Here is a 54820-nt window from a genome sequence, read left to right as displayed (position 1 = left end):
CACCACCGCAACGACCAGGAGCCTCGTCTCGTTGCACACCCCTGCTGACCTGCCATTTCACCCCACAGAGACAGGATGAAAACGGCTCACTGACGCAGGAGCCCGCGTTCGCCCATATTCCGCAGGATTCGGTAGACCTCCTCCGCTTTCGGCATTTCTTCGGAGGTCTCCAGGAAGAGAACATTGCCGGAGTAGGCTTCGGCCTGTTGTATTTCGCGGTCGGCCATCAGCAGCCAGGACAGGATCTCCAGGTTGCCGCCCCAGCTGTTCCCGTCGACCACCCGGTCAGCGTTGTGCCAGGTCCACCCCTCGGCGGGTTCCATCTCCGGTTCGGATTCGAACGTCTGCGGGTCCTCCCAGGAGCGGTTGACGTCTCCGGACGTCTCGGCGGGCGTGAGCTCGTACTCGCCCGACGTGAAAAGGGCCGCCCGGAGGGAATCTTCGGTCAGCGGGTGCATGGCGCCGGGTCGCCCGAGTTCGACCATCACCGAACCGCCGTGGTAGCCCACGATGCCCAGGTTCCGCAGGAAGACCAGCAGGTTGGTGTTGTCGCTGTAGCCGAAGAAAGGCTTGGGGTGGGCGCGGAGAAGCTCGCGGTCGAGATGCGGGAGCACACTGATCTGGTCGTCGCCGCCGATGCTGGAGATCACTGCTTTGATCTGGGGGTCGGCGAAGGCCGCGTGGATGTCGGCGGCGCGTTCTTGTGGGGTCGCACCCATCTGGCGGGTCGTGGGGTATTCCACGGTGTCCAGCCCGAAGTCGCTCCGGAGCCTGTGCAGTCCCAGTTCGTAGGGCATGGGCAGGAGACCGGGAAGGCCGGACGAGGGGGAGAGGACCGCAACGCGATCCCCAGGACGGGGCTTGGCAGGGTATGTGGGGATCCTCATCGAATGATCGTAGTCGGCAACACCTCCGAAGCCGTGGGGAGTTTCTCCAGGTCATCGGCTGACCATGAGGCGCTGGATCGAGGAGCGCTTTTCAGCGCTGCCTCTCCGGGGTGAGGACGGCGAGCAGAGTGCTGATGGTCGTGACATAGGCGTGGACGGTGCCGACGGATGTCCCGAAGCGTGACCGTCCTGATCGCTGTCGGAACCCGGCGGCTGGTCGACCTGCTGCCCGACCGGGAAGCGGCGGGTCTCGCGGCCCGGCCGTCACCGTGGCCGGCCACCCGCATCAGCGACCGGGGCCTCCGCGGCCTCCGGAGAGCCGGGCCCGGGCGAGGAGCGCTACGGGTCGGGGTGCTGGGGGCCGGAGTGCTGGGGCCCGGGATGCAGGCCGGGACCGAGGGGAGGGCCGGCCAGAGGGGTGGGGGAGAGGGCGGCGGGTTCCTCACCGGACTCCAGGAGCGTGTCGGCGGCGCCGACGATCAGGGTGTCGGGGCGGCCGACGGCTTTCTCGTCCTTGCGGTCGTAGTCGATGCGCCACAGCAGGCTGCGCATGGCTTCGAGGCGCCCGCGTCGTTTGTCGTTGCTCTTGACCACCGTCCATGGTGCGTGGTCGGTGTCGGTCGCGCGGAACATCTCGACCTTCGCGGTGGTGTAGGCGTCCCAGAGGTCCAGTGAGGCGAGGTCGGTGGGAGACAGCTTCCACTGCCGCACCGGATCGATCTGGCGGATCGCGAAGCGGGTGCGCTGTTCGGCGCGGGAGACCGAGAACCAGAACTTGACCAGCAGGATCCCGTCCTCCACGAGCATGGCCTCGAAGGCGGGACACTGCCGCAGGAACAGCTCGTACTCCTCGGGGGTGCAGAACCCCATCACCTTCTCGACACCGGCGCGGTTGTACCAGGAGCGGTCGAAGAAGACGATCTCACCGGCGGCCGGCAGGTGGGCGACGTACCGCTGGAAGTACCACTGTCCCGCCTCCCGCTCGGTCGGCTTGTCCAGAGCCACGATCCGTGCTCCGCGGGGGTTGAGCCGTTCGGTGAACCGCTGGATCGTGCCGCCCTTGCCCGCCGCGTCCCGCCCTTCGCAGATCACCACCAGCCGCGCACCGGTCTCCTTCACCCAGCGCTGCAGCTTCAGCAGCTCGATCTGCAGGATCCGCTTGGTGCGCTCGTACTCCGCGCGACGGATCTTGCGCTCGTACGGATAGTTCTCCCGCCATGTACGGATCGGGGCGCCGGAGGAGTCCAGCAGTACGGGTTGCTCCGGCCGGCGATCGTCCACGCTGAGCCCGGCCAGCAGCTCCTCGGCTTCCGTCTTCGGGGGTTCCTGTTCGTTCACGCGATGCGCCTACCCGCCGCAAGCCGCCTGTACCGCCGCGGCCCGCCCGCGACGGCACCCCGCGACCCCTCATGTGTCGCATCGGCCACCCGGCCACCCGGCCTCCCGGCGGTGAACCCTGCGCGCCCGGGAAACAGGCGGCATGTACCTGACGCGCACTGCTCACCGGGCAGGGCACTGACTCGACCCCCCTCAGCAGGGGACGAGCCGATCCACGACCGCTGTCCGCCCTCCGTGCCCGGCACCTCGGAAAGGGCACGAGAGGACATGCCCTGGCGTCTGAGGTATGCCTTTTACGTGCACCCCCTCAGGCGAGACCTCGTTCCCCGTCCTTCACGGCGCGGCGGGCGGCTGCTGCTCGCCGTGCCGTTCGCGCTGATCGCGGCGGTCACGGTGGTGGACGTCCTGGTCCCTCCCGATGTGCACCTGGGGCCGTTCCTGATCGCCGCGCCCGCGGTGACCGCGTCTTTCGCGGGTCCCCGGGCGACGGCCTTGGTGGGGACGGTCGCGGTCGCCGCGCAGACGGTGGTGGCCGTCGCGCGGACGAGCGTCACGGACCTCAACCACACGTACCAGATCGTCGCCCTCGTCCTGATCTCGATCATCGCGACCTTCTTCGCCCACTTGCGCGAGCGAGACGAGAACCGGGTGGCACGCCTGCGTTCGATCGCCCACGCCGCCCAGAGCGTCGTTCTGCCGCCGCTTCCCGAGCGGGCGGGCCCCTTGCGCATCGCCTCGGTCTATCTCGCGGCCGAGGAGGAGGCGCAGATGGGCGGCGACCTGTACGCGGCGGCCCGCACGGTGTCCGGAACCCGGCTGCTGATCGGCGATGCCCGCGGCAAGGGACTCGACGCGATCAGCGAGGCCTCGCTCGTCCTGGGCGCCTTCCGGGTCACGGCCCGCCGCGAACAGGGACTGCCGGAACTGGTCGGACAGCTGGAAGCGGGAATCGGTTCGGCCGAGCGGACCCACGAGGTGACGACGGCCCCTCCCGACGGCGCCGACGAGGCCTTCGTCACCGCGCTGGTGCTCGACATCCCCGATCACGAGCCGGTGGTACGGCTCGTGAACTGCGGGCATCCCCCACCGCTGCTCCTCAGCCAGGGGCGGGTGATCCCCCTCGACACGACCCGTACGAGTCCACCGCTCGGGCTCTCGGACGTCCTCGCGGCGGACGTGACGGTCGAGACGTTCCCCTTCGACGTCGAGGACGTGCTGCTCCTCCACACGGACGGAGTGACAGAGGCACGTGACCACTCACGCGCCTTCTATCCCCTGACGGAGCGGCTCGCCGCCTGGGCGAGGGACGACCCGGCGATCCTGCTCGACCGGCTGCGGGCCGACCTCCGGACGTACGCCGGCGGCCATCTCGGCGATGACGCGGCGCTTGTCGCGGTACAGAAGATCGCGCCGGATCAGTAGGGACCGGTGACCTCTCGGGCCGGCTCACCGACGGCGACCTGATCCGCTCCGCGCCTCCCCACAGCCGATGCGGCATGCCGCACGCCGCAGCGCACCGTCCCGCATGGGCCGCGACAGGCGGGAGGTCCGGCGCCTTACGCTGGTGACAGGAGCGTCCGAGGAGGTCGGCATGGCAGGGCACCACCGTTATCACCTGGATCAGGACGGCCAATCGATCACCGTCCTGCACGATCCGCGGCACCAGCGCGCAGAAGTCTGGGTCAACGGCAAGACCATCGCCGTGGCCCGGACTCCGCACCACCAGGCCACCGTCCTGGAGGGGGAGATCCCCGCCCTCCCGCCCCAGCCGGTGGTCGTCAGGATCGACCACCCCTACGACGCGGACGACGTCCCCTTGTGCGTGCTGGAGACGGACGGCAACCGCTACCTCATGCCCCACATCGCCCTCACCCCGCAAGACCGAGAGCCGACGGAACGGACACCACCAGCCACCACCCCCGGTCAACTCCTCGCCCGGTGGAGAGCACGACGCCGACACCACCGAAGCGACCACCGTACGTAACCGGCCAGCGGCCGGTGTCCGTAGCCGCGACACATCCGTACCCGCCCGAAGCTCGAGCGCCTGCGCGGCGCCGCCCCTACGCTTCCCCGGACTGAGCTCGCCCTGACCAAGGCCGAGGGGCCACCGCAGGACTCCGTACCTGCTACATGGAAACCAACACGGCTACGCCAGTGGCGACCTCCGGCCGAACCACTCGATCCGGGCCGCCGCACCTGGCCTCGGCCGCCTGCTGCCCCTACTCGCCTCGGGCGGCTTGCTCGCCACCGCCCTCGCCGGCCCCGCGCACGCTGAACCGCTCCTCGGCGGCGGGGTGAGCGCCTCCTCGCCGAGATCGACCCGGCGGCCGATCCAGACGCGGTCATTCCGTTTCTGGAGCGTCCTTCCGGCTGCAGGAGCACGACGAACTGCAGGTGATGCCTGTGCACCGCAGCCAGTACCGTGTGATGTGCCAAGGAGCCTTGGACGCTGACGAGTTGCCCCGTCGAAGGGGACGGTCTTCGACGAAATGAGAACCGACTCGTAGTAGGCCATCCGACGATGGACTGTTGATCAACAACCGATCAACGGACCTTCTCGTAGTCCCCTCGGTTCGAGTGATCGTGACGGAGGCAAGGAAGGGGACCCGCTCCCCGGAATTTGTGTGTGGGGGGCTCCGAAATCTGCTCTTCCCGCAGTTTCGTGATGTGCGGCCGGGCCTCGTTCAGGACCGCCGAAGAAGCCGGGACTCTGGTACTTGAACTCCTGTCCACCGGCTTCGACCCCGTCATCACCGCTTTTGCAGACGAGCAAGCATGACGGCAGGCGGCCACACTCGTCGACGCCAGTGCACAGCAGCCTCAATTCAAGGTTATTCACGAAACTGCGGTCAGATCCCTGAAGTCTTCCAGGGCCACTCCTCGCCGTACTCGATCCGTCGTCCCATAAAGCGAGGCGCCTCAAGGAGCACCTCCGCCTGTTTCCCCCAGAGCACTGGTTTGCCGGGTGAGGGTCGTGTCGTGCGGGCACGGGAGCCGTCGGGGTCTGCCGCGGCGGCTGTTTATGCTCTCGGCATGCAGTGCAGCGATGTCACGAGGGACGATGGCACGTGGGCGGGTCTGTCCCTGGACATACGCGACCCCCACCAGCCGGGACTGTGCGTGTTCAGCGCAGGACCGCACCTCCTGGTCTCCCAGCTGTCGCGGCCTGTGTTGCTCGCCGTGGTCGACGAGCAGCTCCAGGGCGTGGACTTCTGGCGCACCGACGAGTACCGCTCCTTCGTCCCGCCGTTGCGCGCCGATGTGGGGCGTGCCCTGGCGGGAAGCCCGGAACGGTGGGCTCATCGCTTTGCGCGGTACCTCATCGACTCGCCGGACGGTCCGTTGCACGAGGGCCGGTGGCTGCTCTCGTGCGACAGCCCGCTGAAGCGCTGGCGCCATGCCGACACCCCGCATGCCGAGCACTGGAGCTCGATGCTCGTCGACGGCTGCCCAGACGGCTACATCGACTGGTTCCTCCACGCCTATTCGTGGGAGGTCCTTCCGCTGCGGCCGATGCCCGATGCCGACGACAGCCGGGTCAAGGCGTACCGCAAGCAGGCCCGTGAAGGAACGCTCCCACCCGTCCTGTTGTGGTGGGTCAGTGGCCTGGACTGCCATCTGATCCTGGACGGTCACGCGCGGATCGGCGCGGCGATCGCCGAGTCCGTCGAGCCTCCGCTGTTGCAGTTGCACCGCACGGTGCCGCGCGACGAGCTGGCCGCGCGCACCGATCAGGCCGTGGGCTTCTACGAGGAAGAACTGACGCGCTTCGCCGAACTCCGAGCCGTCCACGGCCCCGCCGTCCCGGACGGCGCGGCCACCGCAGGCCCGCAGCTCGTCCGTCTTCTTCACGACCTGGACACCGCACGACAGCCGACCTGGGCCTGGCCCCTGCCCGGCGCGGAGGACCAGTGGCGTCGCATCGCACGCGAGGTGACGGCCGGCCAGGACTGGCCCCGTATCTGAGCCCTGCCACATTTCTCCCGCCGACCACTCGTCGGGGCGCACCGCCGCACCGCACTGTGCGCGAGGTGACGGGGCGAGGTGCCTTCCGGACCGTGGGCTGCTGCTCTCGCCGCAGTGCAGGATGCGGGTAAAGCGCTGCTGGGTACCGGAAAGCGGGGAGAGGGAGGGCAGGGCCCACTCGGCCGGCTCCCACAGGGGATGGTCCCGACGAAGACGGTCGCGGGGCGGGGCGGGGCAGGGTGGGGCTGCCGTGTCCGAGTCGTTCACGAGCAGCGGCAGCCCCAGTCGTCGGTCCTCAGCGGCGGTACGCGGCTGTCGCGCTCTCGACGAAGGATCGGATCAACGGATTGGTCTCACCCTCGTTCCACACCGCCACCACCCGGCTCGGCGGCATGTCGGTCAGCGGGACCATGGCCAGGTCCGCGGGCAGGTCGTGTCCGAGAGGGGCAAGACCGACCGTGCCGTTCCACAGCACGGCCTGCAGGCATTCCTGGACGGCGCGCACCACCGGGCCCTCGCGTGGCCTGCCGCCGTTCCAGTACGACTGCCAGGCGGGATCGGTGCCCCGGGGGAACTGGAACCAGCGGCGGTCGCCCAGCTCGGCCAGCCGCAGCCCGTCGCGGCGGGCCAGCGGATCGTCGGCGCGCAGGACGACGCCGACCGGATCGGTCCGCAGCGCGCGCACCCTCAGGCCGGTCTCGTCGAACGGTGCCCGAGTCAGCGCGACGTCGACCAGTCCGGCGCGCAGCCCGCAGGTCGGGTCGGTCAGATCGGTGTCGCGGATGTGGATGTCGATGCCGGGGCGGCTTCGGCGGTAGGCGGCGGCCAGTCTGGCCACTCCCGGATCGGTGCCGTCGCCCAGGATGCCGATGGTGAGGGTCGCGACGCCGGCCGCCGCGCTCACGCGGACCCGGACGCGGTCGGCGTGGTCGAGCAGGGCCCGCGCCTCGTCGAGCAGCACCGAGCCCACCGCGGTGAGCGTGACCCCCGTAGGAGAGCGGGCGAACAGCAGGGCCCCCACATCGGCCTCCAGCTGCTTGATCGCCCGGCTCAGCGGTGGCTGGCTCATGTGCAGTCGGGTGGCGGCCCGGCCGAAGTGGAGTTCCTCGGCGACCGCCACGAAGTAGCGCAAGGTCCGTAGCTCCACGCTGCAACGATATCCATCAGGTATCGACGCCGCAGGATGGGTCTTGGACACCGGCGGGTCCCCGGCGGTGCACTCGTGAGCATGACCGAAGAAGCGAAGACCAGCGAGCCGCAGACCGATCCCGCTGTATCGGTGGTGGGCCCCGGCGACGGCGAGACGATCGTTCTGGGCACCACGCACATGCGCGTTCTGGAGGACGGCAGTCACACCGGCCACCGCCTCGCGATCGCCGAGTCCGTCCTCGCCCCGCACACCCAGGGACCGCCGCAGCACCGCCACGCCCGGCACGACGAGGGCTTCTACGTCCTCTCCGGCACCGTGCGGTTCACCGTGGGGGAGGAGGACTACGACGCCACCACGGGCACGCTCGTGATGGTTCCGCCCGGTACCCCGCACACCTTCGCCAACCCGACCGACCAACCCGCCGTCATGCTCAGCACCTTCACTCCGGACCTGTACGTGCGGTACTTCCGAGAACTCCAGGAGACGCTCGCCGACGGCCGGCCGCCGACGCCACAGGCCAACATAGACGCGATGAGCCGCTACGCGACCGAGCCCGCGGCCGAGCCCGCCACCGACCCCGTCTGAAGCCGACGGCACAGACAGGCCCGGCCCTGTCTCCCTCCCCCCTTTCGGCCGGCAGGTCGGCGGCGCTGTCGCCTTCCGCCGTCCGGGTCCCTCGGCCGACGGACCGGGCCTTCACCGGGGCTCTTCCGGAGGGCTCTTCCGGCAAGCGACGCGATCGACGGGGCTCCGTGAACCGGTGGCCCAGGAACGGAAACCATGAACATCGCCTATGGGAGCGTCGCGGGACTGCTCGCGCTCTTCTACCTCTACGCGGGCGCGCTGAAGGTGACCCGCAGCCGTGATCAACTCCGACCGATGATGGCCTGGGTCGACCACGTGCCCTTGCCTGTCCTCAGAGCGCTGGGGACGGTCGAAATACTCGGCGCGGCCGGGCTGATCCTGCCGCCGCTGACCGGCATCGCTCCCTCGCTTGCGCCGGCCGCGGCCATCGGCTTCGTACTCCTGCAGACCGGCGCGATCGCCGTCCACCTGATGGGCGAGGACCGCCGGATCACACTCAACGTCGGGCTCACCGTCACCGCGGCGGTGACCATCTGGCTGGCCACCCGGCTGTGATCCAGCACCGTCGTCAACAAACCAAGCTGTCTGCTGTCCCGGCACTCCTGCCCCGCGCGGGGAGACTCCCCGGCCACGCCCCCCGATCGGAGCGCAGTAAGACCGTCAGGCCCGTGCGCGACCTTCCGAGACGCCACGCCTGGAACGTACGTGCGTCAACATCGGAGTACCGAATTCATTCTTTCTTGTGGCGTGTGAACGCCAGAGGACAGTGTCATCCGGTCAGCACGAGAGGGACGCGCGCGGGCAGTGCTCCAGGAATGGCAGACGGGGCCACCGGGAGGAGCCGGAGAGGGGCGGCAGCGCCGTGACGCGTGATGTCCCTGCGGATAAACCCATCGGTCGCAGCTGGCCAGGACCTCTCCACCCAGGCTGTACGCGGCGCTGCGGGGGCGCTGAGCTACGGAGCGTTCAGGGCTCTTCCCCCGCCCCGCCCCGCCCGCAACGCGGCACCCAGGGCTGGTGGGGCCCATAGCGCACCGCTGACCGATCGGAGATGTCACCATGAGCACACCTCCCTCCGTCCCGCTCCGGGTCGCCCTCGTCAACGGAAGCTTCGAGCAGCCGTCCGTCGCCGACATGGCCTTCCTGCCGGACGCCTCCCAGACCCAGGCTCCGCGCCACGTCCCGGGCTGGCTCACCACCGCCACCGACCACATGATCGAACTGTGGCACTCCGGCTTCAACGGCGTCCCCTCCGCGGAGGGCGAGCAGTTCGCCGAACTCAACGCCAACCAGGTCTCCACCCTCTATCAGGACCTGCCGACCACCCCCGGCACCAAGCTGTACTGGCGGCTCTACCACCGCGGCCGGCAGGGACAGGACACCATGGCCCTGGACATCGGCGCCCCGGGCAGCGCGGTCGAGCAGCGGACCTTCACCGACGGCAACACGGCGTGGGGGTACTACACCGGCACCTACACCGTCCCGGCCGGGCAGACCACCACCCGTTTCGCCTTCCGGTCCGTCTCGGCGGCCGGAGGCAACCGCGGGATCGGCAACTTCCTCGACGGCGTGTTCTTCGGTACGGCTCCGCACGTGGTGCTCACCAAGACCGCCGTACCGGCGGGCCCGTTGGACGTCGGAGATGTCGTCACCTACCGGATCACCGCCAGGAACGAGGGCGGCGGGGCCGCCGAGCGACTCACCCTCACCGACGTCCTGCCGCCGGGAACGACGTACGTGCCCGGTTCCCTGCGGGTCATCGACGGCCCGAACGCGGGCGTGATGACCGACCGGGCCGGTGACGACCAGGCCGCCTACGACTCCGAGAGCAACTCGGTGGTCTTCCGGCTCGGCGCCGGAGCCTCCGCCTCCCAGGGCGGCAGCCTGGCCAACACCGCCGCGCTGCCGCAGGGCACCACCGTCGAGTACCGGGTCACCCTCGGTCTGCAGACGGCGGGCACCCGGGTGAGCAACACCGCTGTCGCCACGTACGAGAACCGCCTCGGTTCCACACCGGAGGCGCTGACGTCCACCTCCGACGAAGCCGTGACCGAGGTCAGGCCGGCCGCCGACCTGGACGTGACCAAGGCGGCCGACGCCACCACCGTGACCGTCGGACAGACCGTGACCTACCGTCTGACCGTCCACAACGCCGGCCCCAGCCCCGCGACCGGCGTCACGGTCGCCGACCGGCTCCCGAACGGGCTCGCCTTCCTGTCCGCCGACGCCGACGTCGGCGCCTACGTCCCGGAGACCGGGCAGTGGTCCGTCGGTGAACTGGCCGTCGGTGCCCGCGCGACCCTCGTCCTGCGGGCGAAGGCCACCAGGCCCGCCCGCCTCACCAACACGGCCACCGTCACCGCCGTCGAAAAGGACCCCGACCCGGCCGACAACACCGACTCCGTCACCGTCTGCGTCGAACCCGCACCGGCCTGCTGCGCCCCGTGCGTACCCCGTACCTGACCCGACACGGAAGGAGCCGGACCGGGCCCGCACCACGTGCCGGTGCCGACCGACGCGACGGCTGTTCCTGGCCGGCGTGGCGATGACCCCCGACCCCGACCGTCTCCTGCTGGCGCGGGGACGGCCCTGCTACGTACGAGGAGCAGCGTGACGTTCTCAGCCGAGGAGGCAGTCGGGTGGCGGGCGTGTGGCGGGCGTGTCGGCCGGAGGGAGAACGCTCATGACTGGCCGATGGGCGCGCTCCACCCCGACCGCCCCTGCCCGCTCGACCGTCCCTGGCGGCCCCCGTCCTGGGAGCCGGCAGGGGCGGCGCGCGGTCGTCAGTTCCGGCGGGCGCTTCGGACGACCGGTCAGTGACGGCCGTGACCTGCTCTGGGTGCCCCGCAGCCATGTGCTGAGGTGTTCCCGTACGGCCGGGCGATGCCGGCGCGTAGCCCGACTTCGCCTGATGGCGCCCGAAGCGAGCCCGGTGGCCGTCCTGCGTGCTCTCCGCGAGGCGCACGGCTTGACGCTCACGCAAGCAAAGGCCCTGGCGGGTGAGTTGAAGACGACCGGGCTCGTGGGAACGCTGGTCGAGATGGAGTTCATCGCCGCCAGGCTTCGACAGCACTCAGTCAGGGCGGCGCTTGAGACGTCACCCCGCTGACCGTCAGGAGCGAGATCGTTGCGTGCACGCGGAGGCGTCACTGTTTGGCACGTGACAGGGTGAGTGCGGCTCCGACCTTGGTCAGCATCTGGCCGAGGAGGTGGAGGGGTCGTGCCCGTGTCGGTACTCCGCGCGCTGTTCCCCGCCAGTAGGCGTCGGTGAGCTTCTCGGTCACCGTGAGGGTCTGGTCCTCGTCCTGGGCGGCCAGCACGAGGGCGAACCGCACGTAGTCGCCGATGTCGGTGCCCTGGGGGTGCTGGTGGAGGAAGGTCTGCAGGCGCGGCGTCAGGGCGGGCAGGGTGCGGTCCGTCGGGAAGACGACGGCGAGGCCGGTGAGGGCGAGGCGAACCGCGGGGCATTCGGCCGACCAGCGGGCCAGCAGGTGGGGAACGTGAGCCTGGACCGCGCTGCGAGCCCGGGTCTCGCTGTCGGGACCAGTGTGCTGCGGGGTGGCCGGCCAGGCCTCGGCGAGGTGGCGATCGGCCACGGTGGCGGCGCTGAACAGCAGGTCGACGGCCTGGAACCGGTGGCGTGCGGGAATCCGGTCATCGACGGCGAGGGCCGCGAGCAGGGCGAGGCCGCCGGCGGTGGCGGGCTGGCAGGTGTCCTGGTGGAGGATCTCGTTGTAGAAGTCGCCGAGGAAGAGCTGGTCGTCCCGGTACGGGTCGGCCTCGGCGTCGAACAGCATCGCGGCCTGGGGCGGTCTGGGGCTCGGCAGGCGGTCGGCGATGACGTCCCGGAAGAGCTGCCGGACCGGCGGACCGGAAGCGAACGCGTTGCTCCGGGTCGGTTCGGGTTCGGCGCTCGTGTTCATGGTCGACTCAGCCTACGGAGAGGCCATCTCATTCGGTACGTGAATGCGGGGCTCAGTCTTGCTCTGGTGTGCATCTGAGCTGCAGGTTGCGTCACACTCCACGAGTGACTACGCCGATAGGTCCCGTGATCCTTTTTGACGACGACTACCACATGTACGTCCTCCGGGACCGAGCGTCCGCCGAGGCGTGGTGGGAGATGCCTGACGAGTACGTCTGCGGGTTCGACGCCCTGGCCAGGCCGTTGCGCATGACGGGTGAGCCCCATCAGGTCGCCCTCGAGCTCAGTGGTGATGAACCGGCCGAGGCAGACCTGCGCCGACTCGTTGCCGACCACTACCAGCGGTTCCTGCAGGGGAAGGTGCCGCCTCTAGCCTCCGATCTTTCAGAGTTCATCGCGGGGCTGCCTGTCGAGGATTCATAACATGAATCCGTTAGTCCGGTAGCGCTCCGGCGAATGGTGTCCCGTAACTGCTGGTCCCGGGTGAGATGGTTTTGCTGTGGTCGGTGTGCTCACGGCGTCGGAGCCGTCCTGCTAGCCCGTTCACCGGGTTGTGTCCGAGGCAGTTCGGCAAGCCGTCCACCCACGCTGCGGTGGGAAGGCGCAGGTTCGGTCCGCAAGGATCGGCCCTGAGGCCTGCCGCTGGAGGACTGGGACCTGCTGGTCGCCGGATACTGGCGGGCCAACCTCCGCTGCGGCAGTTGGCGCCGCTGTACGGAGTGTCGAAGTCGTCTGCCGACCGCAACGCCCCGGCGATGGCGCCGCAGCAGCGAACCGGTGGTGGCGACCAGCGCGGTGGCGGCCAGGGCCGTGGGCAGCTCGGTGATCAGTGCCACAAGGGGGTGTTGGTGCCCTCGCAGTCAGAGCAATCGCCGGATGTCGCGATCAAGATCAGCCCGAAGACGATGAGAGCCAGGACGATCCAAGCTACGGGGGCAATCGAACCGCCGATGCCCAGTGGGGTTTTTGGAGCGCTGCTCTGCGGGACCTGATGGTGGCTCTCGGGCTCGCCACTGGGTCCGTCATGTCCCTCTGCCGCCATCGTGTCATCCCCCCGTCGCGGTGTGTCCTCTCATGGCACGACGTCAGATCTCGTCCGTCAAGGCCTGAGGCGGATTGCTGTCGAGAAGAGTCGCGCCGGCTGACGGATCGTCGCGGACGAGGCGGGAGCGGACGCTGCGCTCTGGCCGGCTCGAGGGCGACGGCATCCACCACGCGCCACGCTCGGCATCGTCCGCCTCCACAACCTTCTCCAGGCCGCATAGCCCGACCCACCGGCGATCAGCCCGCCTTGTCCCGGCCATCTCAACGGTCAATTATGGGGCAGCCCTTAGGGCGTGACGGACGACCTCAGCAGTCCGAGGCCGATCGTCCGATTTCATGTGTCGGGGCAGTTGCCGTCCGGGGCGGTGCGTCCTGATGCCTGGGTGCTGGCCTCCGTCCTAGAGTGCGGGAGTGAGTCGTGTTCCTCCCGAGCCGGATGCGGACCAGCCAGCCGCAGGGACCGCCCGTAGATCACGCCAGCGGAAGATGCTGGCCGCAGGCGGCGCGATCCTGACCGCTGTGGCCATCGCACTGGCGACGTGGGTCGCGCAAGGCGGGGTCACGTGGCTGAAGAACCGCCTCTTCCCACCGCCACCGGTCCTTGGCGTGGAGATGCACATGGTGGACCCTCTGGACGAATGCGAGGGCGGCAACGGGTACGTCTTTCCCAAGCCGGTCTCGGAACTCGACGGCTTTGGCGACCTCAAGGGGAGCACGGACCCGCAATCTGCCCGGTACCTCCAGGAGAACGGAGCGGTGGCCGGGCAGTATGTGATCATCGAACTCACCCTGCAGCCCAACAGAAACGCGCCCGTCTCTGTGGAGTCGGTGAAGGTCAACGTGAAGGAGACGCTCGCCCCTTTTCCGCAGGGAGCCCACCTGCACTACTCCAGTCAGTGCGGCGGAGTCGACGCCAGGACGTTCCTGTTCGATCTCGACAGGTCACCGAGGGCGTACACCGTGATCGGCAACCCCCACATCGGGGGAGACCAGCAGTTTTCCAAACTGCCGACCGAGCCCGAACCCGGAAAGACCATGAAGCTCTACGTGGTCCCCTACGGACTGCGCCACGGCTACCGGTTCACCCTGACCCTCGAATGGGTGGAAGGCGCGAAACGCATCTCGAAGGTGATCGACAATCACGGTCAGGATTTCCTCATCATGCCGTCGGTCCCAGACCAGAACTACTACACCTACGGCAACCCGGGGGAGCGACTGAAGAAGACCGGCGACAGTCGCCCCTGGTTCCTCAACCCCCTTCTCCGCCCCTCCCCGTCTCCTCCGCCGGCATCGGCGCCCGGCCGCCTGTCAGTCGATGGCGCTTCCCAGGACGACTACGCCTGGATCACTCAGTATCCGCGCGGGGGTCCACACCGTATCCGGACCAGTACTGGCGTGAAATGGATTACGACGCCAACACGGGTGGCTATCGCATGAGGAACCGCAACAGCAACAAGTGCCTTGCGACCCTGGACGGAAGTACGGCCGAGGCGGCCTGGGCGATCCAGTACAGGTGCGGAAGCCGGCGGGACCACTACGGGAAGCTGATCTGACCCAGGTGATGGCCGGCGGCCACTGAGGCAGGTCTCAACCGGGACGAGGCGCCCCTCCCGCACATCGGTGATCGCACCGGCGACCGCAGCGTCGCCCGACAGGCGGCAGAAGCGGCTCCAGCCGCACCCACTTCGCATCCGTCAGGTTGCCCCGTCCCATGCCGAGCACAACGACCCCCGGCCCGCCGGCAGCCGCATGATCCGCCGGACAGAACCAAGCCTTCGTTGGTTTTCTCAGCGGATCTGTCCGCCGGCCACGGCCTCGGCCTCGGCCCGCAGAGCCTCTTCGACACGGTGCTCCAGGGCCCGCGCGACGGCCCAGGACGCAGCCGCGTCCAGGCGTTTGTACGCGGCGACGGGGCGTGCCTCCACGACGGCGATCGTCTCCTCCGGGCCGGTCGTGACGCGGACCCTCACGGCGACCGTCGTGTCCGACGGCCCACGTACTGTCAGGTCCAGCTTTCCGTGCCCGAACGCGGTGACCTCGTCCCGCCGTAGCACGGGGTCCTTCTCCACCGCGTGCTGCACGCAGTCGGTCAGCTGGAACGCCGTCCTGTCCCTGATGCCGGGCACCCGTATCTCGCGGACGCACGGCAGGGCCACGGCCTCGGGGCCGAGCGCGAGCCCGTACCGGCGGGCCGTTCGAACGGCACTCACCACGGCGGCTGCGGACAGCACCGCGGCGAAGGCGAGGGCGCCCGCTGCCGCCGCGGCCAGGGACTGGGGAGCGGCCTCTCGCCACGGTTCGCCGTCGCCCAGGACCAGGGCGGCCGCCATGGCGGCCGCGCACAGCAGGCCTGTGACCAGCGCGGGCGCGGCCAGTCGGCGTATGACAGCGAGCCAGTAGCCGAGCATCGAATCGTTCCTCTCGCAGATGGGATCGAACCATACGACGACCGGCGACCGGGAGCTGTGCCCCTGGGTGTCGACCGCTGTTGTCCTGGCCGGTCCAGGCCTTGAAGGCCGTTTTGTCCCGGCAGGGTTGCCTGACAGGCCGACGATCCGTCGCCGGTCGGAACTGCTTCGATTCCGCCTCCGATACGGGTCGCGTGACCGTGATGGCTTGGGTCTCCCGGTGGGAAAGGTCGAGGACGGTGGCGTTGAAGGTCCGCTCGATCATCTTGCCGGTGGTGATGTCGTGGACGTTCCGCCAGGAGTTGCCTGGGCGTGGGTTCGTGGCGCTGTAGGCGCTGCCCTCGTTCTGGTGGACGAGACCTCCGTACAGACACCAGGCCTGCGTGCGGTACCAGGACGGGAAGCCGTACAGCGGGGTGAAGGCGCGCTGCCTGAAGGGGTCGAGAACCTCGATCTGGCCGCTTCCCGCATCGGCGATGGCGCCGGAGGTGAACGCGATACGGCCGACACGCTCGCCGTAGGCGAAGCCGCTCTCGACGGGATCCGCGTCGGCCTCCGACCAGAGCCAAGGACTGCCGTCGACATGCTCGTCGCCGTGGCCGAGACCCCTGAGGTACATGACGGCACGGACGGTGCCTTCGGGAGTGACCTCGTTGACACACAGATCGCCGTGGCGCGCGCGGTCGGTATCGGGTGCGGGGCGGGTTCGTCGGCCAGGCGGCGACCGTCACTGACGGGTTGCGTCACGTAGGCGAGGTCGGTCACCGGACCCAAGGCCACCTGCTCCACTGGCCGGTGGCAACCGCGACGATGTCACCCAGCTCGTCCCCCTGCTTCAGGCCGTCCCGCCGTCCGTGGCAAGCGCGGCCGACCCCGGCGACGACCCGACACCGTGCCGGGTGATCGCGGTCACGACCACGACGAGTACCGGTGCCCCGGGCGTGTCACCTGTTCGGCTCCCGCCGCTCCGCCGGGTGGCCTGCCCGGGGCCGTAGGCCGCTGCTCGGCGATACAGCCTTGTCCGAATACGGACGTGAACATGCACTGTCAGTGGTGGCTGGAAGGCTGGTCGGTATGAACGGTGACGAGCAGCTGCTGCGCGGCCGGGTCTACGGCCGCGACCACGACGACCCCGATCCGGGCCCGCGGCCGGACCGGACCTACGCCGAACTCGTCGGCGGCCCGCTGGACGGCCTGCTGCTGGACATCCACGGGTGGCGGACCGAGGAGGTCGACGACGGCGTCGCCCTGACCACCGAACTCGGCCGGTGGCCCGGAGGCCGCGCGCTGTACGATCCGCGGCCCGGCGAGCCGCGCCAGCCGGGCCCGGGCGTCGCCTGCCGCTTCTACTACACCGGCGACACGCCCTGACCGATGACCGACGCCCCCCCGACCGCCGGACGCCGGCCGCGAGCGGCTGGCGCGGCCCCGGATCCCTTCTCCCTCGGATACGGGCACGCCCGGCTGGAACACGCCGTGGGCCCAGAGCATGGTCTGCCCCATCGGGGCCCTCCCTCGCCGTCTGCGCGGGGGAGGGCCCCGGGGCGGTACGTGCGTCGGGCCGCGAGAGGGTCAGATGACGCCCTGGGCCAGCATCGCGTCGGCCACTCGCTCGAAGCCGGCGATGTTCGCGCCGGTCACGTAGTCGCCGGGGACGCCGTAGCGCTCGGCGGTCTCGTGGCAGGTGGCGTGGATGTCGTTCATGATCCGGGCGAGTTCGCCCTCGACCCGCTCGGCCGTCCAGGACGTCCGCGCATGGTTCTGCGCCATCTCCAACGCGCTGACCGCGACGCCGCCCGCGTTGGCCGCCTTGCCGGGACCGAAGGCCACGCCCGCCCGCTGGAACAGGCGGACCGCCTCGGGGGTGGTCGGCATGTTGGCGCCCTCGGACACGGCCTTCACGCCGTTGTGGATGAGGGCCGCGGCGTCGTTCTCGTCCAGCTCGTTCTGGGTGGCGGACGGCAGCGCGATGTCGGCCGGCACCTCCCAGACCCGCCCGCCCGGCACGAAGCGCGCCGAGGAGCCCCGGCGCTCCGCGTACACGTCGACGCGGCCCCGCTCGACCTCCTTGATCTGCTTGAGAAGCTCCAGATCGATGCCCTTCTCGTCGACGACGTAGCCGGACGAGTCCGAGCAGGTCACGGCGTGGGCTCCGAGGGCGGCCAGCTTCTCGATGGTGTAGATCGCGACGTTGCCGGAGCCGGACACGACGGCCGTCTGCCCCTCCAGATCCTCGCCGCGCTCGCGCAGCATGGCCCCCGCGAACAGCACGTTGCCGTAGCCGGTCGCCTCGGGGCGGATGAGCGAGCCGCCCCAGCCATTGCCCTTGCCGGTGAGGACGCCGGCCTCCCAGCGGTTGGTGATGCGGCGGTACTGACCGAACAGGTAGCCGATCTCACGGCCGCCGACGCCGATGTCACCGGCCGGGACGTCGGTGTGCTCACCGATGTGCCGGTACAGCTCGGTCATGAACGACTGACAGAACCGCATGACCTCGGCGTCGCTGCGCCCGTGCGGGTCGAAGTCGCTGCCGCCCTTGCCGCCGCCGATGCCGAGGCCGGTCAGCGCGTTCTTGAAGATCTGCTCGAAGCCCAGGAACTTGATGACGCCCAGGTTCACCGACGGGTGGAAGCGCAGGCCGCCCTTGTACGGGCCGAGGGCGCTGTTGAACTCCACACGGAAGCCGCGGTTGACGTGCACGCGGCCCTTGTCGTCCTGCCACGGCACCCGGAAGACGATCTGCCGCTCGGGCTCGCACAGCCGCTCCACGAGCCCGGCCTGCGCGTACTCGGGGCGGGCCGCGAGCACCGGCGCGAGCGTCTCCAGGACCTCGTGGGCGGCCTGGTGGAACTCGGGCTGCGCGGGATCGCGGTGTTCGATCTCCTGGAGGAGATCGTCGAGGACGGTCTGAGTCTCGGATCGAGTCGTCACAGAAAGCCTTTCTGGCGCGGCTGTCACCGGATCCTCCACGGGGTGCGGCTCGCTGGGGTCCGGTCCACTGATGGATGTTACGGCGCTGTTGCCGCACACAGGGCGTATTAAGTGCCGTGTGCATGTAAATCTCTGGCCAGAGCGCGACCGGGGTTGCTCACGGTGTGAGACCCCGCCCTGCGGGACCGCCCGGTCGGCGTCGACCGCGGGACCCTCACGCTGGGAACGGGCACGGGGAAGACGCGCACCGTACTCCGGGGGCAGCGTGTCCGAGACGGGAGACCCGACGGGGGGTGCTGCTGGAATTCCCCGCTTCGGGTGGCTCTGCCGGGCAGATGGTCGATGCCCACGCGGATCAGGGTCCCTCCCCGACGACGGCGCGGGCGCCGTCGGCTGTCGCCCGGGAAGGGCGGTGGGTGAGCTCGGGTGCCCTGTGGTGCCACGTCCCTCGACGTGCGGTGCCGGGCGTCACGAGCCCGTCGTGGTCCACGGGAACCGGCTTGCCGCATGGTGTCGAAGGTCGTGTCCGGGCGGTTCGGGGCCGGTTCGTGGCAGCCCTGCTCATGTGGCGGGAGCGAGGTCGTGCGTGTGTCTGCCGGTCCGGGCCGCGGGGTTCGACGAGGCTGGTGCCGATGGCCGATGGCCGATGGAGGCGCCGTCGTCCCGCGCGGACACGCCTTCGCCGTGGCGGTCAGGACTAACTGATCGTTTCAAAATCAGGTTCGGAGTCGTCTCAGGCAGATGATGCTGCAGGCGAGTTGAAGCAGTCCGTGGTGGAGGTCGGCGCGTATCTCGTAGCGGATGCGCAAGCGCTTGAACTGGTGAAGCCAGGCGAAGGTGCGCTCGACCACCCAGCGGGTCTTCCCCAGGCCCGAGCCGTGGGGGACTCCGCGACGGGCGATGAGCGGCTTGATCCCCCGCTTCCATAGCAAGCGGCGGTACTTGTCGAAGTCGTAGCCCCGGTCGGCGAACAGCCTGCGTGGCCGTGTGCGCGGGCGTCCGCGCACGCCCCGGATCGGTGGGATCGCGTCCAGGAGCGGCAGAAGCTGTGTGACGTCATGGCGGTTTCCGCCAGTCACGGACACGGCGAGCGGTGTGCCGTGCCGGTCGACGATCAGATGGTGCTTGCTGCCCGGACGGCCCCGGTCGACGGCCGAAGGTCCGGTGTGATCCCCCCTTTGAGCGCCCGGACGTGCGAGCCGTCGATCGCGGAGTCGTCCATCTTGAGGAGACCCGTCGCTCGCAGCTCAGCGAGAAGGACCTCGTGCAAGCGGGGCCAGACGCCAGCCTCGGTCCAGTCCCGCAGCCGACGCCAGGCGGTCACCCCCGAACAGCCAATGAGCTGGATGGGCACATCGCGCCAGGCCACGCCTTTGCGTAGCACGTAGACGATGCCGGCCAGTGCGACGCGGTCCGGCACCGGCAGTCGGCCGGGGTGGCGATGGCGTCGGGCAGGCCGGACTGGGAGAAGCGGAGCTATGCGCTCCCAGAGACCGTCGGGAACAAGGTCGGCAGACACGTTGGAGAGTCTGCCCGACGCATGTCGGATACCGGCAGAGATATCGGTGTCGATGTGACTGGCGGCAATGGTCAGATTGGGTTCAGCGCCAGCCACCGTGGCGCGGCTCCACGTGCGTGCCGAACGGTGGATCGAACTCCTGCCCTTCGTCGTCGGTCACGACGTAGTCCGGTTCGGTCTTCGAGGCGGCTGCGTGCAACCGGATGACGAGGTCGGCGACAGGCGGCATACGCAGCGACAGGGCTGCGGCCACCTGAGCAGCTTCGCTGTCGATGTTCGGGTTGTACTTGTCACGGGACCGTGCGAGGTGTTGAGCGGAGATCTGCATGACCTCCACATCGCCACCGCCCGAGAACGTGAGGCAGTCCCGCCACTCCAGCCCGATGATGATCTCCAACGCGTCCGTCAGATCATCGGCGAGCAGCCCGCCGTCCCCTTCGGAACTCGCGAACACCACCGGCCGGCGACCGTTCCGCTCGGGCAGCAGGAAGTACGCCCCGCCGGCGGACTCTCCGGCGATCGCTTCCAGCGGCGCACCCGAGGCAAGCTTCAGACCATCGCCGTTGTGCTTCCGGTGGATGTCGAAGCCGAACGATGACCGCAACAGCAGATCGATCTCCGGGGTGGTCTGGATCAGGTCAAGCAGAACATCACTCGAGGTCATGGCACGGACGATAGCGAGTGCCGCTGACGTATCAGCACCGAAGCGAATGCGCCCGCATCTGACGGTGCGCGACCCCTGGATGGCTCTCCAGGCCGCAGCTCCTCAAGCCGGTGCAGCTCATTCTGAAACCATCAGTAAGTCCTGCCGTACCCACGCGTCGGCGGTGTTCCGCCGGAACCCCATCAGGCCCCGGCGGACCCGGGCACTCGCCCGACAGCCGGGCGGACGTCCTCGCGCGGACGCGTGTTGTCACGGCGCGGTTGCGTGATCACGATCACCTTGGTTCGCGGGATCCTGTGTCAACCGGGAGGCCTGCGCCAGGCGTATGCGGGGTGTAGTCGGAGATCCGGGAGTGTGTTCGTTGACCGTCGAGGAGTTCGAAGAGTTCTACGCCCATGCGGTGGCGCGGCTCACTGGCCAGCTGTACGTCATGCTCGGCGACCTGCACGAAGCGCAGGACGTCGTGCAGGAAGCCTTCGTCAAGGGCTGGAACCGACGGCGGCAGCTGGACCGTGACGGGCAGCCGGAGGTGTGGATCCGTACCGTCGCCTGGCGGCTCGCCGTGAGCCGGTGGCGGTTTCGCCGACGCACGTCCGAGGCGTGGCGGCGTGGCGGGGCGCCTCCGGTGGTCGCGGGACCGGAGCCGGACCACCTCGTGCTCGTCGATGCGCTGCGCGGACTCCCGCCGCAGCAGCGACGCACCCTCGCCCTCCACTATCTGTGCGACCTGAGCGTCGACCAGGTCGCCGCCGAGACAGGCCTCTCGACCGGCACGGTCAAGACCCACCTCTCCCGGGGCCGATCCGCCCTCGCCCACCGCATCGAGGACCCTCGGGCACCCGCCGGACCACGGGTCACCGGGGGCTCCCGCGCCCCTCGCACGAACCTGCCCGAGCCCGGCGGCGCGGGGTCCGAGCGTGACCGGACCGACGAGCCGCGGACCGACGAACTGCGGACCGGTGACCCGAGGACCGGTGACCCGAGGACCGGTGACCCGCGGACCGGTGACCCGCGGACCGGCCCCGCGCGCTCGGACGACCCCCGAGGCGACGGGCCACGGCCCGGCCGCGACCGCGCCGACCAGCCCCGTACCGACCGTCAGACCGGCGAGGAGGCCCCCGGTGAATGAGTCCCACGACCCGCTGAAGCCGCTCTTCGAGAAGGCCGCCGCAGCGGCCCGCGCCCACGCGCGCTACGCACCTGCCGCCGAGATCAGCGCGCGCGGCCGGCGTCTGCACCGGAGGCGCCTCGCCGTGCTCGCCGCAGGCGCCTGCCTCGTCGTGGGCGGCGGGGGTGCCGCGCTCGCCGCTCTGCTGCCCGGCCCGTCACAGCCCGTCGCGCCCGCCACCTCTCCCTCGATGAGCGGCCCCGCGCCGATGAGTACGGGCACCACCCCGCCGACCACGGCCGAGGTGCCGCCCGTCGGCACCCGGACCTCCCCGCCCGCCTCCGTACCCCCGTCGGGAACGCCCACCAGCACGTCGATGACCTCCCCGCCACGCGGCTCCGCCGGCTGAACCGCCGCCCTCCGCACCCGGGACCGCCACCCCACCACCGGCCGTCCCGCGCCCCGCCACGCCCTGAACGAGAACCGGACGCCCCGATGCCCTCGACGAATCCCGCCCCCGCCCCCGCACGTCCCACCGCGCCGAACGCCCCCTCCGTCCCCTCCCCGGCGAACGTCCGGCCCGGCGGCTCCGCACCTCCGCCCGCCCGGCGCCGTCTCCCGCGTCTCGACGCGGTCGATCGCGACGTCCTGGCGCTGTACCTGTTCACCCGCGTCGCGCTCGCGCTCGTCGCGTACTGCACGGCGTGGCTCTTCCCCCGCGCGCCCGAGGCCCATTCCCCCAGCCCGTTCACGGACGTGGTCGGGCAGTGGGACTGGAGCCACTACCTCCACATCGCCCGTGACGGCTACTTCCCCGACGACCCCGCCGCCCGGCCCGCCGAGTGGGACAACCGGGAGGCCTTCTTCCCCGGCTTCCCGCTCGTACTGAGGACGGCGCACCTCGTCGTACCGGAGTGGACCGCGGCCGGCCTTCTCGTCTCGCTCGTCGCCGGCGCCGTGGCCGTCCTGGCGCTCGCCCGCACAGCCCGCCTCCACCTGCCCCGCGCCGCCGATGCCCGACGGGCCGTTCTCCTGCTGCTCGTCTCGCCCTGCGCCGTCTTCCTCGCCGTCGGCTACACCGAGTCGCTCTTCCTCGCCCTCGCCCTTCCCTCCTGGCTCGCCGCCCGGCGCCACGACTGGCGGGCCGCCGCGCTCCTCGCGGCCGGTGCCACCGCCGTGCGCGTCAGCGGCCTCTTCCTTCTGGCCGCGCTTCTCGTCCACTTCGCCCTGACGGCTCGCGCGCGCGGCGCGCTGCGCCGCCTGCCGTGGCTGGCCGTGCCCGCGCTCCCGCCTCTGCTCTACTCCTGCTACCTGTACCTGCGCACCGGTGACTGGATGGCCTGGAAGCACGCCCAGGAACGCGGCTGGTACCGCGAATTCCACCCGCCGTGGGAGGCCTGGGGCACCACGTGGAGCGCCGCGTTCGGGCACGGCTACACCACGCCGTACGCCCTCATGTGGCAGGCCGAGCTGGTCGCCATGGGCGTCGGTCTCGTGACGGTGGCCCTCCTGGCCCGCGCGCGGCGCTGGCCGGAGACCTGCTACATCGCGCTCAACCTGTGGGCCCTCGGCACTTCGTACTGGTACATGTCCATCCCCCGCGCCACCCTCCTGTGGTGGCCCCTGTGGATCGGGATCGCCTGCTGGACGCTGAGCAGGCCCCGGTGGCTCGCCGCCTGGCTCTGCCTCTCGGGGCCTCTTTCCGTCGTGCTCGCCGTCACCTTCTTCTCCGGGCGCTGGGCGGGCTGAGTCAACGCCCCGCACGCTCAGGGCCGTTCGCGAACCCCTCCGAAACCGCGCGAGGCGACCCTCGGTCGAAGGACCGGGCACCGGTCCGCCTCACCACCGCCCGGGGGCGCGCACGGTCGGCATCGTGGCGTCCTCCTCGTCGTCGGCCGGGCCGCCCGCCGGGCCTCGAGGCAGTGCCTCGGTCCCGGGCCCGTTTCCCCAGCCGATGAGTTCGTGGTCCCCGCCCTGTTCGGCGGCGACCACGAACCCCCGGACCGCCTCGACCGCCGGTCAGAACGCGAAGGCCGCCCCGCCGTTCAGGGTGGCGCCCATGGCGCACTCGTTGGCGAAGGTGTACTGCCACGACGTGCGGGACCCCTCCCACACTCCGTCCACGTTGATGGTGACGGGGTCGAAGTGCTGCGGACACATCCGGTCCGGGTCCGAGGAGGCCAGCAGGCCGTCGAAGGAGCCGCTCAGGGAGGTGGCCTTGAGTTCGGCGCAGGCGGCCTGGGGGGCGGGGTGCGTTCCGCCGGCGGTCGGAGCGCAGCTGAGCGTGACGGCGCGCAGCACGGTGGCCGTACTCGCGTCGGCGCCCTTGCCGATGCTCAGCACGACGGCGGAGGGCGCGTACAGGCTGTCGGTCCGGGCTTCCGCGACACCGGTGGCGCCGGCGACACAGAGGAGAGCGGATGCGGAGACCGCAGCGAATCGGCGCAGCATGACAGGGACTCACTTTCGATTCGAAGAGTTGAGGTGGGATCTACCTTCTGATCGTCGCCTCGCTTGCGCTTCGGAGTGTGCCTGATACGCAGAGCCATCACATCCTCCCGGTCATTATCCGGACAGGTGCCCCCGCATACCGGTGATCGAATGATTGTTCAGCAGGTCAGGCCCTACGCCGGGCCGCTTCGGCGTGGGCCTCCGCCCGTCCCGCTCCAGCGCCGCGGCGGCTGCCGTCCTGCTGACAGCCGCGTCGGGTTTACCGACCCGTCGTTCAGTACGACCGATTAACGACGCCGTCCGGCATATGACGACGCTCCCTCCGCCGCATGGCAGCGGTTCTGATGCCGGAGGACGTGTGCGCCCGCTCTCCCGCCCGGTCGGCCGAGTAGCATGCCCGGTCGTGGCCATGTTCGTGCACTTGACGTCGGCGGCGAACGCACAACGCATCCGACGGTCCGGGATCCGGGCCGTCAGTCAGGGACAAGGCGGTGTGCGCGGGGTGTACTGCTTCCCGGTGCTGCCGTCGTACACCCTCACCCACCAGTGGCTGCGCGAACTGGCCCGTTCCGGCAATCGAGGCGGGCTGGTGGCCGTCCACGTACGGCTGGACGACGAGCAGCACGTTCTGGTCGGGCGCTATACGGACCGGAGGCGGGACGCCCAGTCCACCGTCGTCGCGGCTGAAGCGGTGCGGCGGATCGCCGCGCTGGACGACGCGCGGGGGTGGGAGGTGTTCGTACCCAGGGCGATCCGACCGCGCGAAGTGCACCGGATCCGTACCGCACCACAGGTGACGGGCTGGCGGTACTGGCCGGACGCGCACGGTGTTCGCCCCTGCACCTGCTCCGGGTGCCGGGTGAGGGGAGAGTACGGGTCGCGGCGCCTGCGCGAGCGGCTGCCGCATCCGCTGGACGGGCCGCCTCCACCGGCCGAAGCGCTGCTCGCCAGAGTCGCGGCGGCCGGTGAACCGGGAGACCCGCTCGTCCTGCGGGAGGCACTGCATTGGTTCGGCATGCGGCGGCGTGGCCCGATCGCCCGGCTGACCCGCCTCGCCTCCCATCCCGATCCCGGCGTCCGAGAGGACCTGGTGTGGGCGGTCGCCCGCTGGTCCTCCCCGGGGGTCGCCGACCTGCTCCAGGCTCTCGCCGACGACCCGTGCCCGGACGTCCGGGAGGCGGTGGAGGCCGTCCGCGAGGAGGGAGGCTCGGAGGCGCGCTAGGCTGCCGGTCTCCGGCGAATGGGGGGCACGACATGGGGCAGCGGGGCATACGGATGGCCGTGCTCGGCGCGGCCCTGGTGATCCTCGCCGGCTGCGGTTCCGAGACCGCCGAGACCGCCGAGGAGGCCACGGGCGGGGCCACGGCCCCCGCCTGGACGCTCGCCGCTCCGATCCGCATCGACGGCGTCCGTACCGCCGACGGCGGCCGGTCTCTGGTGGTCGGTGCCGAAGTGCCCGACGGCGCAGGCGACTGCGTGCGCGGCCTGCGCGGTGAGTTCGACACCGTCGAGCACGGCACGGTGTACGTGAGGGTCACGTACGAGACCCGTTCCCTGGGCCGGGACTCCGGCTGCACCGGGACGCGGAAGGTCGAAGCGACGGTGAAGTTGGGGGAGCCCCTGGGCTCCCGCAGGGTCATGGTGAACAGCCGGGACGTGTACACCCCCGCCGGTGCCGTCCTGCCGGCCCTGCGGCGGTGCGGTGAGAACGGCTGCGACCCCACGCCCCCGCGCTGCACCTCGTCCTCGTACCGGCAGGCGGTCAACGATACGGACATCGCCAAGCACACGAGCTGGGAGGAACGCGGCTGCGACGACACGTGGCTGGTGCTGGACCTGTCGACCCGGATGGGGCCGGTGTGCGGTGACCCCGGCGACGGCTGCTCCTCCTCGAGGATCTCCCAGCGCTGGTTCTACCGGGCCGAGACCTCGGGTTGGCGGCCGGTCGCCACGAACGGCGATGAGGGTTGCGCAGGCGTCCGGAAAGTCCTGCCGGAGCTGCCCGTGCGCCTCTGCGCGTCGCTGCCGCAGCTCGACCGCGGCTGATCCGCCGAACACGCGTGGCTGCGCAGGTGACGGCGGAGAGCACTTGTCGGTGGGTTTCGGGAACGACCACGAGGCAGAGGCATCGGGAACGTTCGCGAGAAGCAGGAGCAGTCGCGTGGTTCGTGTCGGCTCGGCGGCAGCACCGCAAGGCTGACAGTCAGGGCAGCCCGATGGGTGCCGCCCGCAACGGGTGACCGTGGAGCTCCTCGCAGCCGTCTTCGTCCCACCAGAGCCCGCCTCGGGCGGTGAGGTAGGGCCGCAGCCCGCGCACGTCACCGCCTTCGTGAAGCGCATGTGCGACCGCGTGGAGAACGCTCGCCAGATCAGGCCAGGAATCGGTGAAGTCGCCACCACCGCTGTGTCCTGCCCAGCCGACACGGCCGGCGTCCGGTCCGGGACGTTGGTCGATCACCTGTACCCCGCCGTCGGCGCTCTCGGCCCAGGGAACCCAGAGAGGGTGCCACCAGGGCTCGTCGTCCCAGGGGCGACGGGTCAGCCCGTCGTTCTCCGCCGCGACATCCATGCAGGTCTGCCAATGGTCCACGATGCCGCTCACCGTGAGGGGTGACTGCTCGGGCAGGAAGGTCGCCCAGGCGCTCACCCCGTCATGGCATTGCAGAGACTCAGCTAGGTCACCGGGCAGCGGGGTGCCGAGAAGCCGCTCCGCCTGCTGGATGTCGTCCCGTGTCGCAGGTGGGTTGAGCAGTGCGAAATCGGACGCGGCGTGGGTCGCCAGCCAGGCGTCGATCCGACGCCAGGATTCCGAGGGGGGCAAGATCCGCTGTGGCATGACGCCATCCTGCCCCACGCCTGTGACGAGACGGGTCGGCGCCCTGTCCCCGATGAAACGAGATCGACTGACAGCCTGCCACGGTTCGGCCGACTCATTGACCAGACGGCCCAGTCGCTGCCGGGAGACACCGGTGAACGGCTGAGGCGCGAGAACGTCCCGTGTCGATAGCCATCGGACTGGTCGACGCCCGGCTGGAAAAGACGCCGACTCGGTGAAGGAGTTCGGCGATGCCGAGGGCACACGGGCGCTGACCGGGGTGCCGCTGAGGGGCCGCCGCCTCACGCACGAGCACATCGTCGCCGGCCGGGCCACCGCGCCACGGGCCGGGGCCCTGCCGCCGCCCAGGCACCGTCGAGACATGGCCGATGCCGCATTCCGCACCTGACGTCGGCTCTCGTCGATCAGATCGCGGGGTCGTCGACCTGTGCAGGTACGGTGCACGGACGCAGGACCATGAGCGAGCCCTCCAAGGAAGCCACCATGGCGAAGGGAAACCGGTCGAGCTCGAGGCAGAGTGCAACGTCGTCAGGATGAACTCCCTGACGCACCCCCTGCGCAAGCTCGGCAGCGGCGCGCGACCTGGCAGCTCGGCGGAGGAATGCCGAAGCATCCGCCTCGGCGTCGGTCGACCTGCAGGCGATGTATTCAGCGCACGCCAGATCTTCGTCGGCCTGTCCGTCTTCGCCGGTTACCACGAATGTGACACCGTTGCTCTTGCGTGTCCGCAAGAGCCGAGCGGTCGCCTCTGCCACGACGAAGCTGGCGCACAGCACGAGCGGTGCGTCCTTGACGGCGAGGGCGCCGACCGTCCCTGCGGTGGTCTTCTGCACAACGGTCCGTCCGCGGAGGTCGGCAGCCCGCAGCTTGCCTGGAGAGTTGACCAGGTCGAACCCTGCTGCGGGCGGACCGTCTTTGAGTGCCACCCAATCCGGGTGGCGGGTCTTCAGCGCCAGAGCGTCGTCCAGCGACTCGGAAAGAACGATCTTTTCCGCCCCCTGGGCGAAGGCCCAGGCCGCCACGGTGAATGCACGCATGACGTCGACCACGACCGCCACGGAGGGGGCCTCGACCAGCTCGGTGATTCCAACGAAGCGAGCGTCCATTTCGATCATGCTGGCGCAGTCTACTCAGGCTGCTTGCGTCTCGGTGCGTTCGACCAGTCGGCCGTTCCCGAACCGGGCCCCGGCCCGGACGAGCGGGACCAAGTGGGCTCCGGTGATCGCCCGCCGGCAAGCCCGGGCGGCCTCGACGAGCTTGAACACCGTGGCAGGGCCGCGGCCGGGCTGCCGGCACCTCGGGTGGCCCTGGTCCGGAGCTTGACGGTGGAGAAGGTCGACTCATGGGATTCGTGGTCCGCAGGTGCACCCAGTGGTCCGCCGGGAAGTCGTAGAACGCCGGTGGCTCGTCCCGGTCGTCGGTGGTCTGCGCGACGGCCTCGGGCCACTTCGTCCCGTAGGTCTTCGCGAACGCCTCGAACGCCTTCTCCGCGTGCGCGCGGTCCTCGGCGTTATCGATCTCCTGCATCGCCTTCGTCGCGCCCGGCTGTGCGGACTTCGGAAGGCGGTTTGTGGCATTACAGGTTTTATGGACACAACAGCGCCGGTGCCTCGCGGCAGGAAACACCTCGACCAGGGCCCTCCACGGGCCCGTCGCACCGTCGCCGACCCCGTGCTCGCCGACAGGCGGAACCATCAGCTCGCAGCGGCGCCAGTCGGATGTCCGGTGGTCCTGTCCTTCAGGAGATGCGCGCCCGTCAGCCGGTAAGGCCGCCCTCGTCGGCGTCCTCGAAGCCGACCGCGACCGGTGCGTCGCCGTCGGCGGAACGCGGTACGAGATGGTCACGTAGTGCGGAACGCGGTTCTTCTGCTTGCCCAGTTCGAGACCGGCCAGGCCGCCGGCCACCGGCCAGGAGGTGACCCGAGAAGCAGGAGTGATGAACCCCGCCCCAAATATGTGCACCACGGACATCACGCCGACCCCCTTCGGCAGCATGTACGTGCCGCAGGAGGTGGAGGAGTCACCGGGCGCCAGTGCGTCCGGTGCGGAGTCCGCGCAAGGTGCCGAGGCCTTGGCGGAGCCGGATCCCGCGACCTACTTTCCAGGCATCCAGTCGGTGCCGGACAGGGCGATGTCGCGGAACACCTCGTAGGCGTAGGGGGTCTTCTTCTTGCCCGTGTCGGTGATCTCATAGGGGAGGCAGTGCGGGATCCTGCCCTTGAGCCCGCCGTCCACGCGTACCCCGTCGAGATCGCTCTCCGACCCGCGGACCAGACTCTTCACAGCGAGCCGGATCTCGTACGACTTCTCGTCGACCGCTCCATGAACCACGTCCCGGGCGCCGACCTTCACCGGCAGCCTCGTCCCGGAAACCCCGTCCCCCTTCGCGGCCCCCGGCCCCTGTGCGCCTGCGCACCCGGCGAGCAGGGCTGTCCCAGCCGCCCCTGCGACGGACAGCTTGAAGCTCCTGATCAGGGGCACGGGCTTCCCCCTGATGCAGACCGTTCGGCAGTCTCTTGATGATTGGCACATGCTAAGTGACTGCCACTTCAACTACTGAAGCGCGGGTGTCCGCGTGCTCGATGGAGTGCTCAGGCCGATACGGATGAAGTCGGACCCCGCGCGGGAGGACGAGGCCCCCGTCGAAACCGGTGGAGTTCCGTCGGGACGGGAAGTCGGAAAGCCTGAGTGGAGGGGGTGTGGCTGCTCCGGGTTGCGACCTCCACCGGGGGTGCCATCGTAGAAGTGAGGGCATTGCTCGGTGATCGATTGCCGAAGGTTGAGCCATGGACGACGAGCAAGCACACGTCGTGTACAGCGATGACCAGTTCGACCTGGACATCCGTGTCAAGATGACGACGCGGGAAGTGGACAAGTTCGTCATCCAGGACACCCATAGCTGTGCCAGTACCTGTGGTGATGAATGCACGAACAGCTGTGCCAGTACCTGCGCGGGCAGTTGTCCCGCGTTCGACACCCCCAACGAGACCGAGACCTGTGAGACCTGCGGCTCCTGCACTTCGGAGTGCGACCGCAGTCTCTACGAGGATCACTACATCCTGGAAGTCAGTCAGGTCCGGGCCGACGGGGTCACCCGCAAGGTCGCCGGGGAGCATGTCATCCGCCGCGTCGTCGAGCACCCCCAGCGGGAAGGCTGATGGGCGCGCCCGCATGGCAGCCGATCATCAGCGATCCGCAGACCGTCGCCACGGTGCGTGCCGTCTCCGTGGACGTGCTCTCGCGGCTGCGTGACCCCGGCAGCGTCGAGGAAGCGGCCCGGAAGGCGCCGCTCCAGGGACGTCCTCGATGGACGCCCCACAGCGCCGCCCAAGGCACGTGCGGCCTCGCCCTCGCCTTCGGACACCTCGACCGGTGCCTGCCCGGCGAGGGCTGGGACCTCGTGGCCCACCGCCACCTCAGCCACGCCGTCGACGGCACCGCGTCGAACCCGGTGAGCACCCTGGGACTTTTCGCCGGCCTCACCGGAGTGGCTTTCACCACCTCGTACCTGGCACACGGAGAGCAGAGGTACCGGAGCCTGCTCGGCGACGTCGACGACAGCCTGTACGCCCGGATTCCCCGACGACTTCCCGACATCACCGGGGAAGGCCTCGCCGTCGGCACGTTCGACCTCGTGTCGGGGTGGACCGGCGTGGCCGCGTATCTCCACTCCCGGCCGACCGGCCCGGCCCGGGACCGCGCCCTCGACACCGTGCTCGCCTGGCTCGTGGACCTGTCCCGCGCCGTCGACGGGGTCCCCGCCTGGCACACCCCCCACGCCCTCATCACGGACGAAAGCATCCGCGACCGGTACCGGAGCGCGGTCGCCAACTGCGGTCTCGCCCACGGCATCACCGGCCCCCTCGCCCTGCTCGCCCTCGCCCACGCCGACGGCCCGATCGGCGCGGGGCACACCGAGGCGATCCGCCGCACGGCGTCCTGGCTCGCCTCGCACCAGGTCGACGACGCCCAAGGAGGGGCGTACCCGTCGGTCGTCCCGCTCGGTGAGGACTCCACCGCACCCTCAGCAGCCCGCGACGCCTGGTGCTACGGCAGCCCCGGTGTCGCGCGCGCCCTCTGGCTCGCCGGCACCGCTCTCGACGACCCCGACCTGACCCGTACGGCCGTTGCGGCCATGCGGGCCGTACTGCGGCGACCCGTCGCCCAGCGGCGCGTCGACTCGCCCGGCTTCTGCCACGGCATCGCCGGGCTTCTGCAGATCACCCTGCGATTCGCCGTCGACACCGGAGACGAGGAGATCAGCGACGGCGCGCACCGCCTGGTCGACCAACTGCTCAGTGAATACCAGCCGCAGGCGCCCTTCGGCTATCGCAGTGTCGAGCCTGGCGGCACCCGCCAGGACCGGTCCGGCCTCCTCGAAGGCGCCGCAGGGGTCGCCCTCACCCTCCTTGCCGCCGTCACCCTCGAACCACCCGCCTGGGACCGGTTCTTCCTGCTGTCATGAGAGCCGACGCCTCCAGCGGCCCCGGCACCCGGCGACGAGCCGCCCCCCGGGCATCGGGGCTCTACCGCTGCCTGGACCACTTCGTGATCCGCACCCCGATCCTCCCCGTCGCGGATTACCCCGCGGCCGAGGACCTCATGCGCGCACCCGCAACCGCTCGCATCCGGGACAACGAACACGCGCGGCGTGCCGTCGTCGTGTCCTCACTGCCCCTCGCCACCTCATTGCTGGGGCCGGTACGCACCGAACGCGACCGGCGGCGCCTCGAGTCGAGCCTCCTGCGCTACCTCATTCGCCTCAGTACCCGGCCCACTCCCTTCGGGCTGAACGCCGGCGTCGCCCTCGGGCGGTGGGGCCCGGTCACCGACGTCCGCCTCGCCGACCAGCCCCCCGACGTCCACGCCCGTGTCGACATGCACGCCCTCGTGCACTTCGTCACCGACCTCGAATCGCGAACCGAGATCCGGGAGGCGACCACGGTCATCGCCAATCCGGCCGCGCTGCACCGCGCCGGCCGGATCACGTTGAGCGGTGTCGAAGCGGTCCTCGGGGCGAACGGCGGAGAGAACGTCACCCTCCGCGCCACCGGCGCCGTCACTCGCGCCCTCGCCCTCGCCCGCACACCCATGGCCTACGCCGACCTCGCCGCCGACCTCCTGGAAACCGTCCCCGGAGCCACTTCCGACAAGGTCCACGATCTGCTGTACCGACTGTGGCGGCACGCATTCCTCCTGACGGACCTCCGTCCTCCACTGACCCACCTCGACCCCGCGGGACATGTCCTCGAACACCTCGGCCGGATACCGGCAGCCGGCACCGCCGCCGCGGACCTCGGCGAACTGCTGGCCGCGATCCAGGACTGGGAGAGGCAGCCGGCCGGCACCGGCGCCGCCACTTTCCCGGCGCTCGCCGACCACGCCCGCCGTGTCACGGGCTTCGAAACGGCCACACCGCTCCAGGTCGACACCGTCCAACCCCTGGCGGCCCGCGAGGTGTCCCGCAAAGTGGCCGACGAAGCGGTCCGAGCGGCCGAACTGCTGCTGAGGCTGACCCCGTTCCCCTTCGGCCTGCCGCAGATCAGCGCGTACAGGAGCGCGTTCGAGGTCCGCTACGGCACCGACCGCGACGTATCCGTCCTCGAACTCCTCGATCCCGTCACAGGCCTCGGCTCACCGTCCCTCCTCCCTCCGGTCGTTCCCGCCAAAGCCGCCCGGTCCGACACCCTCCTCCGCCTCGCCACCGGTGCCCTCCACGACCACCTCACCAGCATCGACCTCGACCAGGACACCATCGACCGACTCGCCCTCTGGGACATGGCCCCCGAGCGGCTCCCCGCGTCGCTCGACCTCTACGCCATGGTCTCCGCCCCGTCACCCGCCGCCATCGACGCCGGCGACTTCCACCTGGTCGTGGGCCCCAACGTCGGCGCCGGAGCCGCAGGACGCAACCTCGGCCGCTTCGCCGGCATGCTCACCGGCGCCGTGCCCGCCCTCGCCGACATCGCCGACGCCGAACAAGCCGTTGAAACCGGCCGTGTTCTGGCCGAACTGGTCTACCTCCCCGAGAAGACCCGCTCGGCGAACGTCGTCGTCCGGCCCGCCATCCGCGACCACGAGGTCGGCATTCGCACCAGTGCCGAGGACGGACCCGCCCGCTACATCCCCCTCGACCGACTCGCGGTCCGCGTCACGAACGGCAGGTTCGCACTGATCTGGGACGACGGCACGGGGGAACTCCGGGAGGTCGGCGTCTGCTCAGGACACATGCTCAACCACAGCCGAGCCCCCGCAGTCTGCCAATTCCTCGCCGAGGTGAGCCGCGACGGCAGCGCACAGCTCATCGGCTTCGACTGGGGCCCGGCCCGCGACTTCCCCTACCTGCCCCGCGTCACCTCCGGCCCCGTCATCCTGCACCTGGCCCAGTGGCGCATCGACCACGCCGCGGCGCACGAGATGGCCGGGCGGCCAGACCGCTTCCCGGCCGCGTTCGACGACTGGCGCCGCCGGTGGCGGGTGCCCCGCCACACGTACCTCACGAGCAGCGACGCGGCAGCGGACCACCGGCTCCTCATCGACATCACCGCGCGTTCCCACGCCAACGAAGTACGGCGAGCCCTGAGCCGTCTGCGGCCCGGCGGCAGCGTGGTCCTCCAGGAGGCCGTACCCGGCCTCGACGACGCCTGGGTCAGTGGGCCGAACGGCCGCCACACCGTCGAACTCGTGGTGTCCATGACCCGCAACGCCTCTGTTCCGCGCTCCGTCCCGTTCCGTACAGCCGGCGCCCGCGTGACGAGGACGGACCGGCTGCGCCCCCCGGGCAGCGACTGGACCTTCGTCAAGCTCTACGGCGACCGGCAGGAAGAGGAACCCCTGCTCGTCGGCGGGATCCGCGAACTCATCCGCTCGCTGGACCGCCATTCCGACCGACGCGTCTTCCTGCGCTACGCGGACCCCGACCCCCACCTACGGCTACGCCTGCGCGGCAACCCCTCCGTGCTCGTCCCCGCGGTCAGCGACTGGGCCGGCACCCTCCTCGCCGACGGCCACCTCTCGCGGTTCACCTTCGACGTCTACGACCGTGAGATCGAACGCTACGGCGGCCTCATCGGGATGGACGTCACCGAACAGCTGTACTCCGCCGACAGCTCCGCCGTTCTCGACCTGCTCTCCCTCGACCACGCCGGCAAGTCCCCGCTCGACAGGACGGGCCTGGCCCTGCTCACCATCGACGACCTGTTGACCGGGCTCGGCCTGAGCGAAGCCGAGAGGCTCCGCTTCTACCACCGGGACACTCCCCAGCGACGGCTCGCGGGCGCGGAGTACCGCACCCGCAAGGCGGAATTCTGTGACCTGCTACGCGGGCCACCTCCTCGCCTCATCGGCGACATCCTCGCCCAGCGCCGTCCTCACCTGGCAGAAGCCGCCCACCGACTCGCCGACCTGGGGCGCCGCCGGCAACTCGGCAAAACGCTGCCCGAGCTGTGCCACAGCTACGTTCACCTGCACTGCAACCGCCTCCTGGGGGCGGACCGCGCTGCCGAGAACACAGCGTTGGAACTGCTCTACCGCACCCGCCGCAGTCTGGCCTCAGGAGCCTGAACCCCCGATTCCGGGTGGCCCTCCGCGTGTTGATCCGGGGGGAGCGGGGTGGCTCGGCGGAAGCCGCGGGAGGTCGACGACGAGCTCTGGGCGGTGATCGAGCCGCTCCTGCCGAGGGCGGAGCGTCGGGTTCGTCATCCAGGGCGGAAGCGGCATCCGGATCGGCTGGTGTTCCAGGGCATCCTGTTCGTACCGCACACCGGGATCGCCTGGGAGCACCTCCGTCTCCGCCCACCGAGTGGAGCTATGGGACAAGGCCGGATTCCAGGGCTTGGGAACCAGCCACGCGGGAAGAAAACGTATGGCCCCGGCAACCCGCGGGTGGCACATAGTGGACCCGACCCACCACCGAACAGCAGACGAACGGAACCTCCGCGTGACCACCGCCCCCAGCGAAACCACCGCTCCCGTCCGCGTCCCCGGGCGGGCCTGGACCATCCGGCTCACCGGCCACAGCGACCGCTCGGCAAGCGTCACCTGCACCGCGACATGCCGCATGCCGGCCCGCTCGCGTGACCTCGCCGCCCTGCGCCTGTTCGCCGCCCAGCACGCCGCCGCCCACGCGAAGGCGGCCACCGTCCGGCCCAACGCCGCCTGTCACTGCCGCTTCGAGCGCTGCGACGCGCACACGGACCACAAGACGCACTGCGCCGGCCGTGTGGTGATGATCCTGCGCCACGACCCCGTCATCGGACAGGTCTGGATCGTCGAGGAAGTGTGCGAGACGTGCGCGCCGCTGATCCCGCACGCCCGCATCATCGCCCGCGCCACACCCCCCGACCGGCCCGCTGCCGCCAAGCCGGCCACCCAGGTCCCGGCTCCCGTCGGCCCAGGCATCCCGAGCCTCTTCTCCTCGGCGGGCGCCGCTCCCGACGCCGGACGAGACACGGTCCGGCCCACCCGCAGCGGCACTCGCAAGCCTCGCCGCCGCCCCCGTCAGGGCGGCTGACCGCCACCGTCCGAAACGGGCCGTACTCCTCCTCGGCCGTCTCCCGTACTCGAGTCCTGCCACCTCTTGACCGCCTCCTTCTACTCGGAGGACGGGCGGCATGACGAAGACGGCAGCGGACTACGCATGGTTCGAGTTCGGAATGGAGTTCCGTACCCACGAGATGACCGAGGCGGTACGCGGGTGCGACTCAAGGCGATGCCTCCGGCGGGAGCGCTCAGGATCCGGGACGGAGGAGGGCCGTACGCGGGTGCCGGCCGGTGAGGCGGGACGATGGGTCCTCTGATCCCGTCTGCCGTCGCCCCAGGCAGAGCCGTGCAGACGGGTCCGGAAATGCAACCTGCGGCCGATCCTGACGGAGGGAAAGCAAGGCCCGCTCAGGAGGGTTGCTTGCGTACTCTGCGCCAGCGCGAACGTGTCTGCTCGACAATGCTGTTCCATTGGCGTCTGACCTCGTCCTCGGAAGTGCGCCGGCCTTGTCGGATCCGAACCAGTTCGTCTCCGACTTCTCGCCCGATCGCCGCCGAAGTGACGGTGACGAGCATGATGCCGAAAAGGGTCGTGATCATGCCGAACACCGCACCGGCAGCACCGTAGCGGGATACGTAGGAGTTGAACAAGCGGGGAAGGTAGACGGTCGCCCCCACCGAGTAGGCCGCGGTCAGGGCAGCTGCGGTGATCGCGAACGGGAGCAAGGTCGGCCAGGTGAGTCGCTTCGCCGAGAGAATCCGGCCGCTCCACAGGAGGAATGCCGCGGTTACCGGTACCTCGCACACAGCGGCCAGCAGCCCTAGCCGCCCCACGTCGAGGATCACATAGAGCCACCCGATGACCCCCGCGTAGAAACTGAGGGAGAGGATCCACCAGAGGCCATTGCGCGTGTTTCGCACGCTGAGCGGTTTCAGTTCCCAGGTCTGTTCAATAAGCCGCTGCGCGGCGCGGGAGAAGCTCAGCGTCGAAATGGCCAGAAACGCGATGCCGAAGAGGCCGGCGCTGGTACTCGTGTCCCCGGCGGAGAACACGGACCTGACGGCCTCGGCTCCTTCCCCGGTGAGGCCGTAGCGGTTGATGATCCGGTCGGCGGCCTCGCTGCCGAGCAGGGCACCGCTCAGCACGGCGAGTGGGACCAGCGCGGTCAGCGCGCTCGACGCCAGAGCCATCGAGCGGTCAAAGCCCACGAGCTTCTGGAATCGGTTGATCACGCGCAGCACGAAGGTGGGACGCAGCCAGAACGTCAGTTTTCTGGTGAGGTGCTCGCGGTCGATTCCTGGCGTCCTGTCCTCCGTCGTTGCCGCCCCTGCCTGGAGAAGGCAGCTTAAGAACCGTTCGTGTGCGAAGTCGGCAATGACACGCGTACGGGAACGACGGGAATGCACAGTGGAGCCCATCGAAGGATCGTCTTGCCGTTCAGATGAAGATGGCGGCGATGTGGAGTCCGGCGAGGCAGATGGTGGCGGTCTTGCCGCATCGAGTGACGAGGCCGCGCCACTGCTTGAGCTTGTCGACGCACCGCTCGACGGGGTTGCGCTGCTTGTATGCCCGTCGGCCGTCGGGCGTCGGGCGGCCGTCGGACCGGCCTTTCCTCTTGCGCTTGGCGGCAGGGTCGGAGGGCTGAGGGAACACGGCCCGGATCCCTCGTTGGCGGAGCAGGGCCCGGATCGCGCGGGACGAGTAGGCCTTGTCGGGTAGAGCGTGTCTCTTCGAACGGCTGGTCAGTTGACCGGATGTGTCCGTCCGGTTAGTGCTCGCTGAGCGTTTTCAGCTTCGCCACCCCAGGGTGACGCAGTGGCCCTCGCATGATTCCTGGAAACTCCTCGGCTGGGCCCGCCGGGCACGGTGGGTTGTCTGTGAAAGGTCGCGGGCGGTCACTTCGCCGAGGGCCCGACCCCCGCTTCGGGGCGGAAGACGCTTGTAGGGAGGGGTGGAACACACGCTCGAAGTACCATCCCTGCAAGGTTCTCCGGCCGGTACTTCCCCACCTCCGCAGTGGTGTAGTCGGACGGAGAGATCCCTGCAGAGAGGACAGAGGGCAGAGGGCGATGAGTGTGACTGAGAGTTGGTCGCGTGTGATGAGTCTTCTTCGGGAGCATGCGCCGGCCGATCACGCGGATCTGCCAGGGCCCGCTACGGAGGAGATGCTCGCGGCAGCCGAGGAACGGATGGGGATCTCCCTGCATGGGGACCTGCGGACGTGGCTGTTGCGGAACAATCTGGATCTGCCGGAGGAAGACGTCGACGACGAAGTGGCATGCTGCGGCTTCGACGGGTTCCCCGACGAGGGAAGCTTTTTTCTGGGCATCCGGGCGATGGAGAGGCTCTACGCGAACCGCTCCACGTCCTGTGGATTCGATCCTCCGGACCAGCCGGACTACCCGTTCTGGCGTAACGAGTGGATCCCGTTCCTGTCGGACCAGGACGGCTGGATGGGAAAGTTCATCGATGTGCGCGACGGGCGCGTCGGCAGCTGGTTCGTGGGTGCCCCCACGATTACGGGCGAGTACGAATCGATGGCCAAGTATTTCGACTCCGTGGCGGAGACGCTGATGAGGATCGCCGATGGAAGCTCCCCGGTCTGTCGGTTCACCGAAGGTCGACTCGTCTGGTCGTGAGACGGTTCTCAGCTGGATGACGGCGATTGCCAATCCGTCCTCACCCTGGAACGGCAATGAGATTCCTCAGCGTTGACGTTCCAGGGTGAGGACGGCTGCGGCGATGACGGTCATCCGGTGGGGGCTGCAGCGGGCCCGACGGAGGATCTGCCAGGATCTGACGTGAAGGCGGTGCTTCTGCGAGAAGTCGGCCCGGGTGTCGCCGACGCGGTCGCACGTGGCGAGGGTCCCGTCGAGCAGGACGTGATCAGACCCGGTCTCGCGCAGGACCCGCAGCAGTCCGGGCGCCTTGCGGGACAGGTGCTGGACGACTGCTTTGACGTAGGCGTGGGCGGTGCCGACGGATATGCCGAAGCCGGCGGCGATCTGCGCGAGCGGGTCGTGGCGGCGAAGACCGACCAGGCCGACGAGGGCACGCTGGTGCGGCGGGAGCTTGCAGCGCCGGTCACCCTCACGGGCGACGATGAGCATGGATACCCGCTCGACCAGGGCGTGCGGCAGGTCGGGCACGGCAGGATAGGGAACCAACGAGGCTCCTGTGCTACTGAGGTGAGATGTCGAACCTCTCTCAACGGCGCAGGAGCCTCGTGCGTTGCGGAACCTCAGCACGTCATTCCATCAGTGGCCACTCTGAAAGAGCTCACTGATGCGATGTGGGACCGGATCGCGCCGCTGATGCCGGCCGATCCGGTCCGCGGTCGACGGCGGGCCGACCACCGCCGACCCCTGGAGGCCATCGCCTGGAAGTACCGCACCTCCTCACCCTGGCGGGACCTGCCGGACGAACCCGGCTCGTTCCAGACCGCCCACCAACGGCTGATCCGATGAGCCGTCGACGGAACCTGGGAACGCATCCTCGCCGCGCTCCTGACAGCGGCCGACGACGGTGACGACATCGGCTGGACCGTGTCGGTGGACTCCACCGTCTGCCGGGCCCACCAGCACGCTGCCGGAGCCAGGAAAAAGGGGATCCAGGCCCGGCCGAACCCGACCACCACACGCTCGGACGCTCCCGCCGTGCTCCACGACGCCGAACGCCATATGCATGGGGAACGGTGTCCTCACCCGGACGTCACGCGGCTAGTCCGTCGCGACGGGCAGGAGCGCCCAGGCGTTCTGGAGGTCGAAGTCGGAAGGCGCCAGTTCGAGCTCAGGCGGGAAGATCGCCTTCGGCGACACCACCACCTGCAGCTCCTTGTCGGGAACACGGATGAAGAAGGGTACCGGCAGCGGCTGCTGCGGAGCCGGCTCGATCCTCCACTCACGGGTGGGGAAGTCACTCACCGGCCCCAGGATCACCCTCTCGCCTTTCTCCGGCTCCTTGTAACTCAGGGAACGAGAGGGGAAGAGCCGGGCGGGAAACTGGATGGAGATGAGGGTGCCGTCCTCGCGGATCTCCACGGAGAACTCTTGCTCTCGTTCCGGCGCAGCCCCCGGAGCCGTAACGGTCACACCGTTTTCCCCGGCTGTCAGGACCCGCGCCTCGGGGCCTTGGGCGTCGGGCCAGCTGACGATGCGATAGACGCCGGACTTCAAGGTTTCCATGGGTGACTCCTTCGCCTGGTGATCGCCGCGCCCCGCGGCTGACTCCGGTGGACAGCCTCCTGCGGCGACGAGTGGGCCGGACCGCAGATCGGCCGGACAACCGGGCAACGCCGCAGAAGCCCTGAAAGTGCGCCACGAGACGGCAAACCACCTGAACGCGGGAAAACTCCAAGGAGACAGGTCTCCTAGACCATCTCCGGCGCGGTCCTGGTCCGGGCGATCGGTCGAGGCACCCGCAAGCGGGCCATGACCTCGGGGAACGCGGGTGCGCCGCCGGCCTGGTCGGGTGTGACGACGAACGCAAACGGGCGGCAGCGGCTGTCCGCAGCGAGGTGGATCTTGGTGGTCGGCCCGCCGCGGGACCGGCCGAGGGCATGGTCGACCGGCTCCGCCCGCCGGGGCCCTTCTGACGGGCCCCAGCGGCGTGCTGATGGACACGGACGACGGTGGGATCGACCGTGACGGCCCAGTCTCGCCTTCGGCGTCGGCCTGAGCGAGCAGAGCGGTGGAGACCTTCTTCCCAGTCCCGTCGGCGGCCCATTTCCTCGGCTGGTGATCCCGCCACCGCCCACCCCGCTTCAGCGTCCTGTCCGGCGGCAACGGCTCAATGCGTGCCCCCTGGGCGTCAGCCCACGACGCACAGCACCCAAGATCGGATGATCCGAAGAAAACGGTTCAGCCCCGGGCCTGCTCGGCCGCGGCGATCTCGACCGCCGTCGCCGTCGCCCGCCGACCCGCCTGGACCTGCTGGAGTCGCTTGATCGTGGCGGCCAGCACGTCATGGGCGTCCGTGGGATCCCCGCCCGCGTCCTCGACGCGGACTCGGGCGATGACCGTGCCGGACCGGCTGTAGCCGTAGACCGTCCCGCTCGATCCGCTGTGCGCGAGGAAGACCGATTCCTCTCCGACCGAAGTGCGCACCTTGACGGGAGCCGATTCGTCCCTGTCGGGCCACCGGTCGTACGCGGCCTTCGCGTGGGCGGCGGTGTCGAACTGGCAAACGTCCAGGTCGATCCCACGCGAGAGGGTCGATCCCTGGTAGTCGTAGTCGCCGCTGCCCGCTCGCTGCCAACCGGCCGGCGCGGGAGCCTTCAGAGGAGCACAGTCATCGGGCTCCCCGGGCATGCTCTTGTGCAGGCTGCCGGGGTAGTAGCCGGGGACCACGTCCTCGGCGTCGGGAATCGCCTGGGTGAGCTCACCCCGGTCGAGCTGTCTGGTCAGCGGCACGTCGGTGTCGTCCTTGAAAGGCTGCGGCTCGCCCTTTCCGCTCGCGGACGGCGCTGCGGCGGGTGGCGGTGCCCCCTCCGAAGCCTTGTCCGCCGAGCATGCGGAAAGCGTCAGGCACGTCAGAAGAGCTGCGGTTATGGTGATGTGACTGCGTGTCATGTGATCAACATAGCCCGGCCTGCGGTCGCCGGACGGCCGGAGCCCGGGGTCGTCGCTTTCGATCTCGCCGAGCGGCACGAGCCCGGCAAGGTCCGAAAGGGATGCCGTAGGTCGGGTGGGGGAGCCCGATTGCTGAGGTCCGTACAAGGTGTGCCGTCACGGAGCATCACGAAGACAACGTCGGCCCGACGTCGAGCGAGACGGAGCAGAGCCCAAGATCACGTACCACCGGGCGCATCCGAGGCGTGAAGGACGCCCCGGGCGGTGATGGCCTCACGAAGACGTGCAGCCGTGTCGGCTGCCTCCTCCAGGTCGCGGACGACATGCTCGACGAGCTCATGCGGGACATCGAGCGTGGCAGGTTCCGGAACCAGCAGGGCCCTTCTGAAAGCGCTCGGTGAACTGGCGGCGAAAGCCGTCTTGTTCACGGCCGTGGCCCCATCCCGGTGAAGAGTGCGTCGAGAATTCGGTCGACGTATTCGTGGGTCAGTGGTTCCTGTGTCACCAGCAGGCGGAAGTAGAGCGGGCCGGAGAGGATCGCCATGGCCAGGTCCAGGTCGAAGTCGGGTGACAGTTGTCCCTGGTCTCGTGCTGTCTTCAGGCGTGTGACGGTCCTGTCCGCCTGCGGAGCGATGAAGCGCTCATTGAGCGCGCCGGCTACGGCGGGGTCGTGCTGGGCCTCGCCGACCAGTGCCTGGAAGAGGGGGCTGAACGGTGCTCCGGCCAGGAGGTCGACGGCCTCGTAGATCTGCTTGCGCAGGTCTGCGATGACATCGCCCGTGTCGGGGTAGGCCAGGGCCGACTCGCTGAGCGACAGCAGCGAGTCGAGCAGCAGGGCGCCCTTGGAGGGCCACCGGCGGTAGATGGTGTGCTTGCCGACACCGGCTCGGGCGGCGATCGCTTCGATGCTGAGCTTGGCGTAGCCGAGTTCCTGCCCCAGTTCCAGCGTGGTTCGCATGATGGCTTCGGTCAGGTCGGGGCCGCGACGTCGGGCAGTGGTCATGTCCCCACCATAGCGGCACGGCACGTGCCGTTCTTGACAGGGTTCCATGACCCCGGCACGCTTCTGCCATAACGGCACGGCACGTGCCGTACCTTTGAAGGGGTAGGTACATGGGCGTCGACGTGGCCGAGGGGACGCGGAGCCGGCAAGCCTGAGGCCGGCCGACGAACCGCACTCCGGCGACATGCATCCGCTGTTCCTGGAGCGGCAACAGCGGCCGCGCGATACACCGCGGGTGAACGGACCGGGCGGGCAGAACCTGGAACTGCCGCGCCGCCGGGGGCCTTCCCCGCCTGCTCCGGACACCCGCGGGAGAAGGGGCGACCGCACCACCAGCCGGCCGCCGACCACGTACCGACCACTCACACAGACGAGGAAGCCCGCCATGCCCGTACCCGCCGACCCCACCACCCTGCATCCCATGCCCGATCAGCCGCGGGTGGTGCTGCTCAAGCCGTTGGTCACGTCCCCACTGATCGAAGTCGGGGAGTACTCCTACTACGACGACCCCGACGACGCCACCGCGTTCGAGACCCGCAACGTGCTGTACCACTACGGACCGGAGAGGCTGGTCATCGGCAGGTTCTGCGCGCTGGGCACGGGAGTGCGGTTCATCATGAACGGCGCCAACCACCGCATGGACGGCCCCTCGACCTTTCCCTTCCCCATCATGGGCGGCTCCTGGGCCGACCACTTCGACCTGCTCACCGATCTGCCCAACCACGGGGACACCGTCGTCGGCAACGATGTCTGGTTCGGCCACGGCGTGACCGTCATGCCCGGCGTACGCATCGGACACGGCGCGATCATCGCCAGCGGCTCCGTGGTCACCAAGGACGTCCCCGACTACGGCATCGTCGGCGGCAACCCCGCCCACCTCGTCCGCACCCGCTACAGCGACGTGGACATCGCCCGGCTGCTCGCGCTGGCCTGGTGGGACTGGCCCGCGGAGCACATCACCGAGCACGTACGGACCCTCATGTCCGGCAGCGTCGACCAACTGCAGAACGCCGCACCCACTCTCCCTCTCCCCTGACCGCCCACATGCCCACGCCCTCACCATTCCCCTTCGCGGAAGAGCCCAGCATGTCCACCCCCACCCACCGAATCCCCTTCACCGACTGGCTCCACGGCCATGCCACCCCGCTCAGCCACCTCGACCCGGCAGCACCCCTGGACGACCTGGAACCACTGCGCGACATCCTTGACGGCGTCCGTGTGGTCGCTCTCGGCGAGCACTCCCACTTCATCGACGAGTTCGCCGCGATGCGCCGGCGGATCCTGCGATTCCTCGTCGAACGCTGCGGCTTCACCGTCCTGGCCTTCGAGTACGGCTTCTGCGAAGCCATCCCCCTCGACGCCTGGGCCCAGGGCCGGGGGACGGACGACGACCTCTCCGCGCTCCTGGCGGCAGCGGTCCCCATCGGACTCCAGGAGCCGGCACGCTTCATCCGCCGGCACAACCACACGGCCAAGGAACCGGTCCGCTTCGCAGGGATCGACATCCCGGCGGCCGGCGGGTCACTGCTCCCCGCCCTGGTCCCTGTCGCCGACTACCTCCGCCGGATCGACCCGGAAGCCCTGCCGACGGTCCAGAGCGCGATCACGATCGCCGCATCCTTCGCCGGTGACTCCGCAGCCGTGGCCGCGCCGTCGTGGGCACGCCTGGCCACCACCGACCAGGACGCCCTCAGCGCGCTCCTGGCACGACTGCTCATCCGATTCCGTTCCCTGAAGCCGTTGTACCTCTCCCGGGGAGACCGGCACGGCTACGACACCGCCCTGCGCTGCCTGGAGGCCGCCTGCCACGGCGACTACACCTTTCGCGCCATGGCCGCCCTCTTCGCCGGAGACGGTCTCACCGCCGACACCTCTGCCCGCGACTTCTACATGGCCGAATCGCTTCTGTGGCACCTGAACCGACTCGAACCCGCGGCCCGTGTCGTACTGATGGCCCACAACGCCCACATCCAGAAGACACCGATCGCCTTCGACGGCCGCCTCACGGGGCTCCCCATGGGGCAGCACCTGGACGACGCCCTCGGTGACACGTACTTCGCCCTCGGTCTGACAAGCCTCACAGGGCACACGGCCGAGATGCACCGCGATGAGCGGGCTCCCTTCGGGTTCAGCATTCACGACACCCCGCTGGAACCACCCGTGCCCGGAAGCATCGAAGCGGCCTTCGCCGACACCGGCCTCGGACTCGCCGTCGCCGATCTCCGTCAGGCCCGAGCGGAGAACCTCAGCGGCCCCGACCGCATCCGGATGCAGAGCGTCCACCTGCACACCCCTGTCCTCGACGCGTTCGACGGCATCCTGAGCATCCCCGCCTCCACGATCACCGACTTGGAGAAGCCATGACCAGCAGGTTCACCGAATTGGTCGTCGATTGCCACGATCCGGAGCGGCTTGCCGCCTTCTGGTGCGCGGTCCTGGACTTCACCGTGCTCGACCGGAGCGAGGGAAAAGTCGAGATCGGCTCCTGGGAGCCGACCGTGGAGGCTGTCCGGGCCTGTCAGATGCCTCCCACAGTGGTGTTCATTCAGGTGCCCGAGGGGAAAACCGTGAAGAACCGACTCCACCTCGACGTCAGCCCCATCGATGCCGACACCGACAACGAGGTCGCCAGGCTGCTCGGCCTCGGCGCCACCAAGGTGGACGTGGGCCAGGGCCCCGACCGGAGCTGGGTGGTCCTGGCCGACCCTGAGGGCAACGAGTTCGACGTCCTGCGCACCCTGGCACCGAACACGTACGTCACACCGCCTGCTTAGCCGGAATCCGGTGCAGGGCCGGACCACCCAAGGCCCTCACCCGTCCGAGCGATCTCGACATCGTGCCGGCCCTGGACACATGAAAGGTCCTGCACGGTGCCTTGGTCGTGGTGGTCTGGCTCCTCGACCACGAAAAGATCACCATCCCCGCCGGCGCCCTGGGGGTCATGCTCGTGATCATGTCCTCCCTCGGCGCCAAGACAGAGGAACGGTTCCGCAGGGAAGACCCGTGCCCGGAGCCGACCGACGGTGACGGGGGCGAGGATCGGCTGTCCGGCTCGGACCGGCGCTCCTCGCGGGCACACGATCGAGACAGCCGCCGTCCGCGGACACCCCCCGAGTCGTGGACGGCGGCGACGACCGGTGCGCACGCCGGCATGCGCACCGTAAGCGGTTCACGAGTGACTGGCTGCGGCCCGCGCGACGTACGCCGAGGAGTACGCCAAGACCGCGGCCGCTACGACGACCACCTGCGCGCGGCCGGTGCGCGGGTCACCGATCCGGAGACCGTCGCGGCGGTGCTGCTCGGAGGCACCCTGGGCCTCCACATTCAGCACCGGCCGGCCATGGTGAGGGTGGCAAGCGGGAAGGCCCGGTCCTGCTCGCCCACGCCGCAGGTGTCTTCGTGCCCGCCGAACCCGCCGACGGCCCGCGGAGGCCGTCCTGTGGCCTTGACGGGCGGCCCGGCCCCGGCCCACTATGGCGGCCCGTGCGCGGAGGGGGGACACCGTGGCCGAGACGCCGGAGCGTCGTCTTCTCGATTTCCATGAGGTGCGCAAGCTCTTTCCCAGGAAGACCTCGTACGACGCCCTGGAGAAGGCGCTGCGCCCGTACCGGGTCACGGGCAAGGGCGGATGGCAGGGCACGGAGAACGTGGACAAGTACCCGGCCGAGGTGGTCCACGAGCTGGCCTCGAAGGTCCGTGCGGGCACCGCGGCCATCCCGCCGCTGACCCGCGCCGAGCGCAGAGATCTCCGGATCCGGCAGTGGCGCACCCTCCTCCTGCTCCTGCTGGCGAACGCCGTCCTTTTCGCCCTGCTCCTCCTGACCATGGTGGTCTTGGGGTAAAGGGGGCTGCAGGAGGTCGTGTCCGGTCAGGTCAGGGCCGGTTTGTGGCTGGTCTGCTCATGTGGTGAGGGCGAGGCTGTGCGTGTGGGCGACGGCCTGGATGGCGTGGGGGAGGCCGTTGTCGCACCGGCGGCAGTCGCGGAGGGTCTGTAGCGCTTCATGTGGGCGAAGGCGCGCTCGACCCGGAGCCTGGGCCTTGTGATGCTCGGCGTTGTCCTCCTCGCCCGGCAGCAGTGCCCTTCCCGGGCGTTTGCGTGCGGTAGGAGACGGCCACCAGAAGCCCCCGCTCCGCCGGCGGAAGGCGCCACGGCCGACCGCCCCCGGCCCGTTTCCGCCCCGTTCACGGACGACCTTCGCCGGCCGTTGGATCGGCGGCTGCTCCAGCTCGGCGTGCCCGGCAGGCTTTCCTTTGCGGCTTGTCGTGACGGCGGTCAGGCCACGGAGTAGAAGCGGATGGCGACTTCGGAGTCGTCGCCGCGGGCGAGGCCGACGAAGACGGTGCGGGCGAGCCAGAGATGGGAGGGGGCGTCGGTGCGGAAGACGGGGGAGGTCCGGTAGTACACGCCGGTCTCGGACACCTGCAGGGCGCCGTCGTACTGGGCGGGGGCGGTGGGGTCGTCCTCGTGGTAGTAACCGCGGTTGGTGATGTCGATGACCGCGCCGTCATCGGCTTGAAGGAGGTATCGGGCATCGAGCTGGTAGACCCCGCGGCGTCTGTCGCACCAGTCGCCGCCGCCGGCCAGGACAGTGCCGCGCAGGCGGGGGCCCTCGACGGTGCCGCCGGTGATGGGGACGTACTCGGTGACTTCGCCGGCACCGTGCCCGATGTGCAGGGAGGGCGCGAGGAAGACACGGACCTCGAAGGCGAAGTCGAGGGCGGGGGTGAAGACCGGCCCGACGACGGTCTGCGACTCTGGGGCAATCACGGCACTCCGTAAGGCTGCTGGGCTGGCGGGGCGGTATGGCAGATCCTAGACAAGCCATGGCCAGCCCGGTCAACAGCGTTGACATAGCGAAGCTCTGCGCCGTTGCGGCTCAGCGGCCGCCGGCCCCACAGGGCAGAACCCCAGACCTCTCCGTCTTGAACCAGTGCTCTGGACCGCGTCGTTGCCGTGGAACGCGAGTGCCTCCTCAACCACACGCCCATCCACCTCCAGGGCGTGCAGGTCGGGGTCGCCCGGCGTGACCGCGCGCTACGGGATCCGTGCGCGACGAGATCAGCGCGCGAACGATGCCACCGCCTTCGTTGTCCGCCTCGCCTACAAGGCCGGAGAGCGCGCCGCACGAACGGGCTCGGCCGGGCCTGGTCCGACTTCCGTCACGGCCGCCGAGGCTCGCCGTCTGTCGGCCGACGGCCACGTCCGTGCCTGCGGGGTGTGCCGGGCCGCTTCCGAACTCGGCATGCTCCACTGACGACCCGATCGGTCGTGCGGCGAGCATCCGTCCATGCCGGCCTCCCTCCAGACTCCAAGGACGCCTTCTTTCCCGTGTGCGGGAGCGAGCAGGCGGCCTCTGCGGCGCCCATCACGGATGGCGGACCGGCCGGAAGCATTCCGCCGGGTGCCGGCAGTCTGCCTGCGGGCTGGTCGCTGAAGCCCGCCTTCCCCACCGTCGAGCCATGCCCGGCACCAGCACCGTGTGGAGGCCTCGTCTTCGACGTGCGCGCCGAGTACGACACCGACGCCGCTGACGGGGTGCAGGTCATCGTCAAGATGTATTCCAGCGCCGATGCGGCGATCGCCGGCTTCGCCGAGGCGAAGAAGGACCTTCTGGACGGTGAAGAGCCCCGTACGGAGATCGCCCTGCCGGTCGCCGGAGCCGACACCTCGGCCGGTTACACCTGGCAGCTCCGGTCCCAGGACGGCACCGAGGTGAGCAACTCGTGGGCGGAGTCGGCGGTCCTCGCCGGAACGGCTGTGATCGAGATCCGCATGTCCAAGGATCCGGGTGAGCCCAGCATCGCTGTGCTTACCGCCCTCCACACGACCATCGCGGCGCGCGCCCGTGAGGCGCAGGGCGGAAAAACCCCCACGGCCCCCTTCGTCCTCTGACATGGCCGTGCTCGTCACTCGCGCCCGCGGCTGCCACACCGGCCGTGTCCGTGCGTGCGAGGTGGACTCCGAGCTCGGGGTCCTCGAGTGACCACCTGCGAGACCCGCCCGTAGCCGTGCGGTGGACCGGCCCGTACAACACCACGCGTGCGGGCCGGTTTTCATCCTGCCCGGCCCTTCGCGGCCGGGGGAGGCCGCGGGTCCCGATGGAGTGGCCAGTCTTCCGCTCTCGTTCCGCATCTTCGGGACTGTCACAGGAATCCAAAAAGACAAGGAGCAGGAGCGCGAGCGGCAGGCCGGACTTGCCTCGTCGTCTCCATCAGAGGCGCCCACCGCGCGCACGCCGATCGATTGGGCGTACGAGGGGCTGTCTGTACGGACGGAACTCTCTCCTCCTCCGTGGGCAAGCAGGGCGAGAAGTGGATGACACGGCTTCTTCGCGAGCGTCAGGTACCACCGGAGAAGGAGACCGCCCAGGCGGAGGGCTTCCTGACCGGGCCAGGGTCCATGGAGGATTTTGAGCTGTTCTTCTACGACGGCTGATAGTCATCCCGCTCGGTCGGCCTCGCGCCCAGAGGAGGACGGCGGCGAAGTGCAGTGCGGCCTGGGACGCGACGGCGAGCTTGTCCGTCCGCATGGCCAGACCACGCCACTGCTCGGGCCGGTTGATGCATCGTTCGACGCCTTGCGCTGCTTGTACGTCTCGGCGTCGAAAGCAGGCGGCCGACCGCCTGCGCGGCCTCGTCACAGACGACGTCCCACCTGGTCGGACGGCTGGGGAATGACGGCACGGATCCCGCGCCGCCGGAGACGCCACCGGATCGCGCGGGACGCATACGCGCGGTCCGCGAGGACGGCATCCGGTCGGCCCCTTGGCCTTCCCGGCCCGGTCAGCGGATGCCTGTCATCACGGCTTCGCACACTGGTGGTCGTCAGCCCGGCCTGCGGTGACGTGGAGCGCCAGAGGTCGAGCGTGACTGTCGCCGGCCAGGTGGACCTTCGTGCTCGAGCTGCCGCGGGAGCGTCCGAGCGCCTGGCCGTCGGGTTCGGCCCGGTCCGGCATCCCCTTTTCCTGGCCCCGGCGGCATGCTGGTGGGCCCGGCAGACGGCGGAGTCCACCGACACGGTCCAGCCGATGGTGTCGCCGTCGTCGACTGCGGCCAGGACTGCGATGAGGAACCCTTCTCAGGTTCCGTCGACTGCCCACCGGATCAACCGTTTGTGAGCGGTCTGGAGCGAGCCGGGTTCGTCCGGCAGGTCCCGCCAGGGCGAACAGGTTCGATACTTCCACGCGATGGCCTCAAGGATCCTGCGATGGTCGGCCCATCGCAGATCGCGGACCGAACCGGCCGGCATCAGCGGCGCGATCCGGCCCCACATCGCATCAGTGATCACCAGCGAGGACGTTCGCGCCGATCACCAGGGCGACCAGCGCCTCCGGGGAATCCGGCACGGTAATCTCCGGTCATGTCTGAGACATCAGTGGCGCACTTCTATGACGAACTGGCCGACGACTACCATCTGATCTACTCAGACTGGGACGCGAGCGTCCGTCGGCAGGGGGACGCCCTGGACGCACTGATCGACCAGGATCTCGCGGTGCTCGACTGTTCCTGCGGCATCGGCACCCAGGCCATCGGCCTGGCGTTGCGCGGGCACCGGGTCACCGGGACCGACATCAGCCCCCGTGCCGCCGCGCGCGCCGCTCGGGAGGCCGCCCGCCGGAGCCTGAGCCTGTGCACGGCCGCCGCCGACATGCGGCGCCTCCCGTTTTCCGATGGCCGGTTCGACGCTGTCGTCTGCGCCGACAACTCGCTGCCTCACCTGCTGACAGAGCAGGATGTGAACGCCGCCCTGTCTGAGATGCGCCGAGTCCTGCGCCCCGGCGGCCGGCTGCTGATCAGCACACGGCCCTATGACGACCTGCTGCGCGATCGCCCCGCTTCGACGCCTCCGCAAGTCCACAGGTTCGCCGAAGCCGACGGAGGAGAGCGCACCGTCACCTTCCAGCTCTGGCACTGGCACGACGACGGCGAGCACTACGACCTGGAGCACTTCCAGCTCCTTCCGGCGGGCGGAGAATGGCGCGTCCAGGTCCGCCGGACCACCTACTGGGCACTTGGCGGGGACCGGCTGGCCGGCCTCGCAGCCGAGGCCGGGTTCGTCGACCCTCAGTGGCGGATGCCCCAGGAGACGGGTTTCTTCCAGCCGCTGCTTGTGGCCCGCGCCGGCGAGTAGGTGATTCCACCACTCGGCGCGGGACGCCGGGTGCGTCCTGCGGACCGCCGCCCTGCGGCCGTACCTTCGACGGCGGGATCAGCGGCTTTGCGCTCTCTCACAGCCCGCCCGGAACGATCCGACCCTCCACGCCCCGCCCCATGACGACCTCAACGTCCGCCTCGCTCCATGGGACATAGGACACGGTCTCAAGGAGCCGTTGGCGATGGCCGAACTCTCTGAGCGGGTCGGCCATCGCCTGGCTTCATGTTCCGTGGGCGCTCGGGGCCTGGGCGAAACCGATGATCTCCTTGAGGCCAGGGGTGTAGCCGTTGGAGGTGTCGACAAGGAGGCACGGCAGGCCGAGGGAGAGGTCGACGAAGCTGTCGGGAACGTATGTGCCCGCCGCGATCTCCTTCAGGAGCCTGTGATCGTGTCGAAGAACGCGTCGCGGGCAGGGAGGTTGAGGTGGTCGGCCCCGTCCGGTGATGGGCCGGCGTCGAGGACCATGCCCTGCTTGATCTCGTCGCGGATGACCGCCGGGCAGCCGAGGCGCTCTGCGAGGAGGCGGGCGAGCGAGGTGCTGGCGGATGACCAGCCGCAGCGGTGGGCGACTGCGGTGACGGGGTTGCCGTCGGCCAGGAGGACCAAGGCGTGGTGGAGTCTGATCTGGGTCCGCCACTGGGGGTAGGTGAGGCCGAGGTCGTCGCGGAGACGGCGGGAGAGGGTGCGGGCGCCGGCGCCGATCTGGCGTCCGAGGTCGTCGAGGGCACGGTTGTCGGCCGGGGCCGCGCGCAGGATGTCGTGCGGTTCGCGGAGCAGGGGGGTCGGTGGGGGCCGGCAGGTGCAGGGGCTGCTCGGGGGAGACGGCGAGCTGGTCGAGCATGACGGCGCGCAGGCGCAGGTGGGGCGGGTTGTCGTTGTCGGGGTCGCGGGTGTGGGCGACGATGAGTTCGCGCAGGAGGGGGCTGACGGCGAGGACGGCGGGTTCGTCCAGGCCGACGAGGTGCAGGTCGAGTTCGCCGTGGGCCTGGTGCTGGTGGACGGCGCCGGCGGGGATCCACAGCGCGCGGCTGGCGGGGGCGACCCAGGAACCCGCGTCGGTGGTCACCGCGATGGTGCCGCGGCTGGCGTAGACGATCTGGTGGTCGTCGTGGCGGTGCGCGTCGATCCCACCGCCGGAAGCCAGTCGCTGGGTCCGGGGCGGCGCAACGGATTCGTGGCGGATTTTCTGCATCCCCTGTCAACCTGTCGAAAGCGCGACGGCGTCGGGTTCTCCAGCATGGGAGGGGTGCGAAGGAATACCTCGATCCCTCTGCTGGCCGTGGGGCACGCCTGTGTCGACATCTACCAGGGCGCTGTTGCGGCTCTCATCCCGTTTTTCGTGGCCGAACGGGACTACACCGATGCGGTCGCCTCCGGCGTCGTGCTGGCCGCTTCCCTGCTCTCTTCAGTGGCCCAGCCGGTGTTCGGCCCGCTCACCGACCGGTGGGCCATGCCGTGGCTGCTACCGGTCAGCACCCTGCTGGGCGGAACGGGCATCGCACTCAGCGGTCTGAGCGGCTCCTACGGGCTCACGCTGTTCTTCGCCGCGATCTCCGCATCGGCGTGGCCGCCTACCACCCACACTCCGCAGCGTCGACGACGTCGCCTCGTTCCTGAGACTGTCCCTTGCGGTCGTCTTCCGCTCCGCCGTCTTCACCGGCCTGAGCACCTTCATCTCCCTCTACGCCCAGCAGCGCGCGCAAGGCAGCACCGACGCAGGGACCATCGCCCTGTTCCTGGGCGGCGCGGTCGGCTCGCTCCTCGGCGGATCCCTGGCCCACCGCTACGACCGCGTCCGCGTCTCCCGCTGGTCCTGCCTGCTCTCCATCGCCGCCGTCACCGGCGTGATCTACACACCCGGCCCGGCCCTGTACCTCTTCGTGGCCCTCACCTCTGCCGGCCTGTACGTCCCCTTCTCCCTCCAGGTCCCCCTCGGCCAGGACTACCTGCCCTCCCGCATCGGCACCGCCAGCGGTGTCATCCTCGGCCTCACCGTCAGCATCGGCGGCCTCATCAGCCCTCTCCTGGGACACCTTGCCGACACCACCGACCTCCACACAGCCCTCATCCCCCTGATCGCCCTGAGTTGGCTCCTCTTCCGCACCCTGTCCGAGCCCACCGCCCCCGGTAACCGGACCGCCACACCCACGCCCGCAGCCGCACCCACGACAAGACGCGTAGACCCACGCCGACCAGACCGACGGGAGGGGACGGCTATGGCACGCGCCCGAACCCTACGGCTCGTAGCAGACCGTCCACGAGCGCTTCACCCGCTGGGAGACGGACGGCACCTGGGTGAAGCTGCTCGAACGCGTCGGAATACGCGAAGACGCAGCCGGCACGGTGAAGTGGACGGTGTCGGTGGGCTGCACCATCGCCCGCGCGCACCAGAACGCCTCCGGGGCCTGCGGGGAGAAGACGGCAGTGGGGGACGAACCGAACCATCCGGTACGCGAGGTAGGCGACGACCAGGTGCTCGGCCGGTCCCGGGGCGGACCGACCACGAAGGTCCACCTCGTCTGCGACGGCCGAGACCTCCCGTCTGGCCCTCGTCGTCACACCCGGTGACTCCGCCCACCTGTCCAAGGCCCTTTGTCAGACACGCCCTGAACCCATGGGGGCTGCGGAGGGCTTTACAGGCAGACCAGATCGGGGCCCTGGGCCTGGCGCTGAACGCGTTCGCGCTCCTCAACACCAGGTACGTGGACGTCGCCGCCACCCAGCTCCGCGCCGACGGCTTCGACAACAGGGTGGTCCGCGTCCAGGAGACGGGCGGTGGCCGGACCGCCCTCCCCGCCACCGGCCCGACCGCGCCGACGGGTCTCGCCTTCCCGTCGACAGGGGCAGCGCGTGGCACGTTGTCGGCTCCGTGCCACGGAGCATTCCCGTCGATCATGTCCGGAGCCAGATCGTGAGAGCTGCCGCAGCGGCCGTGCCGAGGCAGACGTAGCGGCGCTTGTCGTAGCGGGCGGCTTCGTTCGCGAGAGCCGGTTCTGGCACGACTTCTGTGGACCTGGCGCGAGGCGGCAGGTCCGTGCGCCGTACTCCGTCCTGGTCGGCTGCGGTGCCGACGGGATTTGAACCCGCGAGACAGATGGGAGCAGGTCCGCCCCGTCTCCGTCAGTCGCCGTGGGAGGGACCTCGCCCACGGCGATCGCAATGGACCGCTCTGCCACGGCACCGCAACCTGCGGAAATGCGCGCACTCCCGCTCTGACCAAGCGTAGAGACACCGTCCTCTGCGGGCGAATCTTTATCCGGTCGCCGGCAACCATCGCCCCGGGGCCACAGAAGTTGCGCCAGAACCGGTTCTCGCGAACGAAGCTACCTGTTGCTGACCGGCAGGAAGGGCCGCAGCCGTTCCCACTCGACATCTGCCAGATCGCCCCGCCTCGTGCCCACATCAACGACCCGGTCATGAAAGGTCACATGAGCGGCCGGACAGGTCCTAGGTGTGGCCGATGGCTGTGAGGATCGTGCCGTTGTGGAAGCGTCCGTAGACGGGAGTGCCTCCCGGCCACATAGGGTGGCGGCCGAACGGAACCCTCGTCGGCCCCGTCGTCGCGCGCAGGTCGGCCAGGAGCGCCCCCTGGGGCAGCTGGGAGCCGACGTGCGCGAGTACGGGATCACCCGAGGCGCATGCTGCTTCGATGGTGACGGGCTGTGTGGTCGCGGGTCCGGCCGTGCGCGCCAGGGCGGCAGGCGAGTCCTCGTCGAACTCGTCGTCGGCATCGGCGAAGTCTCCGGAGAACCAGTTGAGGAACGCGGTGGAGAAGCCGTCGAAGTGCTCTGCGTCCCGTGCGGCGTGCTCCACCAGCTCGCCCACGGTCACCAGCCACTGCTGGAGCGAGGGGGCGACCAGCTCGGCGCCGTGGCTTTCCCAGAACTTGAACACCGGACCCCACGCACCTGTCGCGGGATCGATGTCCACGTAGTAGGTCTCCGCGTACGCATTGGTGTGGACCACGCGGAACGAACCGGGTTCGCCGCACCGCCACGCGGCCCCACCGCTGACAGCCCCTGAGGGGTACGAGGCCCCGAAATCGCCGTGGCCGCCGACGTGAAGCGCTCCGACCCGGCGACAGACCTCCCGGACCGGCTCGGGCACCGCAACACCCCAGCCGTCCATCTCCTCGTCATCCACCCCGTCACCCAGGCGTACGCTCTCCTCGGCGTCCGACGCCTCCCGCAAGGCTTGCACCACGTCCTGCCACGAGGGGATTTCACTGCTCCACGTCATGGGCGAAGCTTCACATACCGCACTGACACTCGTGGGCTTCTGGACTCGGCTCGGGCACCCGGACACCGGCACGCTGTCGTCCGCGGTCCGGGCGTTGAACCACTTGGCGAGACCGAGCACGCTCACCCCTGTGGGGGAGCCCTATGGAAGCGGGATCTCACGTTCGGCGGTCCGCCGGTCGTCCTCGGCTGGTGCGGCGCCCCGGGCGGGGCGGTCACGGACCGCACCTTGACCTCGGTACGTCCTGGATTCACCGGTTCGACAGAATCACGCCGAGCGACGTGGCATACCGGTTCCTGGGCCCGCCGGAGCCGCTGTGGCGGCCGCGATGCGGCGGGCCTCGGCCGTGACCTCGGCATCGACCTGGTGCAGAGTTCTGTTGCCGTATTCGAGGATGTCGTATTCGTCGTCGAGCTCGGCGAGCCGTTCGGTCAGAGGCAGCTCATGTCCGTAGCGCCGGTGAATCCGGACAGTGAGCCGTTTTCATCCTGAATAGCCGCAGGTCATCAGCGTGTGGACGGCCTGAACGATGGTGCTGATGCGGCGGGTGGAGCATCTGGCT

At 69.7% G+C, this 54820-nt stretch carries 47 protein-coding genes, 1 tRNA gene and 12 pseudogenes; 33 read left to right on the top strand and 27 right to left on the bottom strand.

The window, feature by feature from the left end; translation table 11 throughout:
- Window positions 1–89 precede the first annotated feature (89 nt).
- Window positions 90–887 (bottom strand): annotated as a pseudogene (locus ACFYUZ_RS37360) (S66 peptidase family protein); the annotation flags it as partial.
- A gap of 339 nt (window positions 888–1226) precedes the next feature.
- A complete protein-coding gene (ppk2, locus tag ACFYUZ_RS37355) occupies window positions 1227–2225 on the bottom strand; it encodes a polyphosphate kinase 2 (protein WP_389317052.1) in 999 nt (332 codons plus the stop codon).
- A 267-nt stretch (window positions 2226–2492) separates the two neighbouring features.
- On the opposite strand from ppk2, the gene ACFYUZ_RS37350 reads away from it, so the two are divergent.
- The 3 genes from ACFYUZ_RS37350 to ACFYUZ_RS37340 all read left to right on the top strand — a co-directional run bounded on the left by ACFYUZ_RS37350 (window position 2493) and on the right by ACFYUZ_RS37340 (window position 6191).
- Window positions 2493–3647: a PP2C family protein-serine/threonine phosphatase gene (locus ACFYUZ_RS37350; protein WP_389317049.1), complete on the top strand. Its 1155-nt coding sequence runs from the start codon at window positions 2493–2495 to the stop codon at window positions 3645–3647.
- 169 nt (window positions 3648–3816) lie between these two features.
- Window positions 3817–4209 (top strand): hypothetical protein, encoded by a 393-nt coding sequence (locus ACFYUZ_RS37345; protein ID WP_389317046.1) that lies wholly within the window; start codon window positions 3817–3819, stop codon window positions 4207–4209.
- A 1049-nt stretch (window positions 4210–5258) separates the two neighbouring features.
- Window positions 5259–6191: a hypothetical protein gene (locus ACFYUZ_RS37340; RefSeq protein ID WP_389317043.1), complete on the top strand. Its 933-nt coding sequence runs from the start codon at window positions 5259–5261 to the stop codon at window positions 6189–6191.
- A 295-nt stretch (window positions 6192–6486) separates the two neighbouring features.
- Here ACFYUZ_RS37340 and ACFYUZ_RS37335 read toward each other — a convergent pair whose 3' ends face one another.
- Complete coding sequence (locus ACFYUZ_RS37335) at window positions 6487–7338, bottom strand: LysR family transcriptional regulator (protein ID WP_389317040.1); 852 nt, start codon at window positions 7336–7338, stop codon at window positions 6487–6489.
- An 81-nt stretch (window positions 7339–7419) separates the two neighbouring features.
- On the opposite strand from ACFYUZ_RS37335, the gene ACFYUZ_RS37330 reads away from it, so the two are divergent.
- From ACFYUZ_RS37330 to ACFYUZ_RS37320, 3 genes are all read left to right on the top strand, one after another.
- Entirely contained in the window at window positions 7420–7926 is a 507-nt protein-coding gene (locus ACFYUZ_RS37330; RefSeq protein ID WP_389317037.1) for a cupin domain-containing protein, read from the top strand.
- A gap of 195 nt (window positions 7927–8121) precedes the next feature.
- The gene (locus tag ACFYUZ_RS37325; RefSeq protein WP_389317034.1) at window positions 8122–8481 is read left to right on the top strand and encodes a DoxX family protein; all 360 of its coding nucleotides are present in this window, start codon (window positions 8122–8124) and stop codon (window positions 8479–8481) included.
- 504 nt (window positions 8482–8985) lie between these two features.
- Window positions 8986–10389 (top strand): hypothetical protein, encoded by a 1404-nt coding sequence (locus ACFYUZ_RS37320; protein ID WP_389317031.1) that lies wholly within the window; start codon window positions 8986–8988, stop codon window positions 10387–10389.
- Window positions 10390–11072: 683 nt separating this feature from the next.
- Here ACFYUZ_RS37320 and ACFYUZ_RS37315 read toward each other — a convergent pair.
- Window positions 11073–11849, bottom strand: coding sequence for a hypothetical protein (locus ACFYUZ_RS37315; protein WP_389317029.1), 777 nt, complete (start codon window positions 11847–11849; stop codon window positions 11073–11075).
- Window positions 11850–11953: 104 nt separating this feature from the next.
- Between ACFYUZ_RS37315 and ACFYUZ_RS37310 the strand changes: the two genes are divergently transcribed.
- The 3 genes and pseudogenes from ACFYUZ_RS37310 (at window position 11954) to ACFYUZ_RS37300 (ending at window position 14329) form a co-directional block, all read left to right on the top strand.
- Window positions 11954–12271, top strand: coding sequence for a hypothetical protein (locus tag ACFYUZ_RS37310; RefSeq protein WP_389317026.1), 318 nt, complete (start codon window positions 11954–11956; stop codon window positions 12269–12271).
- 76 nt (window positions 12272–12347) lie between these two features.
- Window positions 12348–12612 (top strand): annotated as a pseudogene (locus ACFYUZ_RS37305) (transposase family protein); the annotation flags it as partial.
- A 799-nt stretch (window positions 12613–13411) separates the two neighbouring features.
- Window positions 13412–14329: a hypothetical protein gene (locus tag ACFYUZ_RS37300; RefSeq protein ID WP_389317023.1), complete on the top strand. Its 918-nt coding sequence runs from the start codon at window positions 13412–13414 to the stop codon at window positions 14327–14329.
- 350 nt (window positions 14330–14679) lie between these two features.
- Here ACFYUZ_RS37300 and ACFYUZ_RS37295 read toward each other — a convergent pair whose 3' ends face one another.
- Window positions 14680–15300 carry a hypothetical protein gene (locus tag ACFYUZ_RS37295; RefSeq protein ID WP_389317020.1) on the bottom strand — a complete coding sequence of 207 codons (621 nt, stop codon included), beginning with the start codon at window positions 15298–15300 and terminating at the stop codon, window positions 14680–14682.
- Window positions 15301–15520: 220 nt separating this feature from the next.
- Between ACFYUZ_RS37295 and ACFYUZ_RS37290 the strand changes: the two genes are divergently transcribed.
- From ACFYUZ_RS37290 to ACFYUZ_RS37280, 3 genes and pseudogenes are all read left to right on the top strand, one after another.
- The gene (locus ACFYUZ_RS37290; protein WP_389317017.1) at window positions 15521–16051 is read left to right on the top strand and encodes a hypothetical protein; all 531 of its coding nucleotides are present in this window, start codon (window positions 15521–15523) and stop codon (window positions 16049–16051) included.
- A 37-nt stretch (window positions 16052–16088) separates the two neighbouring features.
- Window positions 16089–16231 (top strand): annotated as a pseudogene (locus ACFYUZ_RS37285) (IS5/IS1182 family transposase); the annotation flags it as partial.
- 143 nt (window positions 16232–16374) lie between these two features.
- Window positions 16375–16671, top strand: coding sequence for a hypothetical protein (locus tag ACFYUZ_RS37280; protein WP_389317014.1), 297 nt, complete (start codon window positions 16375–16377; stop codon window positions 16669–16671).
- A 201-nt stretch (window positions 16672–16872) separates the two neighbouring features.
- Here the strand turns inward: ACFYUZ_RS37280 and gdhA are convergent, their stop codons facing one another.
- From gdhA to ACFYUZ_RS37265, 3 genes are all read right to left on the bottom strand, one after another.
- The gene (gene gdhA / locus ACFYUZ_RS37275; RefSeq protein WP_389317011.1) at window positions 16873–18231 is read right to left on the bottom strand and encodes an NADP-specific glutamate dehydrogenase; all 1359 of its coding nucleotides are present in this window, start codon (window positions 18229–18231) and stop codon (window positions 16873–16875) included.
- Window positions 18232–18947: 716 nt separating this feature from the next.
- Window positions 18948–19750, bottom strand: a protein-coding gene (locus ACFYUZ_RS37270) for an IS5 family transposase (RefSeq protein WP_389317060.1) whose coding sequence is annotated in 2 segments (ribosomal slippage) — window positions 18948–19411 and window positions 19411–19750 — 804 coding nt in all. Because the reading frame shifts where the segments join, the coding sequence is not laid out codon by codon here.
- Between the two features lie 82 nt (window positions 19751–19832).
- Window positions 19833–20414: a hypothetical protein gene (locus ACFYUZ_RS37265; protein WP_389317008.1), complete on the bottom strand. Its 582-nt coding sequence runs from the start codon at window positions 20412–20414 to the stop codon at window positions 19833–19835.
- A 361-nt stretch (window positions 20415–20775) separates the two neighbouring features.
- On the opposite strand from ACFYUZ_RS37265, the pseudogene ACFYUZ_RS37260 reads away from it, so the two are divergent.
- The 3 genes and pseudogenes from ACFYUZ_RS37260 to ACFYUZ_RS37250 all read left to right on the top strand — a co-directional run.
- Window positions 20776–21270, top strand: a pseudogene (locus ACFYUZ_RS37260) (SigE family RNA polymerase sigma factor); the annotation flags it as partial.
- Window positions 21271–21535: 265 nt separating this feature from the next.
- Window positions 21536–21931, top strand: coding sequence for a hypothetical protein (locus ACFYUZ_RS37255; RefSeq protein WP_389317006.1), 396 nt, complete (start codon window positions 21536–21538; stop codon window positions 21929–21931).
- Between the two features lie 86 nt (window positions 21932–22017).
- A complete protein-coding gene (locus tag ACFYUZ_RS37250) occupies window positions 22018–23271 on the top strand; it encodes a mannosyltransferase family protein (RefSeq protein ID WP_389317003.1) in 1254 nt (417 codons plus the stop codon).
- Between the two features lie 270 nt (window positions 23272–23541).
- Here the strand turns inward: ACFYUZ_RS37250 and ACFYUZ_RS37245 are convergent, their stop codons facing one another.
- Window positions 23542–23973: a subtilase-type protease inhibitor gene (locus tag ACFYUZ_RS37245; protein WP_389317001.1), complete on the bottom strand. Its 432-nt coding sequence runs from the start codon at window positions 23971–23973 to the stop codon at window positions 23542–23544.
- A 409-nt stretch (window positions 23974–24382) separates the two neighbouring features.
- Between ACFYUZ_RS37245 and ACFYUZ_RS37240 the strand changes: the two genes are divergently transcribed.
- Window positions 24383–25195, top strand: a complete 813-nt coding sequence (locus tag ACFYUZ_RS37240; protein ID WP_389317058.1) for a HEAT repeat domain-containing protein — start codon at window positions 24383–24385, stop codon at window positions 25193–25195.
- Between the two features lie 32 nt (window positions 25196–25227).
- Window positions 25228–26019, top strand: coding sequence for a hypothetical protein (locus ACFYUZ_RS37235; protein ID WP_389316998.1), 792 nt, complete (start codon window positions 25228–25230; stop codon window positions 26017–26019).
- Window positions 26020–26176: 157 nt separating this feature from the next.
- On the opposite strand, the gene ACFYUZ_RS37230 is transcribed toward ACFYUZ_RS37235, so the two are convergent.
- The 4 genes and pseudogenes from ACFYUZ_RS37230 to ACFYUZ_RS37215 all read right to left on the bottom strand — a co-directional run bounded on the left by ACFYUZ_RS37230 (window position 26177) and on the right by ACFYUZ_RS37215 (window position 29161).
- Entirely contained in the window at window positions 26177–26809 is a 633-nt protein-coding gene (locus tag ACFYUZ_RS37230; protein ID WP_389316995.1) for an SMI1/KNR4 family protein, read from the bottom strand.
- 404 nt (window positions 26810–27213) lie between these two features.
- Window positions 27214–27915: a 2-phosphosulfolactate phosphatase gene (locus ACFYUZ_RS37225; RefSeq protein ID WP_389317055.1), complete on the bottom strand. Its 702-nt coding sequence runs from the start codon at window positions 27913–27915 to the stop codon at window positions 27214–27216.
- Between the two features lie 292 nt (window positions 27916–28207).
- Window positions 28208–28504: pseudogene (locus ACFYUZ_RS37220) on the bottom strand (transposase); the annotation flags it as partial.
- 399 nt (window positions 28505–28903) lie between these two features.
- Window positions 28904–29161 (bottom strand): hypothetical protein, encoded by a 258-nt coding sequence (locus tag ACFYUZ_RS37215; RefSeq protein ID WP_389316992.1) that lies wholly within the window; start codon window positions 29159–29161, stop codon window positions 28904–28906.
- 434 nt (window positions 29162–29595) lie between these two features.
- On the opposite strand from ACFYUZ_RS37215, the gene ACFYUZ_RS37210 reads away from it, so the two are divergent.
- The 5 genes and pseudogenes from ACFYUZ_RS37210 to ACFYUZ_RS37190 all read left to right on the top strand — a co-directional run bounded on the left by ACFYUZ_RS37210 (window position 29596) and on the right by ACFYUZ_RS37190 (window position 35321).
- Window positions 29596–29967, top strand: a complete 372-nt coding sequence (locus ACFYUZ_RS37210; RefSeq protein ID WP_389316989.1) for a hypothetical protein — start codon at window positions 29596–29598, stop codon at window positions 29965–29967.
- Complete coding sequence (locus tag ACFYUZ_RS37205; RefSeq protein ID WP_389316987.1) at window positions 29967–31274, top strand: lanthionine synthetase C family protein; 1308 nt, start codon at window positions 29967–29969, stop codon at window positions 31272–31274. Before ACFYUZ_RS37210 ends, ACFYUZ_RS37205 begins: the two co-directional genes overlap by 1 nt.
- The gene (locus tag ACFYUZ_RS37200) at window positions 31271–34372 is read left to right on the top strand and encodes a lantibiotic dehydratase (protein ID WP_389316984.1); all 3102 of its coding nucleotides are present in this window, start codon (window positions 31271–31273) and stop codon (window positions 34370–34372) included. Before ACFYUZ_RS37205 ends, ACFYUZ_RS37200 begins: the two co-directional genes overlap by 4 nt.
- A 48-nt stretch (window positions 34373–34420) precedes the next feature.
- Window positions 34421–34594, top strand: a pseudogene (locus ACFYUZ_RS37195) (transposase); the annotation flags it as partial.
- A gap of 154 nt (window positions 34595–34748) precedes the next feature.
- Window positions 34749–35321 (top strand): hypothetical protein, encoded by a 573-nt coding sequence (locus tag ACFYUZ_RS37190; protein WP_389316981.1) that lies wholly within the window; start codon window positions 34749–34751, stop codon window positions 35319–35321.
- Between the two features lie 377 nt (window positions 35322–35698).
- On the opposite strand, the gene ACFYUZ_RS37185 is transcribed toward ACFYUZ_RS37190, so the two are convergent.
- Both ACFYUZ_RS37185 and ACFYUZ_RS37180 read right to left on the bottom strand, forming a co-directional pair.
- The gene (locus ACFYUZ_RS37185) at window positions 35699–36709 is read right to left on the bottom strand and encodes a hypothetical protein (protein WP_389316979.1); all 1011 of its coding nucleotides are present in this window, start codon (window positions 36707–36709) and stop codon (window positions 35699–35701) included.
- A 19-nt stretch (window positions 36710–36728) separates the two neighbouring features.
- Window positions 36729–36944: a hypothetical protein gene (locus tag ACFYUZ_RS37180; protein WP_389316976.1), complete on the bottom strand. Its 216-nt coding sequence runs from the start codon at window positions 36942–36944 to the stop codon at window positions 36729–36731.
- A gap of 416 nt (window positions 36945–37360) precedes the next feature.
- Here ACFYUZ_RS37180 and ACFYUZ_RS37175 point away from each other — a divergent pair, with 416 nt between their 5' ends.
- The gene (locus ACFYUZ_RS37175; protein WP_389316973.1) at window positions 37361–37930 is read left to right on the top strand and encodes an SMI1/KNR4 family protein; all 570 of its coding nucleotides are present in this window, start codon (window positions 37361–37363) and stop codon (window positions 37928–37930) included.
- Window positions 37931–37996: 66 nt separating this feature from the next.
- On the opposite strand, the gene ACFYUZ_RS37170 is transcribed toward ACFYUZ_RS37175, so the two are convergent.
- A complete protein-coding gene (locus tag ACFYUZ_RS37170) occupies window positions 37997–38458 on the bottom strand; it encodes a transposase family protein (protein WP_389316970.1) in 462 nt (153 codons plus the stop codon).
- A gap of 123 nt (window positions 38459–38581) precedes the next feature.
- Here ACFYUZ_RS37170 and ACFYUZ_RS37165 point away from each other — a divergent pair.
- Window positions 38582–39105, top strand: a pseudogene (locus ACFYUZ_RS37165) (transposase); the annotation flags it as partial.
- Here the strand turns inward: ACFYUZ_RS37165 and ACFYUZ_RS37160 are convergent.
- The 5 genes and pseudogenes from ACFYUZ_RS37160 to ACFYUZ_RS37140 all read right to left on the bottom strand — a co-directional run bounded on the left by ACFYUZ_RS37160 (window position 39011) and on the right by ACFYUZ_RS37140 (window position 41864).
- Window positions 39011–39475: a hypothetical protein gene (locus ACFYUZ_RS37160; protein WP_389316967.1), complete on the bottom strand. Its 465-nt coding sequence runs from the start codon at window positions 39473–39475 to the stop codon at window positions 39011–39013. The pseudogene ACFYUZ_RS37165 and the gene ACFYUZ_RS37160 sit on opposite strands and share 95 nt — an antisense overlap.
- Window positions 39476–39663: 188 nt before the next feature.
- Window positions 39664–40084 (bottom strand): annotated as a pseudogene (locus ACFYUZ_RS37155) (IS5/IS1182 family transposase); the annotation flags it as partial.
- Between the two features lie 66 nt (window positions 40085–40150).
- The gene (locus tag ACFYUZ_RS37150; RefSeq protein ID WP_389316964.1) at window positions 40151–40939 is read right to left on the bottom strand and encodes a hypothetical protein; all 789 of its coding nucleotides are present in this window, start codon (window positions 40937–40939) and stop codon (window positions 40151–40153) included.
- Window positions 40940–41079: 140 nt separating this feature from the next.
- The gene (locus ACFYUZ_RS37145; protein ID WP_389317065.1) at window positions 41080–41289 is read right to left on the bottom strand and encodes a hypothetical protein; all 210 of its coding nucleotides are present in this window, start codon (window positions 41287–41289) and stop codon (window positions 41080–41082) included.
- Window positions 41286–41864, bottom strand: a complete 579-nt coding sequence (locus ACFYUZ_RS37140) for a TetR/AcrR family transcriptional regulator (protein WP_389316961.1) — start codon at window positions 41862–41864, stop codon at window positions 41286–41288. The genes ACFYUZ_RS37145 and ACFYUZ_RS37140 overlap by 4 nt, the downstream gene beginning before the upstream one ends.
- 385 nt (window positions 41865–42249) lie before the next feature.
- Here ACFYUZ_RS37140 and ACFYUZ_RS37135 point away from each other — a divergent pair, with 385 nt between their 5' ends.
- The 4 genes from ACFYUZ_RS37135 to ACFYUZ_RS37120 all read left to right on the top strand — a co-directional run bounded on the left by ACFYUZ_RS37135 (window position 42250) and on the right by ACFYUZ_RS37120 (window position 45706).
- Entirely contained in the window at window positions 42250–42900 is a 651-nt protein-coding gene (locus ACFYUZ_RS37135) for a CatB-related O-acetyltransferase (RefSeq protein WP_389316958.1), read from the top strand.
- A gap of 50 nt (window positions 42901–42950) precedes the next feature.
- On the top strand, window positions 42951–44228 hold the full coding sequence (locus ACFYUZ_RS37130; RefSeq protein ID WP_389316955.1) for an erythromycin esterase family protein: 1278 nt from the start codon (window positions 42951–42953) through the stop codon (window positions 44226–44228).
- A complete protein-coding gene (locus ACFYUZ_RS37125; protein ID WP_389316952.1) occupies window positions 44225–44638 on the top strand; it encodes a VOC family protein in 414 nt (137 codons plus the stop codon). Before ACFYUZ_RS37130 ends, ACFYUZ_RS37125 begins: the two co-directional genes overlap by 4 nt.
- Window positions 44639–45367: 729 nt before the next feature.
- Window positions 45368–45706 carry a hypothetical protein gene (locus ACFYUZ_RS37120; protein ID WP_389316949.1) on the top strand — a complete coding sequence of 113 codons (339 nt, stop codon included), beginning with the start codon at window positions 45368–45370 and terminating at the stop codon, window positions 45704–45706.
- Window positions 45707–46137: 431 nt separating this feature from the next.
- On the opposite strand, the gene ACFYUZ_RS37115 is transcribed toward ACFYUZ_RS37120, so the two are convergent.
- Entirely contained in the window at window positions 46138–46632 is a 495-nt protein-coding gene (locus tag ACFYUZ_RS37115) for a DUF3237 domain-containing protein (protein WP_389316946.1), read from the bottom strand.
- Between the two features lie 561 nt (window positions 46633–47193).
- Here ACFYUZ_RS37115 and ACFYUZ_RS37110 point away from each other — a divergent pair.
- Both ACFYUZ_RS37110 and ACFYUZ_RS37105 read left to right on the top strand, forming a co-directional pair.
- Window positions 47194–47757: a hypothetical protein gene (locus ACFYUZ_RS37110; RefSeq protein ID WP_389316943.1), complete on the top strand. Its 564-nt coding sequence runs from the start codon at window positions 47194–47196 to the stop codon at window positions 47755–47757.
- A gap of 399 nt (window positions 47758–48156) precedes the next feature.
- Window positions 48157–48300, top strand: coding sequence for a hypothetical protein (locus tag ACFYUZ_RS37105; RefSeq protein WP_389317063.1), 144 nt, complete (start codon window positions 48157–48159; stop codon window positions 48298–48300).
- Window positions 48301–48316: 16 nt separating this feature from the next.
- Here the strand turns inward: ACFYUZ_RS37105 and ACFYUZ_RS37100 are convergent.
- Window positions 48317–49137 (bottom strand): annotated as a pseudogene (locus ACFYUZ_RS37100) (IS5 family transposase); the annotation flags it as partial.
- Between the two features lie 87 nt (window positions 49138–49224).
- Here ACFYUZ_RS37100 and ACFYUZ_RS37095 point away from each other — a divergent pair.
- Entirely contained in the window at window positions 49225–49995 is a 771-nt protein-coding gene (locus ACFYUZ_RS37095; RefSeq protein WP_389316940.1) for a class I SAM-dependent methyltransferase, read from the top strand.
- A 28-nt stretch (window positions 49996–50023) separates the two neighbouring features.
- Here ACFYUZ_RS37095 and ACFYUZ_RS37090 read toward each other — a convergent pair.
- Both ACFYUZ_RS37090 and ACFYUZ_RS37085 read right to left on the bottom strand, forming a co-directional pair.
- Window positions 50024–50137: pseudogene (locus ACFYUZ_RS37090) on the bottom strand (IS5/IS1182 family transposase); the annotation flags it as partial.
- Window positions 50138–50553: 416 nt separating this feature from the next.
- Window positions 50554–51211, bottom strand: a pseudogene (locus ACFYUZ_RS37085) (AraC family transcriptional regulator); the annotation flags it as partial.
- 54 nt (window positions 51212–51265) lie between these two features.
- Between ACFYUZ_RS37085 and ACFYUZ_RS37080 the strand changes: the two are divergent.
- Window positions 51266–52181: pseudogene (locus ACFYUZ_RS37080) on the top strand (MFS transporter); the annotation flags it as partial.
- A gap of 900 nt (window positions 52182–53081) precedes the next feature.
- On the opposite strand, the gene ACFYUZ_RS37075 reads toward ACFYUZ_RS37080, so the two are convergent.
- Both ACFYUZ_RS37075 and ACFYUZ_RS37070 read right to left on the bottom strand, forming a co-directional pair.
- Window positions 53082–53201, bottom strand: a tRNA-Gly gene (locus ACFYUZ_RS37075).
- Between the two features lie 265 nt (window positions 53202–53466).
- Window positions 53467–54258 carry a hypothetical protein gene (locus ACFYUZ_RS37070; RefSeq protein WP_389316937.1) on the bottom strand — a complete coding sequence of 264 codons (792 nt, stop codon included), beginning with the start codon at window positions 54256–54258 and terminating at the stop codon, window positions 53467–53469.
- Between the two features lie 228 nt (window positions 54259–54486).
- Here ACFYUZ_RS37070 and ACFYUZ_RS37065 point away from each other — a divergent pair, with 228 nt between their 5' ends.
- Entirely contained in the window at window positions 54487–54750 is a 264-nt protein-coding gene (locus ACFYUZ_RS37065; protein WP_389316934.1) for a hypothetical protein, read from the top strand.
- Window positions 54751–54820: the final 70 nt, after the last annotated feature.

Origin of the sequence: Streptomyces sp. NPDC004266 (assembly GCF_042874095.1) — a bacterium.
Taxonomy (GTDB): Bacteria; Actinomycetota; Actinomycetes; order Streptomycetales; family Streptomycetaceae; genus Streptomyces.
Note: the sequence above shows the minus strand (reverse complement) of the source record. Positions and strands in the feature narration are given on the sequence as shown.

What these genes read in the sequence shown, in the direction of transcription:
- ACFYUZ_RS37070 (WP_389316937.1), bottom strand. Translation starts at nt 54,258, where the DNA reads ATGACGTGGAGCAGTGAAATCCCCTCGTGGCAGGACGTGGTGCAAGCC.
- ACFYUZ_RS37205 (WP_389316987.1), top strand. Translation starts at nt 29,967, where the DNA reads ATGGGCGCGCCCGCATGGCAGCCGATCATCAGCGATCCGCAGACCGTC.
- ACFYUZ_RS37315 (WP_389317029.1), bottom strand. Translation starts at nt 11,849, where the DNA reads ATGAACACGAGCGCCGAACCCGAACCGACCCGGAGCAACGCGTTCGCT.
- ACFYUZ_RS37130 (WP_389316955.1), top strand. Translation starts at nt 42,951, where the DNA reads ATGTCCACCCCCACCCACCGAATCCCCTTCACCGACTGGCTCCACGGC.
- ACFYUZ_RS37210 (WP_389316989.1), top strand. Translation starts at nt 29,596, where the DNA reads ATGGACGACGAGCAAGCACACGTCGTGTACAGCGATGACCAGTTCGAC.
- ACFYUZ_RS37095 (WP_389316940.1), top strand. Translation starts at nt 49,225, where the DNA reads ATGTCTGAGACATCAGTGGCGCACTTCTATGACGAACTGGCCGACGAC.
- ACFYUZ_RS37235 (WP_389316998.1), top strand. Translation starts at nt 25,228, where the DNA reads ATGGGGCAGCGGGGCATACGGATGGCCGTGCTCGGCGCGGCCCTGGTG.
- ACFYUZ_RS37345 (WP_389317046.1), top strand. Translation starts at nt 3,817, where the DNA reads ATGGCAGGGCACCACCGTTATCACCTGGATCAGGACGGCCAATCGATC.
- ACFYUZ_RS37250 (WP_389317003.1), top strand. Translation starts at nt 22,018, where the DNA reads ATGCCCTCGACGAATCCCGCCCCCGCCCCCGCACGTCCCACCGCGCCG.
- ACFYUZ_RS37295 (WP_389317020.1), bottom strand. Translation starts at nt 15,300, where the DNA reads ATGCTCGGCTACTGGCTCGCTGTCATACGCCGACTGGCCGCGCCCGCG.
- ACFYUZ_RS37230 (WP_389316995.1), bottom strand. Translation starts at nt 26,809, where the DNA reads ATGCCACAGCGGATCTTGCCCCCCTCGGAATCCTGGCGTCGGATCGAC.
- ACFYUZ_RS37135 (WP_389316958.1), top strand. Translation starts at nt 42,250, where the DNA reads ATGCCCGTACCCGCCGACCCCACCACCCTGCATCCCATGCCCGATCAG.
- ACFYUZ_RS37330 (WP_389317037.1), top strand. Translation starts at nt 7,420, where the DNA reads ATGACCGAAGAAGCGAAGACCAGCGAGCCGCAGACCGATCCCGCTGTA.
- ACFYUZ_RS37160 (WP_389316967.1), bottom strand. Translation starts at nt 39,475, where the DNA reads ATGGAAACCTTGAAGTCCGGCGTCTATCGCATCGTCAGCTGGCCCGAC.
- ACFYUZ_RS37320 (WP_389317031.1), top strand. Translation starts at nt 8,986, where the DNA reads ATGAGCACACCTCCCTCCGTCCCGCTCCGGGTCGCCCTCGTCAACGGA.
- ACFYUZ_RS37265 (WP_389317008.1), bottom strand. Translation starts at nt 20,414, where the DNA reads ATGACCTCGAGTGATGTTCTGCTTGACCTGATCCAGACCACCCCGGAG.
- ACFYUZ_RS37240 (WP_389317058.1), top strand. Translation starts at nt 24,383, where the DNA reads ATGTTCGTGCACTTGACGTCGGCGGCGAACGCACAACGCATCCGACGG.
- ACFYUZ_RS37125 (WP_389316952.1), top strand. Translation starts at nt 44,225, where the DNA reads ATGACCAGCAGGTTCACCGAATTGGTCGTCGATTGCCACGATCCGGAG.
- ACFYUZ_RS37185 (WP_389316979.1), bottom strand. Translation starts at nt 36,709, where the DNA reads ATGGGCTCCACTGTGCATTCCCGTCGTTCCCGTACGCGTGTCATTGCC.
- ACFYUZ_RS37175 (WP_389316973.1), top strand. Translation starts at nt 37,361, where the DNA reads ATGAGTGTGACTGAGAGTTGGTCGCGTGTGATGAGTCTTCTTCGGGAG.
- ACFYUZ_RS37340 (WP_389317043.1), top strand. Translation starts at nt 5,259, where the DNA reads ATGCAGTGCAGCGATGTCACGAGGGACGATGGCACGTGGGCGGGTCTG.
- ACFYUZ_RS37200 (WP_389316984.1), top strand. Translation starts at nt 31,271, where the DNA reads ATGAGAGCCGACGCCTCCAGCGGCCCCGGCACCCGGCGACGAGCCGCC.
- ACFYUZ_RS37245 (WP_389317001.1), bottom strand. Translation starts at nt 23,973, where the DNA reads ATGCTGCGCCGATTCGCTGCGGTCTCCGCATCCGCTCTCCTCTGTGTC.
- ACFYUZ_RS37280 (WP_389317014.1), top strand. Translation starts at nt 16,375, where the DNA reads ATGAACGGTGACGAGCAGCTGCTGCGCGGCCGGGTCTACGGCCGCGAC.
- ACFYUZ_RS37325 (WP_389317034.1), top strand. Translation starts at nt 8,122, where the DNA reads ATGAACATCGCCTATGGGAGCGTCGCGGGACTGCTCGCGCTCTTCTAC.
- ACFYUZ_RS37140 (WP_389316961.1), bottom strand. Translation starts at nt 41,864, where the DNA reads ATGACCACTGCCCGACGTCGCGGCCCCGACCTGACCGAAGCCATCATG.
- ACFYUZ_RS37350 (WP_389317049.1), top strand. Translation starts at nt 2,493, where the DNA reads ATGCCCTGGCGTCTGAGGTATGCCTTTTACGTGCACCCCCTCAGGCGA.
- ACFYUZ_RS37225 (WP_389317055.1), bottom strand. Translation starts at nt 27,915, where the DNA reads ATGGACGCTCGCTTCGTTGGAATCACCGAGCTGGTCGAGGCCCCCTCC.